Source organism: Streptomyces sp. NBC_00989 (assembly GCF_045162655.1).
Classification (GTDB): domain Bacteria; phylum Actinomycetota; class Actinomycetes; order Streptomycetales; family Streptomycetaceae; genus Streptomyces.
In genome coordinates, this window is sequence record NZ_CP108728.1 from 4,997,061 (window position 1) to 5,053,078 (window position 56,018).

The 56,018-nt window shown below is 69.4% G+C and carries 55 protein-coding genes, 1 tRNA gene, 2 pseudogenes and 1 riboswitch (2 of these 59 cut by a window edge); of the genes and pseudogenes, 28 read left to right on the top strand and 30 right to left on the bottom strand.

Translation table 11 applies throughout. The features are described from left to right. Both OG714_RS21770 and OG714_RS21775 read right to left on the bottom strand, forming a co-directional pair. On the bottom strand, nt 1-563 hold the 5' portion of the coding sequence (locus OG714_RS21770) for a GntR family transcriptional regulator (protein WP_406123284.1). 205 nt of this gene lie to the left of the window's left edge; 563 of the gene's 768 nt are visible here — the first part of the coding sequence; its start codon is at nt 561-563; its stop codon lies beyond the left edge, outside the window. A gap of 1 nt (nt 564) precedes the next feature. Then, nucleotides 565-1,110 carry a GntR family transcriptional regulator gene (locus OG714_RS21775; protein ID WP_406123286.1) on the bottom strand — a complete coding sequence of 182 codons (546 nt, stop codon included), beginning with the start codon at nt 1,108-1,110 and terminating at the stop codon, nt 565-567. A 597-nt stretch (nt 1,111-1,707) separates the two neighbouring features. Between OG714_RS21775 and OG714_RS21780 the strand changes: the two genes are divergently transcribed. The 8 genes from OG714_RS21780 (at nt 1,708) to OG714_RS21815 (ending at nt 7,167) form a co-directional block, all read left to right on the top strand. Further along, a complete protein-coding gene (locus OG714_RS21780) occupies nt 1,708-1,974 on the top strand; it encodes a DUF6284 family protein (RefSeq protein WP_406123287.1) in 267 nt (88 codons plus the stop codon). After that, on the top strand, nt 1,971-2,420 hold the full coding sequence (locus tag OG714_RS21785) for a Pycsar system effector family protein (RefSeq protein WP_406123289.1): 450 nt from the start codon (nt 1,971-1,973) through the stop codon (nt 2,418-2,420). The genes OG714_RS21780 and OG714_RS21785 overlap by 4 nt, the downstream gene beginning before the upstream one ends. After that, nucleotides 2,417-3,283 (top strand): protein spdB, encoded by an 867-nt coding sequence (locus OG714_RS21790; protein WP_406123291.1) that lies wholly within the window; start codon nt 2,417-2,419, stop codon nt 3,281-3,283. The genes OG714_RS21785 and OG714_RS21790 overlap by 4 nt, the downstream gene beginning before the upstream one ends. After that, the gene (locus OG714_RS21795) at nt 3,283-3,681 is read left to right on the top strand and encodes an RRQRL motif-containing zinc-binding protein (RefSeq protein ID WP_406123293.1); all 399 of its coding nucleotides are present in this window, start codon (nt 3,283-3,285) and stop codon (nt 3,679-3,681) included. The genes OG714_RS21790 and OG714_RS21795 overlap by 1 nt, the downstream gene beginning before the upstream one ends. Nucleotides 3,682-3,683: 2 nt before the next feature. Next, nucleotides 3,684-4,001, top strand: coding sequence for a hypothetical protein (locus OG714_RS21800; RefSeq protein ID WP_406123295.1), 318 nt, complete (start codon nt 3,684-3,686; stop codon nt 3,999-4,001). A gap of 2 nt (nt 4,002-4,003) precedes the next feature. Continuing rightward, nucleotides 4,004-4,306 (top strand): hypothetical protein, encoded by a 303-nt coding sequence (locus tag OG714_RS21805; protein WP_406123297.1) that lies wholly within the window; start codon nt 4,004-4,006, stop codon nt 4,304-4,306. Between the two features lie 59 nt (nt 4,307-4,365). Continuing rightward, a complete protein-coding gene (locus tag OG714_RS21810) occupies nt 4,366-6,498 on the top strand; it encodes an FtsK/SpoIIIE domain-containing protein (protein ID WP_406123298.1) in 2,133 nt (710 codons plus the stop codon). Between the two features lie 204 nt (nt 6,499-6,702). Then, on the top strand, nt 6,703-7,167 hold the full coding sequence (locus OG714_RS21815; protein WP_406123300.1) for a hypothetical protein: 465 nt from the start codon (nt 6,703-6,705) through the stop codon (nt 7,165-7,167). 1 nt (nt 7,168) lies between these two features. Here OG714_RS21815 and OG714_RS21820 read toward each other — a convergent pair whose 3' ends face one another. The 3 genes from OG714_RS21820 to OG714_RS21830 all read right to left on the bottom strand — a co-directional run bounded on the left by OG714_RS21820 (nt 7,169) and on the right by OG714_RS21830 (nt 9,351). Next, complete coding sequence (locus OG714_RS21820; protein WP_406123302.1) at nt 7,169-7,630, bottom strand: hypothetical protein; 462 nt, start codon at nt 7,628-7,630, stop codon at nt 7,169-7,171. A gap of 175 nt (nt 7,631-7,805) precedes the next feature. After that, entirely contained in the window at nt 7,806-8,384 is a 579-nt protein-coding gene (locus OG714_RS21825; RefSeq protein WP_406123304.1) for a hypothetical protein, read from the bottom strand. A gap of 22 nt (nt 8,385-8,406) precedes the next feature. Continuing rightward, nucleotides 8,407-9,351: an HNH endonuclease gene (locus tag OG714_RS21830; RefSeq protein WP_406123306.1), complete on the bottom strand. Its 945-nt coding sequence runs from the start codon at nt 9,349-9,351 to the stop codon at nt 8,407-8,409. Between the two features lie 103 nt (nt 9,352-9,454). On the opposite strand from OG714_RS21830, the gene OG714_RS21835 reads away from it, so the two are divergent. The 6 genes from OG714_RS21835 (at nt 9,455) to OG714_RS21860 (ending at nt 14,603) form a co-directional block, all read left to right on the top strand. After that, on the top strand, nt 9,455-10,144 hold the full coding sequence (locus OG714_RS21835) for an SAM-dependent methyltransferase (protein ID WP_406123307.1): 690 nt from the start codon (nt 9,455-9,457) through the stop codon (nt 10,142-10,144). Continuing rightward, nucleotides 10,141-11,046 (top strand): bifunctional DNA primase/polymerase, encoded by a 906-nt coding sequence (locus tag OG714_RS21840; RefSeq protein WP_406123308.1) that lies wholly within the window; start codon nt 10,141-10,143, stop codon nt 11,044-11,046. Before OG714_RS21835 ends, OG714_RS21840 begins: the two co-directional genes overlap by 4 nt. Next, nucleotides 11,043-11,390: a hypothetical protein gene (locus OG714_RS21845; protein WP_406123309.1), complete on the top strand. Its 348-nt coding sequence runs from the start codon at nt 11,043-11,045 to the stop codon at nt 11,388-11,390. The genes OG714_RS21840 and OG714_RS21845 overlap by 4 nt, the downstream gene beginning before the upstream one ends. Beyond that, nucleotides 11,387-12,787: a phage/plasmid primase, P4 family gene (locus OG714_RS21850; RefSeq protein WP_406123311.1), complete on the top strand. Its 1,401-nt coding sequence runs from the start codon at nt 11,387-11,389 to the stop codon at nt 12,785-12,787. Before OG714_RS21845 ends, OG714_RS21850 begins: the two co-directional genes overlap by 4 nt. A 245-nt stretch (nt 12,788-13,032) precedes the next feature. Then, complete coding sequence (locus OG714_RS21855) at nt 13,033-13,242, top strand: helix-turn-helix transcriptional regulator (RefSeq protein ID WP_405973574.1); 210 nt, start codon at nt 13,033-13,035, stop codon at nt 13,240-13,242. Beyond that, nucleotides 13,239-14,603 (top strand): tyrosine-type recombinase/integrase, encoded by a 1,365-nt coding sequence (locus OG714_RS21860; protein ID WP_406123314.1) that lies wholly within the window; start codon nt 13,239-13,241, stop codon nt 14,601-14,603. The genes OG714_RS21855 and OG714_RS21860 overlap by 4 nt, the downstream gene beginning before the upstream one ends. Nucleotides 14,604-14,757: 154 nt before the next feature. Here the strand turns inward: OG714_RS21860 and OG714_RS21865 are convergent. Further along, nucleotides 14,758-14,839 (bottom strand) — tRNA-Tyr (locus OG714_RS21865). Between the two features lie 234 nt (nt 14,840-15,073). Here OG714_RS21865 and OG714_RS21870 point away from each other — a divergent pair. Further along, entirely contained in the window at nt 15,074-15,562 is a 489-nt protein-coding gene (locus OG714_RS21870) for a YajQ family cyclic di-GMP-binding protein (RefSeq protein ID WP_406123315.1), read from the top strand. 110 nt (nt 15,563-15,672) lie between these two features. Here OG714_RS21870 and OG714_RS21875 read toward each other — a convergent pair whose 3' ends face one another. From OG714_RS21875 to OG714_RS21940, 14 genes and pseudogenes are all read right to left on the bottom strand, one after another. Further along, nucleotides 15,673-15,939, bottom strand: coding sequence for a GlsB/YeaQ/YmgE family stress response membrane protein (locus tag OG714_RS21875; RefSeq protein ID WP_019061143.1), 267 nt, complete (start codon nt 15,937-15,939; stop codon nt 15,673-15,675). 237 nt (nt 15,940-16,176) lie between these two features. Then, nucleotides 16,177-16,742, bottom strand: a pseudogene (locus OG714_RS21880) (SMI1/KNR4 family protein). Nucleotides 16,743-16,917: 175 nt separating this feature from the next. Continuing rightward, nucleotides 16,918-17,310 (bottom strand): YccF domain-containing protein, encoded by a 393-nt coding sequence (locus OG714_RS21885; RefSeq protein WP_403656990.1) that lies wholly within the window; start codon nt 17,308-17,310, stop codon nt 16,918-16,920. Beyond that, the gene (gene htpX, locus OG714_RS21890; protein ID WP_359608928.1) at nt 17,307-18,170 is read right to left on the bottom strand and encodes a zinc metalloprotease HtpX; all 864 of its coding nucleotides are present in this window, start codon (nt 18,168-18,170) and stop codon (nt 17,307-17,309) included. Before htpX ends, OG714_RS21885 begins: the two co-directional genes overlap by 4 nt. Nucleotides 18,171-18,360: 190 nt before the next feature. Continuing rightward, nucleotides 18,361-19,884 (bottom strand): NADH-quinone oxidoreductase subunit N, encoded by a 1,524-nt coding sequence (locus OG714_RS21895; protein WP_406123318.1) that lies wholly within the window; start codon nt 19,882-19,884, stop codon nt 18,361-18,363. Next, nucleotides 19,881-21,455, bottom strand: a complete 1,575-nt coding sequence (locus OG714_RS21900; protein ID WP_406123319.1) for a NuoM family protein — start codon at nt 21,453-21,455, stop codon at nt 19,881-19,883. The genes OG714_RS21895 and OG714_RS21900 overlap by 4 nt, the downstream gene beginning before the upstream one ends. 6 nt (nt 21,456-21,461) lie before the next feature. After that, complete coding sequence (locus OG714_RS21905) at nt 21,462-23,456, bottom strand: NADH-quinone oxidoreductase subunit L (protein ID WP_406123321.1); 1,995 nt, start codon at nt 23,454-23,456, stop codon at nt 21,462-21,464. Then, on the bottom strand, nt 23,453-23,860 hold the full coding sequence (gene nuoK, locus OG714_RS21910) for an NADH-quinone oxidoreductase subunit NuoK (protein WP_406123323.1): 408 nt from the start codon (nt 23,858-23,860) through the stop codon (nt 23,453-23,455). The genes OG714_RS21905 and nuoK overlap by 4 nt, the downstream gene beginning before the upstream one ends. Next, nucleotides 23,860-24,678, bottom strand: a complete 819-nt coding sequence (locus tag OG714_RS21915) for an NADH-quinone oxidoreductase subunit J (protein ID WP_406123325.1) — start codon at nt 24,676-24,678, stop codon at nt 23,860-23,862. Before OG714_RS21915 ends, nuoK begins: the two co-directional genes overlap by 1 nt. 292 nt (nt 24,679-24,970) lie before the next feature. Then, a pseudogene (locus OG714_RS21920) lies at nt 24,971-25,595 on the bottom strand (NuoI/complex I 23 kDa subunit family protein); the annotation flags it as partial. Then, nucleotides 25,595-26,563 carry an NADH-quinone oxidoreductase subunit H gene (locus OG714_RS21925; RefSeq protein WP_406123327.1) on the bottom strand — a complete coding sequence of 323 codons (969 nt, stop codon included), beginning with the start codon at nt 26,561-26,563 and terminating at the stop codon, nt 25,595-25,597. The gene OG714_RS21925 and the pseudogene OG714_RS21920, both read right to left, overlap by 1 nt. Next, nucleotides 26,560-28,185: an NADH-quinone oxidoreductase subunit C gene (locus tag OG714_RS21930; RefSeq protein ID WP_406123329.1), complete on the bottom strand. Its 1,626-nt coding sequence runs from the start codon at nt 28,183-28,185 to the stop codon at nt 26,560-26,562. The genes OG714_RS21925 and OG714_RS21930 overlap by 4 nt, the downstream gene beginning before the upstream one ends. Then, entirely contained in the window at nt 28,182-28,838 is a 657-nt protein-coding gene (locus OG714_RS21935; protein WP_406123331.1) for an NADH-quinone oxidoreductase subunit B, read from the bottom strand. The genes OG714_RS21930 and OG714_RS21935 overlap by 4 nt, the downstream gene beginning before the upstream one ends. Beyond that, nucleotides 28,829-29,233: an NADH-quinone oxidoreductase subunit A gene (locus OG714_RS21940; RefSeq protein WP_406131904.1), complete on the bottom strand. Its 405-nt coding sequence runs from the start codon at nt 29,231-29,233 to the stop codon at nt 28,829-28,831. Before OG714_RS21940 ends, OG714_RS21935 begins: the two co-directional genes overlap by 10 nt. A 371-nt stretch (nt 29,234-29,604) precedes the next feature. Here OG714_RS21940 and OG714_RS21945 point away from each other — a divergent pair, with 371 nt between their 5' ends. From OG714_RS21945 to OG714_RS21965, 5 genes are all read left to right on the top strand, one after another. After that, nucleotides 29,605-30,804 (top strand): sensor histidine kinase, encoded by a 1,200-nt coding sequence (locus tag OG714_RS21945; protein ID WP_406123333.1) that lies wholly within the window; start codon nt 29,605-29,607, stop codon nt 30,802-30,804. A gap of 194 nt (nt 30,805-30,998) precedes the next feature. Next, nucleotides 30,999-32,366, top strand: a complete 1,368-nt coding sequence (locus tag OG714_RS21950) for a sensor histidine kinase (protein WP_406123334.1) — start codon at nt 30,999-31,001, stop codon at nt 32,364-32,366. Nucleotides 32,367-32,692: 326 nt separating this feature from the next. Then, the gene (locus OG714_RS21955) at nt 32,693-33,352 is read left to right on the top strand and encodes a LuxR C-terminal-related transcriptional regulator (RefSeq protein WP_406131905.1); all 660 of its coding nucleotides are present in this window, start codon (nt 32,693-32,695) and stop codon (nt 33,350-33,352) included. 296 nt (nt 33,353-33,648) lie between these two features. Then, on the top strand, nt 33,649-35,586 hold the full coding sequence (locus OG714_RS21960; RefSeq protein WP_406123336.1) for a 2-oxoacid:acceptor oxidoreductase subunit alpha: 1,938 nt from the start codon (nt 33,649-33,651) through the stop codon (nt 35,584-35,586). Next, a complete protein-coding gene (locus tag OG714_RS21965) occupies nt 35,579-36,658 on the top strand; it encodes a 2-oxoacid:ferredoxin oxidoreductase subunit beta (RefSeq protein ID WP_406123338.1) in 1,080 nt (359 codons plus the stop codon). The genes OG714_RS21960 and OG714_RS21965 overlap by 8 nt, the downstream gene beginning before the upstream one ends. 9 nt (nt 36,659-36,667) lie before the next feature. On the opposite strand, the gene OG714_RS21970 is transcribed toward OG714_RS21965, so the two are convergent. Beyond that, complete coding sequence (locus OG714_RS21970) at nt 36,668-37,105, bottom strand: winged helix-turn-helix transcriptional regulator (protein WP_406123339.1); 438 nt, start codon at nt 37,103-37,105, stop codon at nt 36,668-36,670. A 101-nt stretch (nt 37,106-37,206) separates the two neighbouring features. Between OG714_RS21970 and OG714_RS21975 the strand changes: the two genes are divergently transcribed. Further along, nucleotides 37,207-38,061 carry an SDR family oxidoreductase gene (locus OG714_RS21975; protein WP_406123340.1) on the top strand — a complete coding sequence of 285 codons (855 nt, stop codon included), beginning with the start codon at nt 37,207-37,209 and terminating at the stop codon, nt 38,059-38,061. Between the two features lie 17 nt (nt 38,062-38,078). On the opposite strand, the gene OG714_RS21980 is transcribed toward OG714_RS21975, so the two are convergent. Then, entirely contained in the window at nt 38,079-39,899 is a 1,821-nt protein-coding gene (locus OG714_RS21980) for an alkyl/aryl-sulfatase (protein ID WP_406123342.1), read from the bottom strand. Between the two features lie 200 nt (nt 39,900-40,099). Between OG714_RS21980 and rarD the strand changes: the two genes are divergently transcribed. Both rarD and OG714_RS21990 read left to right on the top strand, forming a co-directional pair. Beyond that, nucleotides 40,100-41,125 carry an EamA family transporter RarD gene (gene rarD / locus OG714_RS21985; protein WP_406123344.1) on the top strand — a complete coding sequence of 342 codons (1,026 nt, stop codon included), beginning with the start codon at nt 40,100-40,102 and terminating at the stop codon, nt 41,123-41,125. Nucleotides 41,126-41,163: 38 nt separating this feature from the next. After that, nucleotides 41,164-41,628 carry a VOC family protein gene (locus OG714_RS21990; RefSeq protein ID WP_406123345.1) on the top strand — a complete coding sequence of 155 codons (465 nt, stop codon included), beginning with the start codon at nt 41,164-41,166 and terminating at the stop codon, nt 41,626-41,628. Nucleotides 41,629-41,638: 10 nt separating this feature from the next. Here OG714_RS21990 and OG714_RS21995 read toward each other — a convergent pair whose 3' ends face one another. Then, entirely contained in the window at nt 41,639-42,958 is a 1,320-nt protein-coding gene (locus OG714_RS21995; RefSeq protein WP_406123347.1) for a tetratricopeptide repeat protein, read from the bottom strand. A 208-nt stretch (nt 42,959-43,166) separates the two neighbouring features. On the opposite strand from OG714_RS21995, the gene OG714_RS22000 reads away from it, so the two are divergent. Both OG714_RS22000 and OG714_RS22005 read left to right on the top strand, forming a co-directional pair. Next, entirely contained in the window at nt 43,167-43,733 is a 567-nt protein-coding gene (locus OG714_RS22000; RefSeq protein ID WP_406123349.1) for a DUF6668 family protein, read from the top strand. Nucleotides 43,734-43,872: 139 nt separating this feature from the next. Then, nucleotides 43,873-44,460: a flavodoxin family protein gene (locus OG714_RS22005; protein WP_406123350.1), complete on the top strand. Its 588-nt coding sequence runs from the start codon at nt 43,873-43,875 to the stop codon at nt 44,458-44,460. Here OG714_RS22005 and OG714_RS22010 read toward each other — a convergent pair. The 4 genes from OG714_RS22010 to OG714_RS22025 form a co-directional block, all read right to left on the bottom strand. Further along, complete coding sequence (locus OG714_RS22010) at nt 44,450-45,343, bottom strand: ABC transporter permease (RefSeq protein ID WP_406123352.1); 894 nt, start codon at nt 45,341-45,343, stop codon at nt 44,450-44,452. The two genes, OG714_RS22005 and OG714_RS22010, sit on opposite strands and share 11 nt — an antisense overlap. Further along, nucleotides 45,330-46,304, bottom strand: a complete 975-nt coding sequence (locus tag OG714_RS22015; RefSeq protein ID WP_406123354.1) for an ABC transporter ATP-binding protein — start codon at nt 46,302-46,304, stop codon at nt 45,330-45,332. Before OG714_RS22015 ends, OG714_RS22010 begins: the two co-directional genes overlap by 14 nt. 58 nt (nt 46,305-46,362) lie before the next feature. Further along, nucleotides 46,363-47,577 carry a LolA family protein gene (locus tag OG714_RS22020; RefSeq protein ID WP_406123356.1) on the bottom strand — a complete coding sequence of 405 codons (1,215 nt, stop codon included), beginning with the start codon at nt 47,575-47,577 and terminating at the stop codon, nt 46,363-46,365. Nucleotides 47,578-47,853: 276 nt separating this feature from the next. Then, on the bottom strand, nt 47,854-48,864 hold the full coding sequence (locus OG714_RS22025; protein WP_406123357.1) for a polyprenyl synthetase family protein: 1,011 nt from the start codon (nt 48,862-48,864) through the stop codon (nt 47,854-47,856). Between the two features lie 208 nt (nt 48,865-49,072). Here OG714_RS22025 and OG714_RS22030 point away from each other — a divergent pair, with 208 nt between their 5' ends. From OG714_RS22030 to OG714_RS22040, 3 genes are all read left to right on the top strand, one after another. Further along, nucleotides 49,073-50,575, top strand: coding sequence for a peptide MFS transporter (locus tag OG714_RS22030; RefSeq protein ID WP_406123358.1), 1,503 nt, complete (start codon nt 49,073-49,075; stop codon nt 50,573-50,575). A gap of 27 nt (nt 50,576-50,602) precedes the next feature. Then, nucleotides 50,603-52,597 (top strand): CocE/NonD family hydrolase, encoded by a 1,995-nt coding sequence (locus tag OG714_RS22035; protein ID WP_406123360.1) that lies wholly within the window; start codon nt 50,603-50,605, stop codon nt 52,595-52,597. A gap of 231 nt (nt 52,598-52,828) precedes the next feature. After that, nucleotides 52,829-53,030: riboswitch (cyclic di-AMP (ydaO/yuaA leader) on the top strand. A 5-nt stretch (nt 53,031-53,035) separates the two neighbouring features. Beyond that, nucleotides 53,036-53,515: a transglycosylase SLT domain-containing protein gene (locus tag OG714_RS22040; RefSeq protein WP_406123362.1), complete on the top strand. Its 480-nt coding sequence runs from the start codon at nt 53,036-53,038 to the stop codon at nt 53,513-53,515. A gap of 133 nt (nt 53,516-53,648) precedes the next feature. Here OG714_RS22040 and OG714_RS22045 read toward each other — a convergent pair whose 3' ends face one another. The 3 genes from OG714_RS22045 to OG714_RS22055 all read right to left on the bottom strand — a co-directional run. After that, nucleotides 53,649-54,455, bottom strand: a complete 807-nt coding sequence (locus OG714_RS22045) for an HAD family hydrolase (protein ID WP_406123363.1) — start codon at nt 54,453-54,455, stop codon at nt 53,649-53,651. A gap of 106 nt (nt 54,456-54,561) precedes the next feature. Next, the gene (locus tag OG714_RS22050) at nt 54,562-55,590 is read right to left on the bottom strand and encodes a LacI family DNA-binding transcriptional regulator (protein WP_406123365.1); all 1,029 of its coding nucleotides are present in this window, start codon (nt 55,588-55,590) and stop codon (nt 54,562-54,564) included. A 69-nt stretch (nt 55,591-55,659) separates the two neighbouring features. After that, on the bottom strand, nt 55,660-56,018 hold the final stretch of the coding sequence (locus OG714_RS22055) for a carbohydrate ABC transporter permease (RefSeq protein ID WP_406123367.1). 523 nt of this gene lie beyond the right edge of the window; 359 of the gene's 882 nt are visible here — the last part of the coding sequence; its start codon lies beyond the right edge, outside the window — the gene reads right to left on this strand; the stop codon is at nt 55,660-55,662.

The following is a 56,018-nucleotide window of genomic DNA, read 5'->3' on the forward strand; positions in this document are numbered from 1 at the left end:
TCGGCGAGCAGGGCGGGCGTTCCGCCGCGAATCTTCCGCCGCTCGGTCATCGCTGTCCCCTGGGCAAGCTCGACAGGGTAGTAGGACTTCACCAGTTCAACCGGTACGTCGTCGTACGAGAGGACCTGACTCCTCATGACGGCCGTTCCTCCCTCGCTCAACCCGAGCGCCGCGGTCACGTCTGCCGGCGGCTGCACTTCTGCAACCTCCAACAGTTCGATGGTTCCGCGCTTGCCTCTCCCATTCGCCACAGTGAGCCACGAGTACTGCTCACCATGGGGCGCGGGCTGTCCGGTGTCTGCCGGTCGGATGGTCTCCTGGCGGTGCTCCCGAACGGTGACGCTCGCGCCGGCGCGGCCGACGACGAGTCGTTCATCCTTCAGGACCTGGAGCGCCTTCTGTACGGTCGCGTTGGAGGCCTCGAAACGATCCTTGAGCCGCTGCGTTGACGGAAGACTGGCGCCGGGCTGGAGATCGCCCGACATGATCTCGTCGCGCAGATCGGCCGCGATGCGCTCGTGAAGGGGACGCCGATCGTAGGCGTCTTGCTCTGCCTTGGGCACGTCAGATCCTCGGTTCGAATTCGTAGCGAAGTCGCTGCCCGCTCGCGGGGAAGACGGACACGTCAACCTGGAAGGGTCGGCCAGCGGCGTCCAGAGTCACCCGGGTCATGCACAGAACGGGGTCGGCGTCCGTGAGGACGAGTACCTGCCGTTCGGCGTCCGTGGGCATCCGCGCTGAAACTTCCTCACGCACGCGATGCGCGGTGTAGCCCAGTTCAGCGAGGAGCGTGACCGCGCCGCCCCGAATCTTGGCGGTGCCCTCCAGCCGCGTGCCACGCGCGACGTCCAACGGATAGTAGGTGTCGGTCAGCTCGGTCGGCTGTTCGTCCAGGTAGATGACCCGTTGTCGCACCAATACGTCAGTGCCGTCCTCAAGTGCAAGCAGCGCCGCCACCTCCGAGGGCGCGGGCACCTCGCCGGCCTTGACGATGCGCTGGCTACCGACTCCCCCCTTGGCCGCGGCTTCGTCCTGCCACGCGTCTCCCTCCCCCTTCGCCCTGGGCACCACGTACGGCACCGAGCTACTGGCCCAATCACTGCTGCTCACTTGGTCCCCATCTCGGTCCGTTCGACTGCCGACCTCGCTGCTTTACACAGTAAGCGATACGACCCCCTTCCAACCTTGCCACCTTTCACGAATAGCGATACGGTCAGTCTATCGCCACCGCGCAGCGGAAGCGATACGGAGGGGCCTTCTTTGGGCTGCTTCATCGCAGAGGGCGGGGACGCTGCAATCCCGCTAAAGGCCAGGTGGAACAGGGTTTCGGCCCGTACTGGCGAGGTGGCCCGGTGACCGCGAGCAACGGCCGGCGTGTGGGGACTTGATCCCCCTTGCAGTGCTGTTTCGCGTCCCGGGGACTGGATCCCCCTCGACAGAGGAGTTCCGATGCTTCGACATCGTTTGGCGCCGCCGTATGGACCGGCCGGTGGCGCCGCACCATCCCTGTTCCGGTCCGTTCTCGGCTTCGCAGCATGAACGCTGCGGCCGGCTGCCTCTCCCGTCCGTCCGGCCCGCATCTAGGTGTGGTGGTCGTACGGACGGGAGCGCGGGGAGCCGGATGTTCCGGTTTCAACGGCGAGCGGTCCCCGGGTTGCACCCCGGGGACCGCGACGGGCCGTTCCTGGTGAGAGGAACCACGACCCAATGAGCTACATCGTCACTGTTCAAGAGGCTGTTACCGCGTTCGCCGGATGGCTTGAGCCTACGAACGCGGAACTGGACGCGATCGACTCCGAGATGCCCGTCATCCTGGCGGACGTCGACCTGATCGACGCGCAGATCATCACCCTGGACCGCTCCCCGAGTGAGTTGGACCGGCAGCGCATCCGCCGTGCCCGGCGCCGCCTGCTCGCGGCCCGCCGTGAGCTGGCCAACCAGGGTGCCGAGGGCACGTCGGGCGGTGTGGCATGAACGCCACCACCGAACAGAACCTGACAGCCGCGCACGCTGAGGTGAAGGCGGAGATCGCGCGGACCGACAACAAGATCGCCCTGTTGCTGGCGTTCGTCGGCGCGGTCCTCGCCGGCGCCTGGACCATCGCGAACGGCCTCCCCCTCAGCCCGCCCGACCTGGTGGTCGGCGCGCTCGGTATGGGGCTGCTGATCGGCGCGGCAGGGCTGTTGCTGCGCTCGGTACGCCCCAACCTGAGCGGCCCGCACGGCTTCCCCCTGTGGGCCACCCTCACCCCCGAGCAGATCACCGACGCCGTATCCGGTGACCTCGCTGCCGACATCGCGGGCCTGTCCCGCCTGGCAGTCGCCAAGTACACGGGCCTGCGCCGCGCGGTCGACCTCACCCAGGCCGGCGGCGCCCTGCTCATCCTCGCCGTTGTGATCGCAGTGGGAGGTGCGGCATGAGGGCCAAGAACGCCAAGACCGTGCTGCCCGCCGTCGCCATGACGGCGGTATCCATGGTCCTCACCCTCGCCGTCGTCACGATGTGGCTCGGCAGCGCGATGCCGTGGCTCGTCGCCCTCGTCGTCGGACTCGGGATCGACGGGGGATGGCTCGCGACCCTCGCCTACGAACGGCGCCTCGCCGCGCAGGGCGACCACTCCCGGGTCGTCACGGGGGTCGGCTGGTGCTTCGGTGCCATCGCGGCCGGCGTCCTGGTCGCCCACGCCCTCACCGCTGAAGCGTCCTCCGGGGCGTGGCTGGCGGTGGCGTGGCTACCGATCGCAGCGAAAGCCCTGTGGCTGGTCCACGGGATGTGGGAGCGGACCGCGCTCACCCCGACCGCGCTGGACGCCATCCGAGGCATCCAGCAGGAAGCCCGCGACGAAGCCGCCGTAGCCCGCGCCCGACTCCGGGCCGAAGCCTCCACCGAAGCAACCCGGTTGACGGCCGTGACGCAGGCAGGGGCGAGCGTCGCACGCGTGCAGGCCAAGACCGCAGGCAGTCTGTCGCGGGCGTGGTCGACGCTGGAGACGGCCCGTCAGGGCGAGGACACCGGTAGGGCCCTGACCAGCGTGACGAGGCCCGTCACACCCGGCGTCACACCTCAGTGGGAACTCCCCGTGTGGGGTCGCTCGGAGCCGGTCCCTGCGCTCGGTTGGGTGCCGCCCGCGTTGTCTGACACGGACCTTGACGGGCTCGTCGACGAGATCCGCACCAGCGAGACGCCCGCCCTGTCGTACCGCGAGATGGCGATGCGCTTCCGGGCGGCCGGCCACTCGGCATCCGAGGTCCGCCTCCGTGCTGCCTGGAAGCGGGTGGCGTGATGTCGGCCGCGTTCGGCAAGTGCTACGACCCTTCCGGAGCCCGCTACGGCGTCCCTACCTTCCCCTGGAAGTACGCCCCCAGTGACGAGCAGTACGCCACCCGCCGGCAGTTACGGGCCCGTGGCCTGCGTCCGGGGGGTCAGCCGATAGCGGCGCAGGTCATGCGTATCAACCGCCGCTCCGGCACGGTCCGCGTCGCCTATCTCTACCGCATCGACCTCGCGCTGCCGGTACGGCCGATGACCTCGCGGAAGTGGGGAGCCCTCGCGCTCGCGATGCTCGCCCGCCAGACCTGCCCCGTCTGCGGTGTCGTCTACAGCTACTGCATGCCGCGCTCGCTCGGCATGTGCGTGCTGTGCGCCTACCCCACCAACACCACCTCCCCGAACGGGAGTTGAGCATGTCGAAGTCCGAGATCCGCCGACTGGACCGTGAGATTCGGAAGACCGCCGCGAAGCTGGAAGCGGTCCGCAAGGGCGAGTGGTGGCCGCTGAACGGCTCGGAGCGCCGGGCCATGGCGCGCGCCATCGCGGGCGGCTCCTACCAGGTCGTACGCGGCAGGAACCCCGGCCGTGCCGAGCAGCAGATGGAGACCACCGGTTCCGCTGCTGAGATGCGGCTGACCGCCGAACTGACCGCCCTCAACGGCGAGAAGCTGCGCATCCTCACCGAAGCGGCCCGCGCCAAGGCCGCGAAGAAAGCGTCGGGGTGGTGGTGAGCGTGGACCAGCAGCGTTGCCCCGCTGCCCACCCGCAGGACCCCACCCCCTGCACCGGCCCGCCCGCCGTGACCGTGCTGGACGCGGTGGGCGCCGGCGCGGACGGATGCGAGCACCACGGCGCCCGGCTGCTGGCCTCCCTGGACGGAGGTCGCGTCTACCCCCTGCCCGGCGCCCCGGCCGGCGCGGCGATCCGTGTGTTCAAGGCTGCCGACGCGATCCGCCCGTCCTGCTGGTTCGACGGCCCCCGTAGTGAGCCGTCCCAGCTCAGCCGCGCCGAGAACCGCGCCCGGCACCAGCGCTGACCCTCGCGTCCTTCCTCGAACTCCCGCCCCCACACAGGGCAGTCAGGAGCAGTTCCCGCATGTCCAAGAACGTCGTACGCCTCGTCAAAACCCCGCCCACCGACCCCGAGCCGGACGTGAGCCCCACAGTGCTGACCGTGGTGCCCGACGCCCCGCCGACGCCCCTGGTCCCCCTGTGGGTGCGCTCGGGGAGGGCGGTGAAGACTGCGGTCACTCACGAGAACACCAAGTCCGCCGCCCGTGCGGTGGCCCGGCACAGCCTCTACACGTTCAACGGCGGGCGGATCGTGGCCCGCCGCACGTGGGACGGCAAGACCGGGGCCCGCTACGAGCGGATGATCCGCGCCGCCGAAGCCGCGGGGAACCTTGAGCTGGCGGAGGAGTGGGAGGAGCGGTTGCAGCGCTTCCGCCAGGCCCGCCACCACCGCCGCATGGACCTCTTGCACTCCCCGGTGGAAGCCGCCAAGGGTGTCGGGGTTGGCGCCGGTATGGGCGTCGGGGTGCTGGTCGCGCTGGGGGTCGTGATGGCCATCAACACCCACGACGTCCGTGACGTCATCACCCCGTTGAAGGCCACGATCGACTTCATCGCGACCCTGATCCGGATCGTGCAGATCATCTGGCCCACCGCCGTCGTCCTCGGTCCGCTGTTCGCGCTGCTCGGTCTGTGGGCGGTCGGCAGCAAGCAGCAGGCCGCACCCCCGTGGGCGCTCCCCGCCAACGTCCGCTCCGGCGAGGGCGAGCCGATCACCCCGTCGATCGTGGTCAAGGCCCTGCGCGACCTCGGAGTACCCGCGCTGCGCAACGCCATCAAGGAGATGGGCGACGCCGGCGCCTCGATGCTGGGTCCGATCCGGATCGCCGGATGCGGAGTCGAAGTCGACGTCACCCTCCCCTCCGGGGTGTCGACCAACGAGGTGCAGAACAAGCGGCGCAAGCTTGCCGAGAACCTCACCCGGCACGAGCACGAGGTGTTCATCACCATCCCGACCGCCGCCCGCACCGTGCGCCTGTGGGTCGCCGACTCCGGGGCGCTCGATGAGCCGATCGGGCCGTCGCCGCTGGTCACCGACGAGACGATGACCGCCGACTACACCAAGGGCAAAGCCCCCTGGGGGCAGGACCTGCGCGGGGACGCTGCCGCGCTGAGCGTGTATCAGCGCCACCTGCTGATCACCGGGTTGTCCAACCAGGGCAAGACCGTCGCCCTGCGCTCCCTCGCCCTGTGGCTGGCGCTCGACAAGTCGGTGCAGTTCCTCATGGGCGACCTCAAGGGCATCGGCGACTGGAAGATGTTCGACGGCGTGGCCACCACCCTGATTCAGGGGCCGACTGACGAGCACGTCATCCAGGTGACCGAGATGGTCGAAGGGGCGGTCGACGAGATGAACCGCCGGCTGATGGCCGCGCCCGGCACCGTCTTCCCCGCGCTCATCGTCCTCGTCGACGAGGCGCAGGTGGCGTTCATGTGCCCGCTCAAGGACGACGAGGGCCGCTTCTACGGCGGCTCCAAGGCCACCTCCCGCTACTTCATGGCCGTGCGGAAGATCCACAACCAGGGCCGTGCCGTGAACGTGCTGATGTGGCAGGGCACCCAGGACCCCACCGACCAGAACCTCCCCAAGCTGGTTCGCGAAGGGGCGCACACGCGGGCCTCGCTCGCGCTGGGCACGGAGTCGCAGGCGCGGATGGCGCTGGGGGACAAGGCGGTCGACGGGGGCGCGGCTCCGAACCTGCTGCGTCCTGGCCTGGATCAGGGAACCCTCGTCGTCGCCTCGTCGGGGATCGACATCCCGAAGGGGCAGTCGTCGATCACGGTGCGCACGCACTATGTCGACGACGACGCGGCCGAGGCCATCATCGAGCGCGCCAAGGCCCTGCGCGACGGCGTCACCACGCTGACCGTCATCGAACGGGGCGAGGACCGTGACCCGCTCGCCGACATCGCGTCGGTGGTGGGTGACGCCTCCCGGGTCCTGACCCAGGACGTGCTCAAGCGGCTCGCCGCGCTGAACGCAGACGCCTACGGGAAGTGGTCGTTCATCGACCTCAAGCGCGTCCTGGACGGCACCGGAGCCGAGCCGTACAAGTCCGATGGCCGCATGGTAGTCGGCCGCGACCGCCTCGCCCGCGCCCTCGCCAACCGCGACGACGACACCAACGGCGAGGGTTCCGCTTCCACTGCCGGATGACAGGGAGCCAACCCCGGGCGGGTCAGGGAGGCAGGGAGAAGTCCCTGAACTCCTCCCTGACCCGCCTCCCTCCCCCTGACCTGCACTGATGATCGTTCAGGGAGGCAGGGAGGACCTGCAGGCCAGGCCCCGAAAACCCCCTCCACAACGCCTCCGCAAGGGGGTGTCCCTGCCTCCCTGATCCATGTTCGGAAGGGATTCCGCATGTACCCCGAACCCGCCCGCCACGCACCCGCCGAACGAGCCATGGAAGTCCACTACCCGGCGCCCATCACGCCCGCCGTCCCCGCGCCGGCACCGCTCGTTCCCGTCCAGCCGGGCACCATCCCGTCCGTGGCGAGCATCGTCCTGCCGGACGGCCGCATCGTCACCGGTTACGCCATCAATCCCATGCAGCCCGAACCGGTCGTGGCCAAGCCGCCCGTCTCCCGCGTGGCCGTGAACATCGCGCTCGGGGGTGTCGGGTTCCTCGCCGTGTGCGGCGGACTCCTCATGCTGACCGCCTTCATCACCGCACTGACCTCGCTGATCACCCAGCTCATCACCCTCGCCGCCGTGATCTTCGGCGGGTGGATCGCCGTGCAGGTCTTCGGCACACGCGGTCACCAGGGCGGGACCACAGTCAACATCCGCAAAGCGGTCTTCAAGCGTAACCACTTCACTGGCTGAGTCAGCCGTCAATGCCGGGGTTCGCTGCCCAGTGTGCGGACAGTTCCACCCACCACTCCGGATGTTCGTTGACAACGTGCACGAAGGCGGGAGACGACGCGCGCAGCAGGAGGGCGTAGTCCCTCCACCCATCGGAGCTCCGTATCTCGGGATTGAGCTCGTTGACCATGAGCCCGTAGTCCACCGTGTCGGCGAGCATGCGCAGGAGATTGACAACGCGCCACCGCTCAATGCCGTCCGCCGGAAGTTCGACACCGCCGTAGAAGTACGCGTGCAGCTCAGGCTCTGCCGCAATGAACGTCTCCACGTAGTGCAGTCGTTCAAGCCCGTTGTATCTTGCCGTGGCCCCGGCAATCCCGTTGTTGATCGTTGTCTGTCGCGTGAGCTCTCGTGTCTGCCAGGCAGAGACGAGCAAAGAAGCCACGACACCGACGGACGCGATCACCCCGAACAAGTCGCCCACTTCGGTCCCCCAGGTCGAAAGTACCGGGGCATTACCCAGGGCCAGTGATCGAGTAACGAACCATCCGGCAACGTGCAGTCACGCCAGGGGCAGCCCTTTCATCCCGGCAACGGCCCGGGGGCGCCTTACCTGGATGTCCTGGCCCGCTGCCGTCCCGCAAACAGGAGTCAGGCAGCTACTGGACGCCTGTACTGGGCTGGGCTATCGGAGAGTTGGGCACGCCCAGGTCTGCGCGCATGACGGCGCGCGTCTCCTTCCAACGCTCCCAGATCCAGTGAAGGTATTCCTGGATCACTTCAAGGGTGTCGCCGTCATCTGGGTTGCCTTCTTCCAGGCACTTGGTCCTGCGGTATCCCTCGGACAGTGCCCTGGACATGTCATCGAGCTGGGCAAGCACGGCTGGTGAGGCGATCATCTGGGCTTCGGCGAATGCGACATGGTGTGCGTGGCGGGATGCTTCCAGCCGCTCGCTGCCTGCTTCGGTGACGTCGTTGCGGTGCACGTTCCACAGGTGGTTCATCACCTGCATGCGATAGTGGCGGAAGGCCGCGTTCGTCTCGATGTAGCAGGCCCGGCGCATGGCGAATTCCGCCTGCCGCTGCTCACGCTGCCACTGCGCGTGGGTTGCCTGCTGCTGGCGCTCGAACTCTGCCTGCTGCGCTCTTGCGCCGGACCTCTGCGCGAGGACCGGCGCGAGCAGGGTCCCAGTGACACCTACGACCGCGGCAACCAGCGCGATAGCGGTACTTTCCACAGCGTCCCCCCATGCGTGACAGCTAGAAACCGGCCCGGTGGGCATTCCAGTGCGCCGCCAGCCACACCCGGTGCTCGGGGCGCAAGGCCAACGCGAGTGGCTTGCCGTGCAGTTCGGCGTAGACCGGATAAGCGTCGAGCCCGGGGTCGACGTCCAGCAGGTCCGTTTCCGGGTCAACAGCAATGCGGCCGTTGTCGAACAGCCCGTGCACATCCCGGCGCAACAGCAGGCCCCCGAAGTCGTGGTGCTCGCCGCTTTCGGCATAGCTGTACAGGTGCGCCGCCTCCAGCACATCGGCAGGGGCCGGACCGGTAACGGCGCACTGCTGGCCCTGCTCTTCCAGCAGCGCAGCCCGGAACTCCGCCTGCCCCACCCGGGCGCGGACCCTAGCGAAGCGGTGCCCGCCCGCGATGAGCACCCGCCGGTACCTGGTGCCGGCCAGAGCGGACACCGCCGCGGCATCCGCCCGCCCGGTCGCCAGCAGCGCATCGCGCAGCTTCTCCCAGCGGGCGGGGCGCATGCTCAACTGTGAGTTCGGCGAGTCACACAGCGCCCGGAGCTGAGGCCCGGTCAGCAGGCCGCGCCCGTCAACCCAGCGCCGGCTGTACCGGGACAGGTAGGTCGTGACCGGCTCTACCTTCTGCCCCGGAGTGTCAAAGGTGGCACCGCACTGCTTGCAGCGGCATGCCGGGGACATCCGCGAACGCCGCTTTATGTCGGCCCTCCCGCAGCGGGGACAGAAGTACCGCGTCTTGTCCTCCGTGCCGGTGTCGATGCCGTCGATGACCGAGACGCCGATCAGTTCCCTCTTGTCCCACAGCGCGACGACATCCCCCACAGCCAGACGGGCGTGGTTGGGCACCGTGCTGTCCCACCGGTAGTACTCGCGCGGGTTGTCTTCGTAGCCGTCATTCCCGCCGTGCTCGCGGGCATCGCCCACGGCCAGCAACAGCCACGCATCCGTCATCACATCCCCCTCGCAGTCCCACAGACCGGGGCAGCCGCTCTCTCGGCAAAAGACCGCGGCTGCCCCTCACCCCAGCTCAACCAGAGAACTGGAGAGGTCAAGCATGACCCAACCCACTGGCATCCGGCACCGTATGGGCCAACTCCCGCGCCTGCTGGACCTGTTCTGCTGCCAGGGCGGCGCCGGAAAGGGCTACGCCGACGCCGGCTTTGACGTGACCGGCGTCGACATCGCCCCGCAGCCCCGCTACCCGTTCCGGTTCGTGCAGGCGGACGCGATCGCGTTCGTCCTCGAACACGGCGCAGAGTTCGACTTCATCCACGCGTCCCCACCCTGCCAGCACGACAGCAAGTGCCAGCGCATCCAGAAGCGCGAGCACCCCGACCTGATCGCCTCCACCCGCACGGCCCTGGAAACGACCGGGCGCCCGTGGGTGATCGAGAACGTCGGCGATGCGGTGCCCAAGCTGCGCGATCCCGTGATGCTGTGCGGCCCAATGTTCGGCCTCGCGACCTACCGGCACCGGTTCCTCGAAGCCGGCGGAGGCTTCACCCTCCCCCAGCCATACCACCCCCAACACACCGTTCCTCAGGCGAAGATGGGCCGCCCGATCCCACCCGGCTGGTACGGGCAGTTCGTCGGCAACTTCTCCGGCGCCGACCACGCCCGGCAGGTGATGGGCGTGCCGTGGATGAACCGCGACGGCATCCGCGAGTGCATCCCGCCCGCCTACGCCCGCTGGACCGGCACCCATGCCCGCTACAGCCTGCAAGCGGGGGCGGTGGCCGCATGAACGAGCACCTCATGCGCGCCGCGCTGGAAGCCGCCCGACGCGGCTGGCACGTCTTCCCGCTCCGTCCCGGCACCAAGCGCCCCGCCCTGCACGGTGAACGGTCCTGCACCGGTACCGGGCCGTGCGCGAGCGGACACCTGAAATGGGAGCAGCGCGCCACCACGAACCCCGACCGCATTCAAGCCGCCTGGTCCCAGGCCCCGTTCAACGTCGGCATCGCCACCGGACCATCCGGCCTGCTCGTCGTCGACCTCGACATGCCCAAGACCACAAGCAGCAAGGGCAGTTCGGACGCGCCTGACGGCGCGGCAACCTTCGCAGCGCTCTGCGAGCGCGCCGGGCATGCCGTCCCCGACACCTACCGGACCCGGACCGCGAGCGGCGGACAGCACCTGCACTTCACCGCCCCACCGGACGTCCGGTTGACCAACACAGCAGGCAGCATTGCCCCGTTGGTCGACACCCGCGCAGCCGGCGGGTACGTCGTCGCGGCGGGCAGCATCACCCCCACCGGATCCTACGAAGCCCTCAACGCCCCTGTAGCGGCCCCGGTGCCCGGATGGCTGCTGAGCATCCTGAAACCGGCCCCCAGGCCGTCACAGGCACCCCCGCGGGCCGTAGCGGGGCAATCTAGCCGATATGCGGATGTAGCGTTCGACAACGAGGTGCTCAGCGTTGCCACCGCCGCCGACGGCACCCGCAACGCCACTCTGCTGCGCGCCGCCCGCGCTCTGGGACGGTTCATCGCGTCCGGCGACCTCACCCGCGTACGGGTTGAGGACGCTCTTAGAGAGGCAGCGGGGGCCAACGCCACACAGCCTCAGCGCTACTACGACGACGTGATCCGACGCGCTCTCGACTGGTCGATCACCCACAACTCGCCCCGGGGCAGGGTCACATGAGGACACCCCAGCCCTCTAAGAGCCCCACCCCCACCACGACCCGTCCCAGCCCCGCCGAACTCGCCTCGCCACGGGCGGACTTGGGCGAACCGAAGAGCGTCGCCGAAGGCATCCCCACTGCTGTTGTCCCTGACCCGCAGCAGGGCGACGGCCGGTACCCGGTCGCGTGGCTGACCATCTGCACCCCTCGCGGCGCCACCCCGACCGCCCGGTCGACGTGCCTGTGCGGCAGGGAACGCCGCGCGTTCGGCGCACGCCAGGTGCTCACCCTGATCACCGACCACGAAGCCCACCGCGACACGTGCCCGCTCCGGGCCCCGCAGGAAGGGAGGACGGCCGCATGACGAACCGCCCCGACACCCAGACCGAGGAACTGCCCCCGCCCTCCAACCCGTTGGCGGTCGCGCGCCGACTGCTGCCCGACTGGCAGAGCGAGGACGGCAAGCTCGTATTCCGGCGCTGGCGTGCCTCGTGGATGCGCTGGACCGGTACCTGCTGGCGCGAGATCGACGAGGCACAGATCCGCAAGGCCATGTACGAGCGCCTCGAACACGTCGTCTTCCTCGCTCCCACCAAGGACGGGGAGACCGAGGAACGCGACTGGGCACCCACGAAGCAGAAGATCAGCAACCTGCTCGACGCGCTTGGCTCCGTCACCCTGGTACCCACCGACACCGACGCCCCCTCGTGGATCGACGACCAGGGCGCCCCCGAGCAGGACCAGGGCCTGATCGTGGCCTGCGAGAACGGCCTGTTGCGCATCCACGACCGCGCCCTGCTCCCGCACGGACCGGGATTCTTCAACCTCGGCTCCGTGCCCTTCGCCTACGACCCCGCAGCGCAGGCGCCGACCTGGGAACGCTTCCTGGCGCAGGTCTGGCCCGACGACGCCGACGCCATCGCCGCACTCCAGGAGTGGTTCGGCTACGTCCTGTCCGGCCGCACCGACCAGCAGAAGATCCTGCTCATCGTCGGCCCCTCCCGATCCGGCAAAGGCACCATCGCCCGCGTCCTGAAGACCCTCGTCGGAAAGGAGAATCTCGCCGGCCCCACCCTCGCCGGACTCGGCACGAATTTCGGACTGTCGACCCTCGTCGGCAAGCCGCTCGCGGTCATCTCTGACGCCCGCCTGTCCGGCAACGACAACAGCCAGGTCGTGGAACGACTGTTGACCATCTCCGGTGAGGACACGATCGACGTCGACCGCAAGTACCGCGAGGTGTGGACCGGGAAACTGCCCACCCGGCTGATGATGCTGTCCAACGAGCTGCCGCACTTCGGCGACTCCTCCGGGGTCATCGCCAAGCGGTTCGTGCTGCTCAGCATGCGGTTGTCGTGGCTGGGCAAGGAGGATCCCACCCTCGTCGACCGCCTCACGGCAGAGATGCCCGGCATCCTCAACTGGGCCCTGGACGGCCTGGCCCGCCTTCAGCGCACCGGCCGGATCACACAACCGCAGTCCAGCCGCGAAGCGGTCACCACCATGCAGGACACTGCCTCACCCACCAGCGCATTCGTCCGTGAGCGCTGCACCACCGGACCCGCGTGCACGGTCCCCGTCGACGCCCTGTGGACGGTCTGGCGCGAGTGGGCCGAAGACAACGGCGTCCGCGCCGGCACCAAACAAGTCTTCGGCCGCAACCTGCTCTCCGTCGTGCCCCAACTCAACCGCACCCGCCCCCGCGCACCCTCGGGCGAGGAACGGATCGCGACCTACAACGGCATCGCCCTCAACGGTTGAGCCCACAATCCGCCGGGTCGCGGCCCATCGCGACCCACAGCCCCTGACCTGCGGTTTCTCTCGCACCCCATCGCGGCCCATCGTGGCCCAGCCCGCCCGACGCTTGGGCCGCGATGGGCCGCACAACGACCGCACAAAATCGCAGGTCACAGGCTTGGGCCGCGATGGGTCGCGACCCACAGCATTGTGACGCCAACCACACCCCGCCCCGCCTCGCCCTCTCCTCACCCCAGGGAGATCTCCACATGAGCACCCCTACCCGGCGTCGTCACATCCCTGCCGACCCGTGGCTGGACCTGAGCGATGCACTCGTAGAAATCGGCATAACCCGCGCCACCTGGTACCGCTGGCGTAATCGCGGCTACGGGCCTGAAGCCAAGCGCACGCAGACCGGCCGCATCCGTGTGCGCCGGAGCGTTCTCGACGCCTTTCTCGACGGAATGGATGCCGCGTGACCGAGTGGAGCTACACCGTAAAGATCTGGGCCATCCGCAAGCGTGACTATCGGAAGCCCTACCAACTCCGCTGGAAGGTGGGACTGCGCCCCCACTCGGAATCGTTCCTGACGTTGGGCCTGGCGGAAAGCCGCCGGGCCCAACTCGTCACGGCGGCACGCGACGGCGAAGCATTCGACGTGGAATGCGGCCTGCCGAAGTCACTGGTCGCCAAGGACCGGGACATCTCGTGGTACGAGCACGCACGCAACTACATCGAGATGAAGTGGGACCACTCCCCCGCGTCGACCCGCCGCACTCTGGCCGAAGCCATGGCGACCGTGACGCCCGTGTTCGTGAAGGACACCAAGGGCATGCCGGACGCGCGAGCCGTCCGCGCAGCCCTCTACGGCTGGGCTTTCAACATGAAGCGCCGCAAAGAGGAGATTCCCCCCGACGTGGCCAAGGTTCTGGACTGGTTCGACCGCAAGTCGCTGGCTACGTCGGCGCTCTCTGACCTCATTCGCGTACGAGCCGCTCTCAATGCCGTCTCCCTTCGGCTGGACGGCAAGACCGCATCGGCGGGAATGATCAGCCGAAAGCGTGCAATCTTCTACAACTCCCTTGAGTACGCGGTGGAGGCCGAACTCCTCACCGACAACCCGCTCACCCGCATCAAGTGGAAAGCCCCCGAACAGGTGGTCGAAGAGGTCGATCCGGCCTGCGTGCCGAACCCTCGGCAGGCAGGCAAGTTGTTGGCCGCCGTACGAGACCAAAGCCCGCGCGGTCGACGTCTCGCGGCGTTCTTCGGCTGCATCTACTACGCGGCGGCACGGCCGGCCGAAGTCATCGGCCTACGGCGCCGGGACTGCGACCTGCCCCGGCGCGGATGGGGCCTGCTCCGCCTCAGGGACACCCGTCCCCGCGCCGGTACGGCCTGGACGGACAGCGGTGAAGCGCACGACAAGCGCGGCCTGAAGCACCGCCCGCGGAAGGCCGTCCGGCACGTGCCGATCCCGCCCGAACTGGTCGCCTTGCTGCGGTGGCATCTCACCGCGTACGGCACGGCCACCGACGGGCGCGTGTTCCAGACGATGCGCGGTGGGCTGGTCCAGGACACGGGCTATGGCGAGGTCTGGGCAGAGGCTCGCACCCGAGCCCTGACCAGCAGTGAGTTCGAGTCTGTGTTGGCCAAACGTCCGTATGATCTTCGCCACGCTGCGGTGTCCACTTGGCTCAGCTCTGGCGTAGAGCCTCAGCTCGTTGCCGAGCGCGCCGGCCACAGTGTGGCGGTGCTCTTCCGGGTCTACGCCAAGTTCCTCAAGGACGGCGACGACGCTGCCAACTCCAAGATCTCCGCTCGGCTGGGACAGGGCAGCTGACGGGGCCCGAAATCCCGTCCACGCCCCGTCCACACACTTCGAGACAGGGCGTTCGAATGCGAGACAGAGCGAGACAGCACTTGAATCGCCACAGCGCATGACGAAGGGCCCGTGACCTGCACTGAATGCAGGTCACGGGCCCTTCGTTTCCGTGTGGCGGCGCCAGGGTTCGAACCTGGGTAGGCTAAGCCGGCAGATTTACAGTCTGCTCCCTTTGGCCACTCGGGCACACCGCCGGGGACGCTACCGCTCGAACCGCTTTTCGGCGGTGTTTCGTGGCAACGACGTAAACGATACCCGATGCCCAGGGGTGCTTCGCCACCCGATTGACCGGCGCTCGGAGGGGAGGGGGTGGCTACGCTTATGCGGATGCGGCCCGGGGCCTACACCGGGCTCGGCGGCTGCCCCGAAGCACGCCGATACGCAGTGACACGCATCGATACGCACCCCGATACAAGGAGCCACAGGACATGGCCGACTCCAGTTTCGACATCGTCTCGAAGGTCGAGCGGCAGGAGGTCGACAACGCCCTCAACCAGGCCGCCAAGGAGATCTCGCAGCGCTACGACTTCAAGGGCGTGGGTGCCTCGATCTCGTGGTCCGCCGAGAAGATCATCATGGAGGCGAACTCCGAGGATCGGGTCAAGGCGATCCTCGACGTCTTCCAGTCCAAGCTGATCAAGCGCGGCATCTCGCTGAAGGCGCTGGACGCCGGTGAGCCGCAGCTCTCCGGCAAGGAGTACAAGATCTTCGCGTCGATCGAGGAGGGCATCTCCCAGGACAACGCGAAGAAGGTGGCGAAGATCATTCGTGACGAGGGTCCCAAGGGCGTGAAGGCTCAGGTGCAGGGCGACGAACTGCGGGTCAGCTCGAAGAGCCGCGACGACCTCCAGGCCGTGCAGGCCCTGCTCAAGGGCAAGGACTTCGACTTCGCGCTGCAATACGTGAACTACCGGTAGAACCGCGCTTCGCGCGTCCGCCGCGCACGGGTACGAGGAAGGGTGGGCACCCGTCGGTGCCCACCCTTCTCGCCTGCCGGCTGCGGCATGGGCGCGCGCTGGGACCCGTCCTAGTTGCGCGAGTTGCCGAACAGGATGCGGTAGGCGATCAGGAGGACGAGCGCGCCGCCTATCGCCGAGGCCCAGGTGGCGCCGTCGTAGAAGTTCTTCGCGACCGGGTGGTCCAGCCAACGGGCCGAGATCCAGCCGCCGATGAACGCGCCCGCGACACCGATGATGGTCGTACCGATGAAGCCGCCCGGGTCGCGGCCCGGCAGCAGGAATTTGGCGATGGCTCCGGCCAACAGTCCCAGGATGATCCAGCTGATGATGCCCATGCCGTGAACCTGCCCTCTCACGCTGTGCTTGCACTGATCCGGAGCTGTGAATTCCGCCCGGACAGGCTGTGTTCGTAGGTCCTTGCGCACGGCCTGTCGCTGCATGTTCCGCCGTGTCGATGAACAGGACGTCACGGATCCGTGTGGTGGTTGCAGGCATCGGTGACGTGGCGCCGTGGTGGTGATCACTGCCAGAGCCGGAACTCGCGCCCGAACCCGAGTTCGAGTTCGAGCCGCTCAGGATGCCTGTGCTGTCGTGCGTATGCGGAAGTCGGTCCACGGTGTCGGTTCGGCGGCGTCTTCGTCGTCCTCGTACCAGCCCGTGCCGTCGAGCCAGGCGCGCAGCCAGTCGGTGAGGCTGGGCGCGTCGACGTACCACGCCTGGTCGGCCTCGTCGGCGTTCGGTTCGTAGAGGAGGACCGTGGCCTGCGGGGATCGGCAGTCCACGCACGCGTACATCGCGCAGCCCCAGTGGGATATCGGCAGGACGCCCTCGGGCCAGGGCCAGTCGGGGTCCTTGTGTCCGCTCGCGCGGTTGGCGAGGTACTGCGGGACGGCGGCGGGCTCGCCGGCCGGCTGATTGTCGAGGAGGGGCAACAGGCCGTACTCCGGGCCGAATCCGCCGTCTCCTATGCGCGTGTAGAGCGCGGCGAGCAGCGGGGCAGGCGGAAGCCCAGGGCGGCCTCGGCGCGGGTCACCGTGGCCTCGTCCACGGGGGCGGGGAGTGAAGTCCAGCCCCACGGGCGGGTGTTGCGGGCCTCGGCGGCCACCCGTGTCAGCAGTTGCTGCTCGTTCTCGGTCATGGCTTCATGGTGCCGCGCGCCACTGACAATCGGGCCGGCCTGTGGACAACCCGGCGGTTGTGGAAACCCTGCTGGTCGTGCGCCGGGGTCGGCGGGCGTCGGCCTGTTCGCGGTTCGCCCTCGGGTGTGCGGCCGAGGGCGTCGTTCGTCTCCCGCGCAGGGCCTCTGCCCTACGTCAGCGGGTGGCGAACGGCTGGTCCGTAGGCACGATTTCGCGGCCCAGGGGGAACAGCGAGACCGGGATCAGCTTGAAGTTGGCGATGCCGAACGGGATGCCGATGATCGTGATGCACATGGCGATGCCGGTGACGATGTGGGCGAGGGCCAGCCACCAGCCCGCGAGGACCAGCCACAGGACGTTGCCGATGCAGGAGGGGGCGCCCGCGTCCCGGCGCTCGACCGTCGTGTACCCGAAGGGCCACAGGGCGTAGACGCCGATACGGAACGCGGCGATGCCGAACGGGATGCCGATGATGGTGATGCACAGCAGTGCGCCGGCGAGCAGGTACCCGAGGAACAGCCAGAAGCCGCTCAGGACGAGCCAGATGACGTTCAGGATGGTTTTCACTGAGGGCGACCTGCCATTTTCTCGAGCCGGGCGATGCGCTCCGCCATCGGCGGGTGTGTCGAGAACATCTTGGAGAGTCCCTGGCCCGGGCGGAAGGGGTTCGCGATCATCATGTGGCTCGCGGTCTCGATACGGGGCTCCGGGGGCAGCGGAAGCTGCTTGGTGCCGGCGTCGAGCTTGCGCAGCGCGCTCGCGAGGGCGAGGGGGTCTCCGGTGAGCTGGGCGCCGGACGCGTCCGCCTCGTACTCCCTGGAGCGGCTGATGGCCAACTGGATGAGGCTGGCCGCGAGGGGACCCAGGATCATGATCAGCAGCATGCCAAGGATGCCGGGGCCGTCGTCGTCGTTCGAGCGGCCGATCGGGATCAGCCAGGCGAAGTTGACCAGGAACATGATCACCGAGGCGAGGGCGCCGGCGACCGACGAGATCAGGATGTCCCGGTTGTAGACATGGCTGAGTTCGTGGCCGATGACTCCGCGCAGCTCGCGCTCGTCCAGGATGCGCAGGATGCCTTCGGTACAGCACACGGCGGCGTTGCGCGGGTTGCGGCCCGTCGCGAAGGCGTTGGGGGCCTCCGTGGGCGAGATGTACAGGCGCGGCATGGGCTGGCGGGCCTGGGTGGAGAGGTCACGGACCATCCGGTACAGGGCCGGGGCCTCGAACTCGCTCACCGGACGCGCGCGCATCGCGCGTAGCGCCAGTTTGTCGCTGTTCCAGTACGCGTACGCGTTGGTGCCCAGCGCGATCACGACCGCTACGACGAGCCCCATGCGGCCGAAGAAGCTGCCGATGACGATGATGAGTGCGGACAGTCCCCCGAGGAGAACTGCGGTCCTGAGCCCGTTGTGCCGGCGGTGCACGGTACGCCCTCCAAATCGTGCAGCAGGGGAACCCTTTGCTTGCTGATCTCTGATTGCCACCGGTGTCGTGGTGTCACGTCCAGTGGACCCTCCCGTACTGGTCAACGCCAGGCGGGAGGCACTAGTTCCCTTGTGCGTACGGCGCCGGGCGTGGGCTGTCCGGGTGAGGACGTTGGTATGTGCCGTTGGCTCAGAAGAGGCCGGTGCCCGCGAAGCGCAGGACCAGTTGGGGTGCTCCGGAGAGGGCGATTCCGAGGGCGCCGGTGAGGGCGAGCGCGGCGGTGAGGGGGGCGGGGACTCGGTGCTTGGCGTGCTCGCCCTCGGGGGCGCGGAACAGCAGGGCCGTCCACTGGAGGTAGTAGAAGAGCGCGATCACCACGTTGACGGCCATGACCACGGCCAGCCAGCCCAGGCCCGCGTCGACGGCCGCCGAGAACACGGTGACCTTCGCGAAGAGCCCGATGACGCCCGGCGGCAGTCCGGCGAGGCACAGCAGGAAGAAGGCCAGGAGCAGGGCTGCCAGGGGGTTCGAGGCGTACAGGCCTCGGTAGTCGCTGATGCGGTTGAGGGCTCTGCCACGGCCCACCAGGGCGGCCACCGCGAAGGCGCCGAGGTTCACGGCGGCGTACATGAGGGCGTAGGCCACGGTGGAGCCGATCGACTTCTGGGCGTCCTTGGAGTACGCGGCGGCGGCGATCGGTACGAGGAGGTAGCCGGCCTGGCCGACGGAGGACCAGGCGAGCAGCCGTACCGCGCTGTACGCGCGCGTGGTCTGTTGGCGCAGGGCGCCCAGGTTGCCGACCGTCATGGTGAGGGCGGCCAGTACGGCGAGTGCCGGGCCCCATACGTCGGCGTACGACGGGAAGGCGACGACGGTGACGAGGATCAGGCCGGAGAAGCCCACCGCCTTGCCGACGACCGACAAGTAGGCGGCGATCGGGAGGGGCGCTCCTACGTAGGTGTCGGGTACCCAGAAGTGGAAGGGGACGGCGGCCGTCTTGAAGGCGAAGCCGATGAGGGTGAGGGCGACGCCCGTCTGGGCGAGGGTGTGGAACTGGCCGTCGACGTGCTGGATGCGGTCGGCGATCCGGGTGAGGTACAGGGTGCCCGTGGTGGCGTAGACGAAGCTGACGCCCATCAGGCTGACCGCGGTCGCGGTGACCGAGGACAGGAAGAACTTGAGGGCCGCTTCGGCGGACTTCTTGTCGCCGTGCCGGATGCCGACGAGGGCGAAGGCGGGCAGGGAGGCGACCTCCAGGGCGACGATCAGGGTCGCGAGGTCGCGGGAGGCGGGCAGGAGGGCGGCGCCTGCCGCGGAGGACAGCAGCAGGAACCAGTACTCCCCTTCGGGGAGTCCCTTGTCGGCGTCCTTCAGTGTGGTGATCGACAGAAGGGCAGCCAGGAGGGCGCCGCCGAGGACCAGGAACTGGATGACCAGGGTGAAGCGGTCCGCCGTATAGCTGCAGGCTGTCGCGTCGCCGGTGAGGCAGAAGGTGACGCGGTCGCCGTCCAGGAGGGGCAGCAGCATCAGGGCCGAGGCCGCCAGGCCCGCGACCGACACCCAGCCCAGGAGTGCTTTTCTGGCCTCCCGGAGGAACAGGTCGGCGACGAGGACCACCAGGCCGACGACCGCCGTGATGGTGGGCGGTGCGATCGCCAGCCAGTCGACGGACTGGACCATCGACTCCGCGAGAGGCTGGGCCAGGGCGCTCATCGGGTGCCTCCTGAGAGGAGTTGCTGCACGGCCGGGTCGGTCAAGCCGAGGAGTGCCTTCGGCCACAGGCCGGCGGCGACGGTGAGGGCGACGAGCGGGGTCCAGGCAGCGAACTCGTACGTCTGGACGTCGGCGAGTTTCGGTGCTTCCTGCGCCACGGCGCCCATGCAGACGCGGCGGACCACGGCGAGCATGTACGCGGCGGTCAGCAGGGTGCCGAAGGCCGCGATCGCCATGAAAGTGAGGAAGGCCGGGCGGCTGAGGTCGGCGGCGGGCTTGAACGCGCCGAACAGCGCCAGCATCTCGCCCCAGAATCCGGCGAGTCCGGGCAGTCCGAGCGAGGCGACGGCGGCGAAGGCGAGCAGGCCGCCGAGGCGGGGTGCCTTGCCGTAGAGGGCGGCGCCGGTCTCCTCGGCGAGGGTGTCGAGGTCGGTGCTGCCCGTGCGGTCCTTGAGGGCGCCGACGAGGAAGAACAGCAGGCCGGTGATGAGTCCGTGGGCGATGTTGGCGAACAGCGCGCCGTTCACGCCGGTCGGGGTCATTGTCGAGATGCCGAGCAGGACGAAGCCCATGTGGCCGACGGAGGAGTAGGCGATGAGGCGCTTGAGGTCGCCCTTCGCGCCCTGTTTCGCGAGGGCGAGGCAGGCCAGGGAGCCGTAGATGATCCCGACGACGGCGAAGGCGGCGAGGTACGGCGCGAAGGTGTGCATGCCGTCGGGGGCGATCGGCAGCAGGATGCGGACGAACCCGTACGTGCCCATCTTCAGCATCACGCCGGCCAGCAGGACCGAGCCGACGGTCGGGGCGGCGGTGTGTGCGTCGGGCAGCCAGCTGTGCAGGGGCCACATCGGGGTCTTGACCGCGAGCCCGATCCCGATCGCCAGAACGGCGATGACCTGCACGGATGTGGTCAGCGACCGGCCGTTGTCAGTGGCGAGTGCCACCATGTCGAATGTGCCCGCCTTGATTCCGATGAGGAGCAGGCCGAGCAGCATGACGACGGAGCCGAGCAGGGTGAAGAGGATGAACTTCCAGGCGGCCTGGGTCCGTTGGGCACCGCCCCAGCGGGCGATGAGGAAGTACATCGGGATGAGGACGGTCTCGAAGGCGAGGAAGAAGAGGATCAGGTCGAGGACGGCGAAGGTGGCGAGGGTGCCGGACTCCAGGACGAGGATCAGGGCGACGAATGCCTTCGGGGACGGGCCCGCAGGCATCTTGAAGTAGGAGTAGAGCGCGCAGAGGAAGGTCAGCAGCGCGGTCAGGACCAGGAGGGGGAGGGAGATGCCGTCGATGCCGAGGTGGATGCGCACGTCGAGTGCGGGGATCCAGCTGATGTCGGTCGTGGCCTGCATCTTCGACGGATGGTCGTGGTCGAAGCCGAGCGCGAGGACGATCGCGGCGATGAGGATCACGCCGGTCACGGTCATGCCGTGCCGTAGTACGGCCTGTTCGGGCGACTTCCCCTTCAGTCCCGGCGGGGCCGGCAGCAGAGCGGCGACGGCGCCAAGAAGCGGGCCGACGACGATGAACGCCAGAAGGACCTGCATCACGGACTCGTTGATATCGATCACGCCTGCTCACACTCCCGTGGCGACGAGGAGGACGGCGACCGTCAGGACGACGGTGCCGGCGAGCAGCGCGCTCACATAGGTCTGCATATTGCCGTTCTGGGCGCGCCGTACGGCGGCTCCGAGCAGGCGGGGCAGGGTGCCCGCGCCGCGTACGTAGGTGTCGACGACCTCGCGGTCGAGGAACCGGACGAGACTCGCCGCCGCCGTCACCGGGCGGACGAACAGGGCCGCGTACACGGCGTCCAGGTGGAAGCCGGTGGCCGCGTGGCGGTGCAGCGGGCCGAGCAGGAGGCGGCCCGGGTCCGCCGGGTCGGGTGCCGATGCCACGTCTCCGTAGGCGGCTGCGTGGCTCGCGATGGCCTCGGCCTCGACGAGTCCGGCGTCGCCCTCCGGGTGGGCCGCCACGGCACCCATCGGTGCGCTGCCCGCGAGTGCGGTGGTGTGCCGCCAGGCGCCGTAGGTGACGATGCCGCCGACGAGGGCGACGCCCGTGCCCAGCACCGAGGTGGTGAGCGTCGGGGTCAGGTCGTGGCCGTCGAACCAGTTGGGCAGAGCGCGGTACGCGAGTCCGCCGAGGGCGAGGGACGGGACGGCGAGCACCCACAGCACGGCGTTCATGGCCACGGGCTGCCTGCCGTGGTCGGGGGCCTCAACTCCCCGTCCGTGGAAGGCGAGCAGCCACAGGCGCGTCGCGTACGCGGCGGTGAGGAGGGCGGCGAGCAGACCGGCGACGAGGACGATCCAGCCCGCCGCGCCGGGGATGTGCTCGGTGTCTCCGGTGGCCGCGTGTTCGGCGGCGCCGAGGACGGACTCCTTGGAGAAGAAACCGCTGAACGGCGGGATCGCGGCGAGCGCGAGGAGCGCCACGGTCATCGTCCAGAAGGCGTCGGGGACGCGGGCGCGCAGGTTGCCCATGCGGGACATGGCGGCGAGTGAGTTGGTGCCGGAGGCGTGGATGACCACGCCGGCCGCGAGGAAGAGCAGCGCCTTGAAGGCGCCGTGGGAGAGGAGGTGGAAGACGGCGGCACCGCGGTCGCCGACGGCGAGGGCACCGCTCATGTAGCCGAGTTGGCCGATCGTCGAGTAGGCGAGGACGCGCTTGATGTCGTCCTGGGCGAGCGCGGCGAGGCCCGAGCCGGCCATCGTGACGGCGGCCATGACGGCGAGGACGACCATCGCGGCCGAGGATGCCTCGAAGACCGGGAGGAGACGGGCGATGAAGTAGACACCGGCGGCGACCATCGTCGCGGCGTGGATCAGCGCGGAGACGGGCGTGGGACCGGCCATCGCGTCGGGGAGCCACGTGTGCAGCGGGAACTGCGCCGACTTGCCCGCGACGCCGGCCAGGAGCAGCAGGGCGATCAGCGTCGGGTGGTGCAGCCCGCCGCTCGCGACGGTGCTCAGGATCTTGGTGATGCGGAAGGACCCGGCGTCGGTGGCGAGCGCGAACAGGCCGATCAGGAAGGGGACATCACCGAGTTTGGTGACGAGGAAGGCCTTGATGGAGGCGGCGCGGGCCTCCGGGGTCTCCCAGTAGTGGCCGACGAGGAAGTAGGAGCAGATGCCCATGACCTCCCAGCCGACCAGCAGCACGATCAGGTCGCCGGAGTAGACGACGAGGAACATCGCGGAGGTGAAGAGGGAGACGAGCGCGGCGTACGAGGGGTAGCGCGGGTCGTCGCGCAGGTAGCCCGTCGAGTAGATCTGCACACAGGTGGCGACGAAGGCGACCAGGACGGCGACGAGGGCGGCGAAGCCGTCGATGTGCAGGGCGAGTTCGACGGGGACCGAGCCGGTGGGCGTGAGTTCGGTGGCGGAGTCGACGGCCGCGTCGCCGCCCTGGCGTACGGCGACGATCGCGGCCAGCGCGAGCGCGGCGAGCGACGGCAGGACGGCGAGCGGGCGGACGAAGCCGGGGGCGGTGCGGCCCAGGAGCAGGCCGGCCGCGGCGCCCAGGAACGGAAGGAGGGGGACGAGGACGGCGAGGGTGGTCGTGGTCACGCGGTGGCCTCAGCCTTCTCGGCCGCGGGGGGCTCGGTGGTGCCTTCGCTGTCAACGGCGTCGCTGTCCGGGCCGTCGGTTTCGTGGCCCTCGGCTGTGTCGCGGAGCTTGTCGATGTCCGAGGTACCGCGGCCGCGGTAGACGGCGAGGACGATCGCCAGGCCGATGCCGATCTCGGCGGCGGCGATGGCGATGGTGAACAGGGTCAGGGCCTGGCCGGAGTGCAGCTTGTCCTCGGCGGTCCGGCTGAGCCAGACGTCGAAGGCGACCAGGTTCAGGTTGACGGCGTTGAGCATCAGCTCGACCGACATCAGGACGAGGATCGCGTTGCGGCGGGCGAGGACGCCGTAGATGCCGGTGCAGAAGAGGAGGGTGGCGAGCACGGCGGGATAGACGAGGTGCATCAGCGGGCTCCCTTCTGCTTGGTGCCGTTGTTCTGCTCGGTGCCGTTGTTCTCCTCGGTCCCGTCGTTCTGATCGGTCCCGTTCTGATCGGTCCCGTTCTCCTCGGTCAGGTTTCGCTTGGTCGGATCGTTGCCTTGAGACCGGCCATTTCGCCTGAACGTGTGATTACGGGAATCCGGGACTGATGGGGAACTACCGGTCGCACCCCGGGAGTTCACAGGGGGAGAGCTCAGCTCCGACTTCGTCTTGCGGGACAGGACGATCGCGCCGACCAGTGCCGCGAGGAGAAGGACGGAGAGGGCCTCGAAGGGGAGGACCCAGTTCTGGAACAGGCTCGCGCCGGTCACCGCGGTCGAGCCGGCGGCCGGACCGTCCAGGTCCATCCAGGTCGCGCGGAAGGCGTCGACGACGACCCAGACCAGGGCCGCCGCGGCGGCGACGGCCACGGCGAGGGCGGCCCACCGGTTGCCGGAGTCGGCGTCCGGGGAGCGGCCGATGGGGGCCTTGGTGAGCATCAGACCGAAGAGAAGGAGGACCACGACGGAACCGACATAGATGAGGACCTGCACCCAGGCGATGAACTCGGCGGTGAGGAGGAGGTATTCGACGGCGAGACCACCGAGGGTCACCACGAGCCACAGGGCGGCGTGCACCAGCTGCTTGGTGGTGACGGTGACGAGGGCGGCGCCGAAGGTGACCAGGCCGACGAGGAGGAAGGCGATCTCGACGCCGGTCGGGGAGAGGAAGCCGGGGGTGTGGGGGGCGGCGACTGTTGCCGTGGCGTTGACAGTGACGGTGGCGGTTTCGGCGAGGGTCACGACTGTCCCTCCGGCGGCTCGGTGGGGTCGACGGGGTCGGTCTGCGGGGCCTCGGTGGGCTCGGGCTTCGCGGCTTCGGTGACCTTTGCGGGTTCGGCGGGATCGGCGGGCTTTGTGGGCTCGGCTGGCTCGGCCCTGGCAGCTTCGGTGAGTTCTGCGGGGTTGGTCTGCGGAGCCTGGGTGACCTCTGCGGGGTTGGTCCGCGGAGCCTCGGTGACCTCTGCGGGCTTGGTCTGCGGGGTCTCGGTGACCGCTGTGGAGTTGGTCTGCGGGGTCTCGGTGACCTCTGCGGCTGGCGTGACCGCTGCGGCTTGCGTTGCCTCTGCGGTGGCTGCGGCTTCCGCGGCCTGCGCTGCCTGAGCCGTCTGCGCTGCCTGACTCGCCTGTGCCGCCTGCGTCGCGGCCAGCTTCTCGGCCGTCTTGTGGGCGGCGGCGATCTCCTTGGGTTCCTCGGCGCCGGGATCGAGGGCGGGTGGGGCCGGGACGGTCCACATCCACTCGCGGAGCTTGTCGCGTTCGTGGGTGAGTTCGTGGATGTCGGTCTCGGCGTACTCGAACTCCGGGGACCAGAACAGCGCGTCGAAAGGACAGACCTCGATGCAGATACCGCAGTACATGCACAGGGAGAAGTCGATGGCGAAGCGGTCGAGGACGTTGCGGCTGCGCTCACGGCCGCCGGGGGCAGCCGCCGGGACCGTCTCCTTGTGGGAGTCGATGTAGATGCACCAGTCGGGGCACTCGCGGGCGCAGAGCATGCAGACCGTGCAGTTCTCCTCGAACAGGCCGATGACTCCGCGGGTGCGGGGCGGGAGGTCGGGCTGGGTGTCCGGGTACTGCTCGGTGACGGTCTTCTTCGTCATCGTGCGCAGGGTGACGGCCAGGCCCTTGGCCAGGCCGGAGCCGGGGATCGGGGCCATTACAGGAACACCACCTTCACGATGCCGGTGAGGGCGATCTGAGCGAGGGAGAGAGGGACGAGGAGGGTCCAGGAGAGCTTCTGGAGCTGGTCCTCGCGCAGGCGGGGATAGGTGACGCGGAGCCAGATGACGACGAAGGCGAGGAGCCCGGTCTTCAGCAGGGTCCACACCCAGCCGAGGCCGTCCGCGCCCCACGGGCCGTGCCAGCCGCCCAGGAAGAGGACGGTGGTCAGGCCGCACAGGACGACGATTCCGGCGTACTCGGCGAGGAGGAAGAGGGCGAAGCGGAGACCGGTGTACTCGGTGTAGGCGCCGAAGATGATCTCGGAGTCGGCGACGGGCATGTCGAAGGGAGGGCGCTGGAGTTCGGCCAGGCCCGCCACGAAGAACACGATCGCGCCGACGATCTGCCAGGGCAGCCACCACCAGTGGAAGGCGTCGAGGATGCCGGGGAGGGAGACCGTGCCGGCTGCCATCGCCACGGAGGCGGCGGTGAGCAGCATGGGGAGTTCGTAGGCGAGGAGTTGGGCGGCGGTGCGGAGGCCACCGAGGAGGGAGAACTTGTTGGCGGAGGCCCAGCCGGCCATGAGGGAGCCGAGGACGCTGACGCCCATCACCGCGAGGACGAAGAAGATGCCCGCGTCCAGGACCTGGCCGACGGCGCCCTCGCTCGGGCCGATCGGGATGGCGAGGAGGACGAGCAGGTACGGGAGGAGGGCGACAGCGGGGGCGAGTTGGAAGATACGGCGGTCCGCGCCCGCCGGGACGATGTCTTCCTTCTGGGCGAACTTCACGCCGTCCGCGACGAGTTGGGCCCAGCCGTGGAAGCCGCCGGCGTACATCGGGCCGAGGCGGCCCTGCATGTGGGCCATCACCTTGTGCTCGGTCTGACCGACGATCAGGGGGAAGGTGAGGAAGACGACGAAGACGACCAGGAGTCGCAGGGCGACGTCGAGCGCGTCGTTCACTGCGAGCCTCCTGCGGGGGTGTCGGGGGTTGGGCTTTCGGGGGTGGGGGCTTCAGGGGTTGGATCTTCGGAGGTGGGGGGCGCATCGGGTCGTTCAACTGCGTCCGGGTCAGGTGCAGTTGCGGCCGAGTCCGACTCGGGCTCTGGCTTCGGCTCGGACTCCGGCTCCGGCTCCGGCTCGGCGAATGCTGGGCGGGCGTTGTGCCACGGGGCGTCCGCGCTGCGGGGTGTGGTGGTGGGCTGGGCGGTGCTGCCCTCTCGTGCCGGCGCCGGTCCCTGTGCCGGTCCCTGTGCCACTGCCGGTCCCTGTGGCGGTTCTGCCGCAGGGGTCGATTCCGGTTCCACCGCAGGTGCCGGTGTCTGTGCCGACGCCTGTTGCGATGCCGAGCCGCCGCTCGCGCTGCGCGAACGGCGAGGGGGCGTCGCGCTCGTCGCCTGTTGACTCGCCGAGCCCTCCGAGGCGCTACGCGCCCGGCGCGGCCCAGCAGGCGGCACCGCAGGCCCGCCAACACCCTCGGCCGACTGAGCCTGCACCTGCGCCTGCCCCTCGGTCGGAGGCACCGCACCCTCAACAGACGGCGCCGCACTCCCAACCGACGGCGCTTCACTCCCAGCCGGCGGCACCGCACCCTCTCCCGAAGGCACCGCACCCCCAGTCGGCACCCCCTGACTCGCCGACCCCTCCGAAGCCGAACGGGTCCGCCGTACAGGGCGATCGCCAACCGCACGAGCCGGAGGCTCACCCACTGCACGCACGGGACCGTCACTCGCCGCACGGCCCGGAGTGTCACCCGCCGCACGCACCGGACCGTCACCCACCGCACCACCCGGAGACTCACCCGCCGCACGCACCGGACCGTCACCCACCGCACCACCCGGAGACTCACCCGCCGCACGCACCGGACGATCGCCACTCGCCCGTGCCGGACGCTCCCCCGCCCCACGTACCGGACGGTCACCCGCAGCCCGGGCCGGGCGGTCGCCCGCAGCCCGTGCCGGACGTTCACCCGCAGCACGCGCCGCTCCCCGCGCCGGTCGTGCCGGAGCCGCCGGAAGCTGGCCCTTCAACGGGCCCCACTCGTTCGGGTCGGGGACGCCCGGCGGGAGCATCTGGCGGCGCTTCGGGCCGCCGTGGTCCGACTCGCCCGGTTCCTTCGCGCCGGGCCAGGCCTTGGCGACTCGGGCCGCGAGGACGAAGTCCTTGCGGAGGGGGTGGCCTTCGAAGGTCTCCGGGAGGAGGAGGTGGTCCAGTGCCGGGTGGCCCTCGAAGTCGACGCCGAACATTTCGTGGGTCTCGCGTTCGTGCCAGGCTGCGCCCGCGTAGACGTCGACGGCGGTGGGGAGTGCCGGAGTCTCGTGCGGGACCGTCGTACGGACGAGGAGGCGGCGTACCGGTGCCAGTGCCACGACGTGGGCCGAGACGTGGAAGCCGGTGCCTGGTTCGTCGACCGCGCTCAGCCAGTCGAAGTAGGTGCAGCCCAGGTCGTCGCGGGCGGTGCGCAGGGCGGCAAGCCAGGCGGTGGGGGGTACGTCGACCGTGAGGAGGTCGTAGGACTCCTCGGCCGTGGCCTCCGTACCGAACAGTTCCTCGACCGGAGCGGGCAGCCAGCCGACGGCGGTCATCGGGCATCCCCCGAGCCGGAGTCGGAGGACGAGCCTGCACCCGCAGAACCCCCGTCAGGCACCGGCGCCGGCACCAACCCGCTCTGCAGCGCCGCCGTAGAAGCCCGGCCCCCCGTCACCCCGTACCGCTCCCCCAGTGACTCCCGGGCGATCTTCTCCTGGAGTTTGAGGATGCCCTGAAGGAGGGCCTCGGGGCGGGGCGGGCAGCCGGGGACGTAGACGTCGACCGGGATGATCTGGTCGACGCCCTTGGTGACGGAGTAGGAGTCCCAGTACGGGCCGCCGCAGTTGCTGCACGCGCCGAAGGAGATGACGTATTTGGGCTCGGGCATCTGCTCGTAGAGGCGTTTCACGGCCGGGGCCATCTTGTCCGTGACCGTGCCCGAGACGACCATCAGGTCCGCTTGGCGCGGGCCGGGCGCGAAGGGGATCACGCCGAGGCGGATGAAGTCGTGGCGGGCCATGGACGCGGCGATGAACTCGATGGCGCAGCAGGCGAGTCCGAAGTTGAAGACCCAGAGGGAGTAGCGGCGGCCCCAGTTGAGGACCACCTTCATCGGTTCGGGGGCGAGGCGGGCGAGGGCGCCCAGGCGTTTCGGCTCGGGGAGGTACACCGGCTCCGGCAACATCACGGGCTCGGGGGTCACGTCCATGCCAGGACGCCCTTCTTGTATGCGTACAGCAGGCCCACGGTCAGGAAGCCCAGGAAGATGAACATCTCGACGAGGGTGGTCGCGCCGTAGCCCGGCGCGGCGAAGACCGTCGCCCAGGGGAAGAGGAAGATCGAGTCGACGGCGAAGATGACGTACAGGAACGCGTAGACGTAGTAACGGACTTGGGTGTGGGCCCAGCCCTCGCCGACGGGGTCGACGCCGCACTCGTACGTCAGGAGTTTCTCGGGGGTGGGGACGACCGGGCGCAGCAGACGGCCGGCGCCGAAGGCCACCGCGACGAAGAGCACGCCGACGACGGCGAGCAGTCCCACGACGGAGTAGGACCGGAAGTAGTCCACCGAGTCCGCCGCGACGGCCACGGTCGGCTCCCGCAAGGTCCCCCGAAAGGTCTCCGGCAACATCTCCCGCAAGTCCGACCCCTCCTCATCCCTGGCGAACGGTGACCGGCGAACGGCGCCCGACGGTTCGGCCCGATGCTCCGCCGCCGCACCGCCGCATCACCACACCGCCGCTACCCCGGTGACCCAAGTGAACTCTGTGTTCGACGATCTGTACGCACGGGAGTCTAGGCCCTGTTAAAGGGACGGTAAGCAGCCCGTCACGCCTTGAACTCCCCCGGAGATGACCCGCGACGCCCCGCGACGCCCCCGAGATGTCCCCGAGATGCCGTGGTGGGGTTTTCCCCAGCAGACCTGGGCGGCGGACCTCATGGCGCTGGGGCGCGCCACCCGGCACGCTGGCCCATATGACCGTACGCATCCCCTACGCCGACCCGGCGGCACCCGGCGGCGAGCTCGACGAGCCGTTGCCGCCGGCCCGCTTCGCCTACGACAGACACACCTGGAAGGAGATCGCGCATCTCCTGACGAATCTGCCGGTGTCGGTGTTCGGCTTCGTCTATGTGGTGACGATGCTGGCCATCAGCGGCGGGCTGACCGTCACCGTGGTCGGGTTCCCGCTGCTCGCGCTGGGGTTGATGGGCGCGCGGCTGATCGGGAAGTTCGAGCGGGGCCGGGCCCGGCGGCTGCTCGGGGTGCGGATCGACGAGCCGAGCCCGTTGCCGTGGCGCAAGGGCGGCGGGCTGCTGCAACGGGTGTGGATGGCGCTGAAGGACCCGGTCGGCTGGCGGACGGTGCTGTACGACGGGATGCGGTTGCCGTGGGGCATCGTCACCTTCACCGTCACGCTGACCTCGCTGTTCGTGCTGTGGCCGGTGCTGCCGTTCATCGCGCGCGGGCTGGCGAACGCGGACCGGGCGATGGTGCGCGGCCTGCTCTCCCCCTCGGACGAACTGGAGCGCCGTATCGCCGAGTTGGAGTCGGACCGGGGTGTCGTGGTCGACACGGCGGCGGCCGATCTGCGGCGCATCGAGCGCGATCTGCACGACGGGGCGCAGGCCCGGCTGGTCAATCTGGCCATGGGGCTGGGCCTGGCCAAGGAGAAACTGCTGGAGGGCCAGGCCGACGAGCAGGTCGCCGCGATGGTCGACGAGGCGCACGGCGAGGTGAAGCTGGCGCTCCAGGAACTGCGGGACCTTGCGCGCGGCATCCACCCCGCCGTCCTCACCGACCGCGGGCTGGACGCCGCCCTCTCCTCCGTCGCCTCGCGCTGCACGGTGCCGGTGAAGGTGACCGCCGACCTCGGCGCGCGCCCGGCCGCCGCCATCGAGGGCATCGCGTACTTCACCGTCTCCGAGCTGCTCCAGAACATCAGCAAGCACAGCGGTGCCCGTACGGCGTCGGTGGACGTGTGGCGGGCGGAGGACCGGCTGCTCATCCAGGTCTGGGACGACGGCCGCGGCGGCGCCCGCCTCGACGGCGGCACCGGCATGCGCGGCCTCGCCGACCGCCTCGGCGCGGTCGACGGCCTCTTCGTCCTCGACTCACCACCCGGCGGCCCCACGACGGTCACGGCGGAACTGCCGTGGCGGGAACGGACCGCCTAGCCGTGGCGAGCAGAGACAGCGCCCCCACCGCCACAACCACACCCGCCTACGCGGGGCCCCGCCGACCTGGGCCGGGGGTAGGGAAAACCCCCCTCCCGAGAGGCCGACGGACTCCATGGTTCGCGGACCTGCGGCACAGCAGTCTGGAGATACGACAGCACGGCTGCGGAAACGAGTAGAACGGGACGACGTCAATGGCCACGGAGTACGGGCAGGGGTACGGATCGCACGGCACGTTCGATCTCGACGAACGGCTCGACGAACGGTTCGACGAACGGCGCCGGCACCGGCTGCCGACCGCGCTGCGCGCACCGCTGGAGGCGCGCAGTTGGCGGGAGTTCGGGTATGTGCTGCTGAGCCTGCCGATCAGCATCCTGCTCTTCACCTACGCGGTCACGATGGTGTCGCTGGGGGCGGGCCTGCTGATCACGTTCCTCGGTGTGCCCGTCCTGGCGGGCGCGCTGGCCGGCTGCCGCGGGTTCGGCGCGCTGGAGCGGGCGCGGGCCCGCCGGCTGCTCGACCTGGACGTCGCCGCCCCCGAGCCGCTGCGCATGAAGAAGAACGGTCCGATGGCCTGGATGGGCGCCGTCCTCAAGAGCGGCGCGTCCTGGCGCCATCTGCTGTACGCGGTACTGCACTTCCCGTGGGCGGTCTTCTCCTTCGTCGTCGCCCTCAACTTCTGGGCGTACGGCTGGGCGCTGCTGACGTACCCGCTGTGGTTCTGGCTCTTCCCGATGTACGGCGGTGGGGGCGGCCTTCAGCTCTACGGTGACGAGCACCACCGGATCTATCTGGACAACCCGTTCGAGATCACGGTGACCGCGCTGGTGGGACTGCTGTTCACGCTGGCCACGCCGTGGATCGTACGGGCGTTGACGATGGTGGACCGGCTGATGGTGCACGGGCTGCTGGGACCGTCGACGCTGGCGACGCGGGTCGTGGAGCTGGAGTCGGACCGGGGTGTCGTGGTCGACACGGCGGCGGCGGATCTACGACGGATCGAGCGCGACCTGCACGACGGGGCGCAGGCCCGGCTCGTGGCCCTGGCCATGGATCTGGGGCTGGCGAAGGAGAAGCTGACGGAGGACCCGCAGGCGGCGGCGCGGATGGTGGGCGAGGCGCACGGTGAGGTGAAGACGGCGTTGCAGGAACTGCGGGATCTGGCGCGCGGGATCCATCCGGCGGTGCTGACGGACCGGGGGCTGGATGCCGCCCTGTCCTCCGTGGCCTCGCGGTGCACGGTGCCGGTGCAGGTGGACGTGGATCTGCCGGCGCGGCCGGCGGCGGCCATCGAGGGGATCGCGTACTTCACCGTCTCGGAGTTGCTGCAGAACATCAGCAAGCATGCGAAGGCCACGTGGGCCGCGGTGGATGTGTGGCGGGTGGAGAACCGGCTGATGTTGCAGGTCGTGGACAACGGGGTGGGAGGCGCGGATGCCTCCGGCGGTTCGGGGTTGGCCGGTCTTGCCGGGCGACTGGACGCGGTGGACGGGATTCTGGTGGTCGACTCACCGGTGGGTGGGCCTACCCGGATCACGGCGGAGCTGCCCTGGCGGGGCTGAGGGACTGACGGGCTGAGGGGGTTCAGGGCTTGAGGCGTTGAAGCCTTGAGCCCGCTGCCCTGCCCTCTGGGGCCTGCGCTGAAAAGCCAACCCCCGCCCTGAAAAGCGAACCGCCCCACAAGCCAGATGACACCGCCCCACACCGAGAAGCGACCCCCCAACTACCCCGCCCCCTGGCCTGAACCCCCACCCCCACCCCCCGATTCCAGTCCCCCGGACGCACCGAGGTCCGAATACTGGAATGCTGGGCCTGTCGTGTGGACGGACGCGAACCGACGTGGGCCGGCAGGGCGGGCTATGGGGGGCCGAACATCGTGGAGGACAGGGTGCGGGTGGTCATCGCCGAGGATTCGGTGCTGCTCAGGGAGGGCCTGACCCGGTTGTTGACCGACCGTGGGCACGACGTGGTGGCCGGGGTGGGCGACGGGGACGCGCTGGTGAAGACCATCACCGAGCTGGCGGATCGGGGCGCGCTGCCGGACGTGGTCGTGGCCGACGTACGGATGCCGCCGACGCACACCGACGAGGGAGTGCGGGCGGCCGTGGAGTTGCGCAAGGCGCATCCCGGCCTCGGCGTGCTGGTGTTGTCGCAGTACGTGGAGGAGCGTTACGCCACCGAACTGCTGGCCGGTTCCACGCACGGCGTCGGCTATCTGCTGAAGGACCGCGTGGCCGAGGTGCGTGAGTTCGTCGACGCGGTGGTGCGCGTGGCCTCGGGGGGTACGGCGCTCGACCCGGAGGTGGTCGCGCAGTTGCTCGGGCGCAGCCGTAAGCAGGACGTGCTCGTGCGGCTCACCCCGCGGGAGCGCGAGGTGCTGGGGCTGATGGCCGAGGGGCGGACGAACTCCGCGATAGCCCGGCAGCTGGTGGTGAGCGACGGCGCGGTCGAGAAGCACGTCAGCAATATCTTCCTGAAGCTGGGGCTGTCGCCGAGTGACGGGGATCACCGGCGTGTTCTGGCCGTGCTCACCTACCTCAACTCCTGACAAACTGACACTGTGTCAGCTGTCCGGTCGCCGACCGGCGGTTGTTCACCGCCGTCAGTCCACTGTCAGTCCACCGTCAGCCGGGTTCGAGAACCGGACAATGCGCAGGAGCGTCTTCAAGGGAAGTGCCGGGGGGCGAGAAATCATGACAAGTCAGGGCGCCGGGCCGTCTCAAAACAGCGTCCATCATGCGAACGGCCGAAGGAAGGCGACCCTTACAGACGTAGGGTTGATCCTGGGAGGGTCGGCGTGACGACCATGCCCGGACAGCGTCCTCGAAGAGGAGGTCCAGTTCAGTGACCAGCCAGGTCAGTAGCCCAGCGGAGCAGGCCGACGGAGCCGACAGCACGTTGGTCGGGGAACAACGCAAACCGGCGGGGGTGAAGGACGTCCAACGCCTGGACCGGGTGATCATCCGGTTCGCCGGTGACTCGGGCGACGGTATGCAGCTCACCGGCGACCGCTTCACCTCGGAGACGGCGTCCTTCGGGAACGACCTCTCCACCCTGCCGAACTTCCCGGCCGAGATCCGCGCCCCCGCAGGCACCCTGCCGGGGGTTTCGTCGTTCCAGCTGCATTTCGCCGACCACGACATCCTGACCCCGGGCGACGCGCCCAACGTGCTGGTCGCGATGAATCCGGCCGCGCTGAAGGCGAACATCGCCGATGTGCCGCGCGGCGCGGAGATCATCGTCAACACGGACGAGTTCACCAAACGGGCGCTGCAGAAGGTGGGTTACGCCGCCTCGCCCCTCGACGACGGCTCGCTGGACGGCTACAGCCTCCACACCGTCCCCCTGACGACCCTCACCGTCGAGGCGTTGAAGGACTTCGGCCTGACCCGCAAGGAGGCCGAGCGCAGCAAGAACATGTTCGCGCTGGGCCTGCTGTCATGGATGTACCACCGGCCGACCGAGGGCACCGAGAAGTTCCTGAAGTCGAAGTTCGCGAAGAAACCCGAGATCGCGGCGGCCAACATCGCGGCGTTCAGGGCGGGTTGGAACTTCGGCGAGACGACGGAGGACTTCGCGGTCTCCTACGAGGTCGCCCCGGCCGCCACCGCGTTCCCGACCGGCACCTACCGCAACATCTCCGGGAACCTGGCCCTGTCCTACGGCCTGGTCGCCGCGTCCCGGCAGGCGGACCTCCCCCTCTTCCTGGGCTCGTACCCGATCACCCCGGCCTCCGACATCCTGCACGAGCTGAGCCGGCACAAGAACTTCGGCGTACGGACCTTCCAGGCCGAGGACGAGATCGCGGGCATCGGCGCCGCCCTGGGCGCGGCCTTCGGTGGTTCCCTCGCCGTCACCACCACGTCCGGCCCGGGTGTCGCGCTGAAGTCGGAGACCATCGGTCTCGCGGTGTCGATGGAACTCCCGCTCCTCGTCCTGGACATCCAGCGCGGCGGCCCCTCCACCGGCCTGCCGACCAAGACCGAACAGGCCGACCTGCTCCAGGCGATGTTCGGGCGCAACGGCGAGGCCCCGGTCCCGATCGTCGCCCCGTGCACACCGGCCGACTGCTTCGACGCGGCGATCGAGGCCGCCCGGATCGCCCTCACCTACCGCACCCCGGTGATGCTCCTGTCGGACGGCTACCTGGCCAACGGCTCCGAGCCCTGGCGCATCCCGGACATCGACGAACTCCCGGACCTCACCGTCCAGTTCGCGCAGGGACCGAACCACACCCTGGACGACGGCACCGAGGTCTTCTGGCCCTACAAACGCGACCCGCAGACCCTGGCCCGCCCGTGGGCGATCCCCGGCACGCCCGGCCTGGAACACCGCATCGGCGGCATCGAGAAGCAGGACGGCACGGGCAACATCTCCTACGACCCCGCCAACCACGACTTCATGGTCCGCACCCGCCAGGCCAAGATCGACGGCATCGACGTACCGGATCTGGAGGTCGACGACCCGCACGGCGCGCGGACGCTGGTCCTCGGCTGGGGTTCGACGTTCGGCCCGATCACGGCGGCGGTACGACGCCTGCGCGCATCCGGCGAGTCCATCGCCCAGGCGCACCTGCGCCATCTGAACCCCTTCCCCCGCAACCTCGGCGCGGTCCTCAAGCGCTACGACCGGGTGGTGATCCCCGAGATGAACCTCGGTCAGCTCGCCACGCTGGTGCGGGCGAAGTACCTGGTGGACGCGCACTCGTACAACCAGGTGAACGGCATGCCGTTCAAGGCTGAGCAGCTCGCCACGGCTCTCAAGGAGGCCATCGATGGCTGAGACGTCCACGGAAGGCACGGGCACGATCGAGGCGCTTTCACTCGTCCCCAAGGCCGAGGCAGTGCAGTCCATGAAGGACTTCAAGTCCGATCAGGAAGTGCGCTGGTGCCCCGGCTGCGGTGACTACGCGATCCTCGCGGCGGTCCAGGGTTTCATGCCGGAACTGGGCCTGGCCAAGGAGAACATCGTCTTCGTCTCCGGCATCGGCTGCTCCTCCCGCTTCCCGTACTACATGAACACGTACGGCATGCACTCCATCCACGGCCGCGCGCCGGCGATCGCGACCGGACTGGCCGCGTCCCGGCGGGACTTGAGCGTCTGGGTGGTCACGGGCGACGGCGACGCGCTCTCCATCGGCGGCAACCACCTGATCCACGCCCTGCGCCGCAACGTCAACCTGAAGATCCTCCTCTTCAACAACCGGATCTACGGCCTGACGAAGGGCCAGTACTCGCCGACCTCCGAGGTCGGCAAGATCACCAAGTCGACGCCGATGGGCTCCCTGGACGCCCCCTTCAACCCGGTGTCCCTGGCCATCGGCGCGGAGGCGTCCTTCGTGGCCCGCACGATCGACTCGGACCGCAAGCACCTCACCCAGGTCCTGCGCGAGGCGGCCGCCCACCCCGGCACCGCGCTGGTCGAGATCTACCAGAACTGCAACATCTTCAACGACGGCGCCTTCGACGCCCTCAAGGACCGCCAGCGGGCCGAGGAGGCGGTCATCCGCCTCGAACACGGGCAGCCGATCCGCTTCGGCGCGGAGGGCGCGCGGGGCGTGGTCCGCGACCCGGCCACGGGCGACCTGAAGGTGGTCGACGTGACCCCGGACAACGAATCCCAGATCCTGGTCCACGACGCCCACGCGACATCCCCGACGACGGCCTTCGCCCTGTCCCGCCTGGCCGACCCGGACACCCTGCACCACACCCCGATCGGCGTGCTGCGCTCGGTGCGACGGCCCGTCTACGACACCCAGATGGCCGACCAGCTGGACACGGCGATCGTGCAGAACGGCAAGGGCGACCTGGCCGCGCTGCTGGCGGGCGGGGACACCTGGACGGTCGTGGGCTGACGGTTCCGGTTATACGGCGGAGGGGGCGGGCTGGAGCACTCCGGTGCCACCGGCCCGCCCCTTCGCCGTGTCGTACGCCTCCCGCGCCTCCAGCACCTGCCCCATCCGCTCCTCGGTCCACAGGGCCAGACCCCGTACCTGCACCGCCGCCTCGCGGCCCAGGTCGGTCAGGGAGTAGTCGACCCGCGGCGGGATCACCGGCTTGGCGTCGCGGTGGACCATGCCGTCCCGCTCCAGGGTCTGGAGTGTCTGCGCCAGCATCTTCTCGCTCACCTGCTTCACCTGTCCGACCGCGCGGCGGAGTTCGCTGAAGCGGTAGGGGCGGTCGAGGAGTTCGATCAGGACCAGGACGCCCCAGCGGGACGTGACGTGCTCCATGACCAGGCGGTACGGACACATCACCTCGGTCGCGGCACGGTCATCGGACGCTTCTGCACTTACTGCCATGCCAGTACCTTACTTCAAAGTGGGTACTTTCCAAGAGTTAGCGCACCCCCTAGGGTTAGTGACATCGCACCGCGCCGCACCCCCACAAGGAGTTGTCACCCATGAGCATCGTCGTCACCGGAGCCACCGGACACCTGGGCCGCCACGTCGTGGAGCAGTTGCTGGAGAAGGTTCCCGCCGACCAGATCACCGCTGTCGTACGTACGCCGGAGAAGGCCGCCGGCTTCGCGGACCGCGGGGTGCGGATCGTGGTCGCCGACTACAACGCCCCCGAGACCTTCGACACCGCCTTCGCCGCCGGCGACAAGGTGCTGCTGATCTCCGGCAACGAGTTCGACAAGGGCCGGGTCGGGCAGCACAAGGTCGTCATCGAGGCCGCCAAGGCCGCCGGTGTCGCGCTCCTCGCCTACACCAGCGCCCCCGGCCCCCTCGCCGCCGCCCTGGCCGACGACCACCGCGGCACCGAGGAGGCGCTGCTGGCGTCCGGACTGCCGTACGCCCTGCTCCGCAACGGCTGGTACAACGAGAACTACACCGAGAACCTGGCCCCCGTGCTGGAGCACAACGCCGTCGTGGCCGCCGCCGGTGACGGCCGGGTCTCCTCCGCCTCGCGTGCCGACTACGCCGCGGCCGCCGTCGCCGTACTGACCGGCGAGGGCCACGAGAACCAGACGTACGAACTGGGCGGCGACGAGGCGTGGAGCTTCGCCGAGTACGCGGCCGAGCTGAGCCGGCAGACCGGCAAGGAGATCGCCTACAACAACGTGCCCGGCGAGACGCTGATCGGCATCCTCACCGGCGCCGGGCTGCCCGAGCCGTTCGCCGCGATCCTCGTCGGCGTCGACGCGTCCATCGCGCAGGGCCAACTGGTCGTCTCCACCGGCGACTTGTCCCGCCTGTCGGGCCGTCCGACCACGCCGATCAGCGAGTCGATCGCGATCGCGCTCAAGGGCTGACCCGCCGCCGCGGGGCGTCAGGGGGTGACGACCGGGAACCCCTTGTCGGGCCGGGTGACGTGGGCGAAGAGGCGGGCCAGCAAGGCCGCGTCGCCCTCGGTCGTGACGCCGTCGAGGCCCTTGCCCGCGAGGACGCCCAGGAGTTGGGGCTTCGTGAGGGTGAGGGTCAGGCCCGGCTGGGTCTTGGGGGTGTCCATGGTGCGGTGGGTGAGCGCGCCGTTGTTCAGGGTGAGGCGGTGGCGGCGGTCCTCGTCGGTGAGGACGAGGTCGATGGTGAGGTCGTCGTCCCAGGCGCCGGGACCGTCGATGCGGACGGCGACGGAGTCCAGCAGCATGTCCGTGGTCAGCGACATCACCATCTCCGGGCTTGCGGTGTCGATGGCGATGGGGTTGACGCCGTGGCGCAGTTCCATGGCGGAGGTCAGATAGAAGTTGCGCCAGGTGCCGTTCTCGGCGCCGTGGCCGAGCAACTCGTAGACCTGCGCGAGGAGTTCCTTGGCGTCGCCACGGGCCGGGTCGGCGAAGACGATGTGGTTGAGGAGCGTGGCCGCGAACCGCGGATCACCGGCGTCGACGTAACCGCGGGCCTTGCGCAGGGCCTCGTCCACTCCACCCGCCAACTCCACGTACCGCTGGGCGAGTTCGACCGGCGGGTGCTCCCACAGGTGGGCGACGTTGCCGTCGAACCAGCCGAGGTAACGCTGGTAGATCGCCTTAACGTTGTGGTTGAGGGAGCCGTAATAGCCGCGCGCGTGCCAGGACTTCTCCAGTGCGGGCGGCAGTCGCAGCTCCTCGGCGATCTCCGGCCCGGTCAGACCGTCGTTCAGCATGCGCAGTGTCTGGTCGTGCAGGTAGGCGTACAAGTCCCTTTGTGCGGCGAGGAATTGGACGACGTCGTCGTGGCCCCAGGTCGGCCAGTGGTGGGACGCGAACGCGACGTCGTAGGCGTCGGCGAAGTACTCGATGGCCTCGTCCAGGTACCGCGCCCAGACGCGGGCGTCGCGGACGACGGCGCCGCGCAGGGTCAGGATGTTGTGCATGTTGTGCGTGGCGTTCTCTGCCAGGCACAGGGCGCGCAGTTCGGGGAAGAGGAAGTTCATCTCGGCGGGTGCTTCCGTGCCCGGGGTGAGCTGGAAGACGATGCGGACGCCGTCGAGCGTCTCCTCCTGGCCGGTGCGGGTGATGTCGTGGGTCGGCGGGATCAGGCTGACGGTGCCGTTCGAGGTGGTCATGCCGAGGCCGGCGCTGATCTGGCCCTCGGGCGACTTCGGCAGCCGGTCGCCGTACATGAAGATCGCGCGGCGGGTCATGGCGTTGCCCGCGTAGACGTTCTCGCTGACGGCGTGCTCCAGGAACCCGGCCGGGGCGAGGATCGGAACGCCCTCTTCGGTACCGGGCGGCAGGACACCGCGCGAGCCGCCGAAGTGGTCGGCGTGCGAGTGCGTGTAGATGAGCGCGGTGACGGGGCGCTCGCCGCGATGGCGCCGGTACAGGGCGAGCCCGGCGGCGGCCGTCTCCACGCTCAGCAGCGGGTCGATGACGATCACGCCGCGCTCGCCCTCGACGAGGGTCATGTTCGACAGGTCCAGGCCCCGGATCTGGTACACACCCTCCCTGACCTCGTACAGACCCTGCCGGGAGCACAGCTGCCCCTGCCGCCACAGGCTGGGGTGCGCGGTGTCCGGGCACTCCCCCTGAAGGAACGCGTAGGCGTCGTTGTCGTAGACGACACGGCCGTCGGCCCCCGTCACGACCGCCGGGTCGAGGGCGTCGACGAAGCCCCGGTCGGCGTTCTCGAAGTCGGCGGTGTCCTCGAAGGGAAGGTCGGCGTCGGTCATCTGGGACTCCGTTCCAGGGCTCCGGCCCGCACGCGGGGGCTCAGGTCGGCACAGGCGACGTCGATCCATCTCAACATCGGGTGGAAGTGACCGCATGTCGGGCACCCCTCCCCGGCCGTCATGACCGTATGGCGATACACCCATGACAGCCGGGGCCGCTCGGCGCTACCTTCGTGCTGGCCGCGCGGACGCGGCCGGGCATGGCGCGTGCGAAGGAGGGGCCCGTGAGCGGGAAGCCGAGCGGGAAGCCGAAGGGCGAACAGCACCACATAGGACTGCTGAACGGCTTCGCGGCATACGGCATGTGGGGCCTGGTCCCCCTGTTCTGGCCGCTGCTCAAGCCCGCGGGCGCCGCCGAGATCCTCGCCCACCGCATGGTGTGGTCGCTCGCCTTCGTGATCGTGGCACTCCTCGTGGTCCGGCGCTGGGCGTGGGCCGGCGAACTCCTGCGCCAGCCCCGCAGGTTGGGCCTCGTGACGATCGCCGCGGGTTTCATCACCGTCAACTGGGGCGTCTACATCTGGGCCGTGAACAGCGGCCACGTCGTCGAGGCCTCGCTCGGCTACTTCATCAACCCCCTCGTCACCATCGCGATGGGCGTCCTCCTCCTGAAGGAACGGCTGCGCCCGGCACAGTGGGCCGCGGTCGGCGTGGGCCTGGCCGCCGTGATCGTCCTGGCGGTCGGCTACGGCCAGCCACCGTGGATCTCCCTCACGCTCGCCTTCTCCTTCGCGACGTACGGCCTGGTGAAGAAGAAGGTCAACCTCGGCGGCATCGAGTCCCTGGCCGCGGAGACCGCGATCCAGTTCCTGCCGGCGCTCGCCTACCTGCTGTGGCTGAACTCCCACGGCACCCTGACCTTCGCCCAGGAGGGCCCCGGCCACGCCGCACTCCTCGCCTCCACCGGCATCGTCACCGCACTCCCCCTCGTCTGCTTCGGCGCGGCGGCGATCCGGGTGCCGTTGTCGACGCTGGGCCTGCTCCAGTACATGGCACCGGTGTTCCAGTTCCTCCTGGGCATCCTGTACTTCCACGAGTCGATGCCCCTGGAACGCTGGGCGGGCTTCGCCCTCGTATGGCTGGCCCTCGTCCTCCTGACGACGGACGCGTGGCGCACGGCACGGCGGACCCGGGCGGCAGCGACGGCGCTCCGACAAGCGAAGTCCCAGGCCCCGAGCACGACCCCCGTGGCTACGGCGAACACGACGGACACGGTGGAGGCGTAGCCCCGCGAGCACGCCGTACCGATGCCAGAGTGAAGGGCATGACACAGACGCCCGCACCACTCCACTGGAAGCTGGTCATCGACGCGGCCGACCCGCACGCGCAGGCGGACTTCTGGGCCGCCGCGCTCCACTACGAGCCCGAGGACAACAGCGCGCTCGTCGAACAGCTCCTGAAAATGGGCGCGTTGCCCGCGGCGGCGACCGTCGACTTCCACGGCCGCCCGGCCTTCCGCGACCTGATGGCCGTACGACACCCCGACGACCCGTACGACAAGGAGCGCGGCACAGGCCTGGGCCGCCGCCTCCTCTTCCAGCGTGTCCCGGAGCCGAAGACCACCAAGAACCGCCTGCACCTGGACCTGCACCCCGGCCCGGACCGACGCGAGGCCGAAGTGGAACGCCTCACCGGCCTCGGCGCGAGCGTCCTGCGCCGGGTGACGGAACCGGCCGGCGCCTGGGTCGTGATGACGGACCCCGAGGGAAACGAGTTCTGCGTGGCCTAGGGGACGGAATTCAGTTGGCGGCCTTGCGAGCGCGTTCCGTGAGACGCCCCATCCGTGCCCGAGCGGACTCCAGTTCCTCTATGTCCTCTACGGCGGGCCCGTCCTCGGTGGTGAGTTCGGTCCACAGGTCGATGAGGTCGCGGCCGAGGGCGAGGCCCTGCTCCGGGTCGCGTACCGCGCGCCAGGCCGTGGCCGCGCTCTGGACATTGCCGTAGGCGGCCTCCGCGTCGTGGGCGCGGTGCCGGATGTGGGCGAGGTCGAGGGAGAGATGGAAGGAGCGGAGCGGGTCACCGGCCAAGTAGGCGATGTAGGCGGCGAGTTCGCGCAGCCGTAGGACTTCGAGGTGCTCGGGGCCGAGCGAGGCCGCCGCGTCCGCGACGGTCCGTTCCGCCAGGCCCGCCGCCTCCTCGATCCTGCCCGCCTTGACGGCTTCGTTGATCAGCACCATCGGCTCGATGAGAAACGCGGTCCCCGCTCCGTCCGTCGTCACCGGTTCGTCCCCCAGCACGGCCTCGGCCACGGCGTCGAACCCGCGCGCGGGCGTCGGCTTCGGGTCGGGTTCCGGGGCGGTGAGAGCGAGGTCGGGAATGGGAATGGCGGCGGGCCGGGGAGCACGTTCCGCAGCGACAGGCGGTACGTCCACGACGGGCTGCCCGCCCATGACCGGCGGCACATCCGTCACCGGCGCCGCGTCCATCACCGGCGGCGGCCCGAACGCCCCCGTGGGCGCCTGGACCGACCCCAGCGGCATACCCCCCTCGGCCGACTCAGGCACGGCGTGCAACGGGAACGTGGGCGCGGACTCCCCCGCCGACTCGGGCACAGCCCGCAACGGAAAGGTAGGAACCACCTCCCCCTCCGCCACCGCCCGCAGCCGATGAGTCACCGGGTCACCACTCGCCCCACGGCGATCCTCAGGTTCCGGTCCAGGTTCCACGACGTCCGCGAAGCCCCCCGGCGGCAGCGCGGGCACCGGCGGAACCCCACCCGGAACACCCCCCTCACCCACACCGACGATCGCCCAGGGTTCCGCCGAGAAGTGGCTGGACCCATCCGGATCGATCTGGAGCGGAACGACGTACCCGATCCGATCGTCGTGGATCGTGGCGTGCACGGAATGACCGGTGGCCGTGGCGATGCGGTGGAGGTGGCCCAGAACCGCCTGCTGGATCTCCTCGCCCGCGGCCACCACGACCGGCACTCCGCCGATCGACGCACCGCCGGCACCCGGGCCGTCCACGGGTACGCGTACCTCGAAGGGTGACGCCGCGGGTGCCGAGCGTGCGGCTCGCTTCTGTTCCCGCTTCTTCTCGCGGCTGAGTCGAGTCATCGGTTCCCTCACTCGCATCCGTCGGAGAGTCGGCCCGCGCTCCCCAGCGTCAAGATCCGTTCGTACGCGTACTGTTGAGTCTCGCCGTTCCCTTCCGGTTCTCAGGTAACCGCGACGTCACAGCCTCGTCCCAGGAGTTCCCGGACCCGTCGCGCGCCTGTTCGGATGCCGTGAGGATGCGGCGGGGCCACGAGGGAGGAGCTCGGTCATGCAGACAGGTGGACGGCAGGGACCGGAGATCTGGCTCCGCGGACCGGTACCGCTCCCGGTGGACGCCGGCCCGCACGCAGGGACACCGGAAGCACCCGAGCGCCCCTCCAGTATCCCCACTGGCATCCCCGCCGGAGTCCTCACCACCCCCCGCCGCTTCTCCTGGGTCGCCACCCACGGCGGCACCGGCGCCACCACCCTCGCCTCCGTCTACGGCGGCCAGGACTGCGGACGCGACTGGCCGGGCCCCGAGGACCCACCGTCGATCCTGCTGGTCGCCCGCACCCACGCGGCAGGCCTGGCCGCCGTCTCCCGCGCCCTGGAGGTCTTCCGGCGCGGCGCGGCCCCGGCCGGGCTGGACCTGGACGCCGTAGTCCTCGTCGCGGACGCGCCCGGGCGACTCCCCCGCCAGCTCGCCCCCTACGTCAAGGCCATCGAGTCCGTGATCGACGTCTACCGCGTCCCCTGGGTACCGGCCTGGCGCATCGGCGACCTCACCGGCGAACCACCCCGCGAAACAGAAGCACTGGCCCGCCTGACAGGCACAACCCGACGCCCCCGCTGACACCCACAACCACACACCCGCGGGCGAACCACCCACACACCGCACCCCGCCCCCGCAGGCACCCCATGGACAGATGATTGCGCGCGCATATAATGCATACAGCTATAACCGCCGCACGCCGATTACCCCTGGGGGACCCATGACCCGCCGTTTCCTCTTCGTGCTGGGCAGCGCCCGCCTGGACGGCAACACCGAGCTGCTCGCCCGCAGGGCCGCCGAACAGCTGCCCCCGGACGTAGAGCAGGAGTGGATACGCCTGGCCGACCACCCGCTCCCCGACTTCCTGGACATCCGGCACGACGGAACAGTCCGCCCCGTCCAGCCCACCGAGAACGACACCATCCGCCGGCTCCTGGACGCCACCCTCGCCGCGACGGACATCGTGATCGCCTCGCCGGTCTACTGGTACTCACTCTCCGGCCTCACCAAGCGCTACCTGGACTACTGGTCCGACTGGCTGCGCGTCCCCGGCGCCGACTTCAGGGCGACGATGGCCGACCGCACCCTCTGGGGCGTCTCCGCCCTGGCCGACGACGAACCCGTGGTGGCCGACCCCCTGATCGGCACGCTCAACAACTCGGCCGCGTACCTGAAGATGCGCTTCGGCGGAGTCCTCCTCGGCAACGGCAGCGCACCCGGCGACGTACTGAAGGACACCGAGGCACTGACCCGAGCGAAGACGTTCTTCGCCCAGGACGCCCCACTCGCCCGCTTCCCTACGCCGTGATGTCCTTCGCCGTGAACCGCGCCCACGCCGCCGACCCGAACACCGCCGCGTACAACGCCTGAAGGCCCAGGTTCTTCACCAGGTCGTCCCAGTAGACCGGTTCGCGCATGAGGTCGGCGAAGGACAGCCAGTAGTGCGAGAAGAAGTACGGCTGGAGCGCGTGCAGTTGAGGAATCTGGTCAAGGATCTGGACGGTGATCAGCAGCCCCACGGTGGTCGCCATCGCCGCGATACCACTGCTGGTCATCGTCGAGATGAACAGCCCCAGGGCGGCGATCCCGACAAGCGACGCGGCAACGACCAGCGCGATCAACAACGCCCGCCCCAGCCCCTCCGCGAAACTGATCTGCGTACCGGAGATGGTCGTCAGATCGCCCAACGGAAAGAGCAACGCTCCTACCGTCAACGCCGACAGCGCCACGACCAGCGTCGCCACCACACAGAACGTCATCACCGTCGCGTACTTGGTGAGCAGCAACCGGGTACGGCCGGCCGGAGCGACCAGGAGATAGCGCAGCGTCCCCCCGCTGGCCTCGCCCGCGATCGAGTCGCCCGCGACGACCCCGATGGCCATCGGAAGGAAAAACGGAAGCGTAGCGGCCAGCGCCGTGAACACCAGGAACAGCCCGTTGTTGGTGATCTGCGCGATGAACGCGGGCCCTCCACCCCCGTCCCCTCGCCCAGGCCCGCCCCCGTCCTGAGTCTCCAACTTCACCGCGATCCCGACCAGAATCGGCACAGCGGCCAGCACCCCGAGCAACGCAAGGGTGCGCCACCGCCGAAACGTGGTGACCAACTCGCTGCGCAACAGCCCGAACGTCCACACGAATCGGGGCGCCCGCACGCCAACCGGCCCAGTAGCAGCCACCTCAGCCCGCGACATCGAACCCCTCCCCCGTGAGCGCCACGAACGCGTCCTCCAGAGAAGCCCGTTCGACCCCAAAGCCCCGCACCCGCACCCCGGCCGTCACCAACGCCTCGTTCACCTCGGCGAGTTCACGATCGGGCGGCTCGGCGGTCACCCGCTCCTCCGCCACGACCACGTCGGCCAGCCCCTGCTCCTTCAGCACCCGTGCCGCGTCCCCGGCGTCAGGCGTGTTCACGAACAGCCGCCCCCTCGCCCCCGCCGCCAGCTCGGTCACCGACCCCTGCGTGATCAGCCGGCCCTGCGCCATCACGGCCGCATGGGTGCAGACCTGCTCGATCTCGTCGAGGAGGTGGGAAGACAGAAAGACGGTCGTCCCGTCGGACGCCAACTCCCGGATCAGGGACCGGATCTCACGCATCCCCTGCGGGTCGAGCCCGTTCGTCGGCTCGTCCAGAACAAGCAGCTCACGGGGCTGAAGCAAGGCAGAGGCAAGCCCCAGCCGCTGCTTCATCCCCAGGGAGTACGCCTTGGCCTTCTTGCCGGAGGCGGCCGTCAGCCCCACCCGGTCCAGCGCGGCGGCGACCCGGTCCCGCCGGGTGCGCGGATCGGCGGTCGGATCGGCGGCGTCGTACCGAAGGAGGTTGTCGCGGCCGGACAGGAACCCGTACAGAGCGGGCCCCTCGATCAGCGCACCGACATGCGGCAGAACCGTACGTACGGATCTGGGCATGGGACGACCCAGCACACGGGCCGTCCCGGAGGTGGGTTCGATCAACCCCATCAGCATGCGGATGGTGGTGGTCTTACCGGAGCCATTGGGCCCGAGGAAGCCGAAGACGCTGCCCGCCGGGACGGTCAGGTCGAGACCGTCCACGGCGAGCTGCCCGCCGCGAAAGCGCTTGGTGAGACCGCGGGTGGCGATGATGCCGTCACCCGCCCTCACCTGATCAGGCACTTCAGCGGACGGTTCGCCCATCGACTCCCTCAATTCGCCCAACTCGTACTCCCCGCAAGGGACTTGCTCCGTACCGTACTTACTTCGCCGCGTCCGCCGCCTTCACGAGCGCACTCTTGGTGACCGCCCCGACGTACACCTTGCCGTCGTCCGTGACCAGGGCGTTGACCAGCCGGGTGGAGAACACCGTGCCCTTGCCGAAGTCGCCCTTCACCTGGTCGCCGAGCGAGCCGAGGAAGCCACCGAGGTCGCCGCCACCGGCCGAGGAGCCGGACGGCACACCCTCGCCGCCGGTGTCGAACGTGGCGATGGAGTTCCAGCCCTTGCCGAGGACGGTGAGGTCATCGAGACCCTTGCCGAAGTCCTCGTCGGCCTTGCCGGCCTTGCCGGAGTGGTCCGGAGTCGGGACCGCCTCCGTGGCGCTGTCCTCCGTGGTGACCTTCGCGCCCTTGGGCGTCTTGAAGTCGAAGGTCGAGGCGGCCGGCTTGGCGAGGCTGAGCTGAGTGAAGCCGACGTCGACGACGGCCGCGCCGCCGCTCGCCGGGGTGAGCGTGAACTTGAGCGGCAGGCCCGTCTTCGCGTCCACCGCGATGCTGATCGCGCCGACCGTCGTACCGGACTGCTTGGGCTTGATCAGCAGCTTGTAGGCGTCGCGGCCCGCGACGTGCTCGGTGCCGTCGACCGTGACGGACGTCGTGTCGTCGACCGACTTCAGTGCCTCGTCGGTGAGGCCCTTGGGCGTGGCCCGGGTCTCGTCGCTCTTCGAGGTGTCGGCGGCGGTCGTGCCGTGGAAGACCTCGTTCGACGCGCTGTCGTAGCCCCAGACGTCCTTGCCGTTGTGGATGAGGCTGTACTCCGCCGCGTTCTCCAGCAGGGAGACCTTCTGCTTGTCGGGGCCGTCGGCCGCGACGCGCAGGGTGTGGGTGCCGCTGGCCAGCTCGGTGAGCTTGGTGGTCGGGTCGGCGGAGGAGCCGTCGCCGGACTTCGTGGCGCCGGACATCAGGCTGCTCTCCAGGCCGCCGAGGTCGGGCAGGCCCAGGTCGGTGCTGATCTTCACGGTGCCGGACAGCCGCTGGACGTCCGACTTGGCGATCTTGTCGATGAGCTGTTGTGCGGTGACCTTGGGAAGGTTCGGGTCGCCGGAGTCGGCGAGCGCCGGGACCAGTCCGATGGTCGCGGCCGCCACCCCCACCACGGTGACCGGGACGATGTACCGCGCCGCCCTGCGCCGCCCGGACCGGAGCTCGTCGCGCTCTCCGGCGTCCGTGCTGTCGTCGGTTTCGTACGGTGCCATGTCTGCCTTACCTCCGTCGTCGGCGGCGGCTAGTCCGTCGTGCACTCGTCCCACCCTGAGCCGCCATTCTCACCCGAATCGGTGAGGAGTGGTGTTTTCCGTGTTCTCCATCTGACCAAATCGGCGGGAGATAAGCGTCAGACCCGGGAGCCAACTCCGCGTACGCCTGGGGTATGACACACGGAGGCGGCGCCTCCCCAAAACCCTTAGGGGAAGACGCCGCCTCCGTACGGCAGTTGTTCAGGACCTCTTGCTCAGGGCTTCTTGCCCGGGGCCTCAGCCCGCGCGGTGCACCACCGCGTCGCACATCTCCAGGAGGGCGACCTTCGCGTCGCACTCGGGGAGCGGGGCGAGGGCCGCACGGGCGTCCTCCACGTACCGGACGGTGTCGCGGCGGGCCTGCTCCAGGGCGGGGTGGGCGCGGAGCCGGGAGAGGGCCTCGGCGAGCCGGGCGTCGTCCGTGAGGTCGGAGTCGAGCAGTTCGCACAGGGCGATGTCCTCGGCGAGACCGAGGCGGTCCGCCCGCTCCCGGAGCCGCAGCACCGGCAGCGTGGGGATGCCCTCGCGCAGGTCCGTGCCCGGGGTCTTGCCGGACTCGTGTCCGTCGGAGGCGATGTCCAGGACGTCGTCGGCGAGCTGGAAGGCGACGCCGAGCCGCTCGCCGTACTGGGTGAGGACGTCCACGACCGTGTCGTCGCAGCCGGCCATCATCGAGCCGAAGCGGCACGCGACGGCGACCAGGGAGCCGGTCTTGCCGCCGAGCACGTCGAGGTAGTGCTCGACCGGGTCGCGCCCGTCGGACGGACCGGCGGTCTCCAGGATCTGACCGGTGACCAGCCGTTCGAACGCCTCGGCCTGCACCCGCACCGCCTCGGGGCCGAGGTCGGCCAGGGTGTGCGACGCGCGCGCGAAGAGGAAGTCGCCGGTGAGGACCGCGACCGAGTTGCCCCAGCGGGTGTTGGCGCTCTCCACGCCGCGCCGCACGGTCGCCTCGTCCATGACGTCGTCGTGGTACAGCGTGGCGAGGTGGGTCAGCTCGACGACGACCGCCGAGGGCACGACACCCGGCGCGTAGGGGTCGCCGAACTGCGCGGCGAGCATCACGAGGAGCGGCCTGAACCGCTTCCCGCCCGCGCGCACGAGGTGCTGGGCGGCCTCCGTGATGAAGGGGACCTCGCTCTTGGTGGCTTCGAGCAGACCCTCCTCGACTGCCGCCAATCCGGCCTGGACATCGGCTTCCAGAGCCTGGTCCCGCACGCTCAGCCCGAACGGCCCGACGACGGTCACGAGGGGTCTCCTGTCTGCTGGTGTCCCTGGGCGGTCACACGGTTTGTCGATAGGTCGCTGGCATCACTCAAGTCAGCGTATCCGGTCAGCTTTCGATCACCCATGCCGCCCACCCCGTCCAGCAGGGGCGGTATCGGATCACGACCGGTATGTTTTCGATCACCTGATAAGAACGGATATTTATCGACTTACGCGGAAGTAGTGGATCGTGTCCCGAACCGCACTGGAAGCCGAACCCGACGACCAACCGCCCCCCGAGGACGACCACGCCTTCTTCGGCCAGCCCAAGGGGCTGCTCACGCTCTCCGGGCTTGAGGTCTGGGAGCGTTTCTCGTTCCTCGGCATGCAGGCCATCCTCGTCCTCTACTTCGCGGATACCGTCGCGCACGGCGGCATGGGCATGTCGTCCGGAACGGCCGCGTCCGTGTCGGCAGCCTACGGAACGCTGGTCTATCTCGTCTCGGTCGCGGGCGGCTGGCTCGCCGACCGCATCCTCGGCTCGTACCGCGCGGTGCTGTGGGGCGGCGTCCTGATCGCCTGCGGGCACTACGCGATGGCGGTCCCCACCGCCACGATGACCTGGGTGGGCCTCGGCCTGATCAGCGCCGGCACCGGCCTGCTCAAGCCCAACGTGGCCACCATGGTCGGCAAGCTCTACCGCACCGACGACGAGCGCCGGGACGCCGGTTTCGCGCTCTATTACATGGCGATCAACATCGGCGCCTTCGCGGGCCCGCTGATCACCGGCTGGCTCGGCGACCACGAGGGCTGGCACTGGGGCTTCTCGGCGGCCGCGGTCGGCATGACCTTCGGGCTCATCCAGTACGTCGCCGGGCGCCGTCACCTGGCCGGTCGCAGGAACACCGCGGAGTTCGCACTGGCTCCGGACGCGCTGCGCCGCGCGGTGCGCCTCATCGTCGTAGGGATCCTGGTCGCCGCCGTGCTCGCGACCGGACTGGCACTCGCCGGCTGGCTCACGATGGGCCGCTTCGTCGACCTGCTCACGGTCATCTCCGTGATCGCGCCGGTCGTGTACTTCGCGGTGATGTTCATGAGCCCGCGCGTGAGCCCCGAGGAACGCGGCCGACTGCGCCCGTACATCGTGCTGTTCCTGGCCTCGACGGTCTTCAACTTCATTCTCTTCCAGGCCTATTCGACGATGATGCTGCTGGCCGCGTCGAACGCCGAGACGACGATCCTCGGCTTCGACTTCCCCGCGAGCTGGTACGCGTCCGCGCTCGGCGCCTTCGAGGTCGGGCTCGCGCCCGTGGTCGCCGCGCTCTGGGTCCGCATGGGCCGCCGCCAGCCGCACGCCTCCAACAAGATCGCGATCGGCGTCGTACTGGGCGGCCTGTCGTTCCTGCTGATGGTCCTGCCGACCAGCGGGCACAGCGGCGACGCCTACCGCATGTCGGCCTGGTGGATCGTCGGTTCGTACTTCCTGCTCGGCCTCGGCGACATCCTCCTGGAGACCTCCGGCATGTCGGCCACCACGAAGCTCGCCCCGGCCGCCTTCTCCAGCCAGACCATGTCCCTCTGGTTCCTGTCCCTCGCCCTCGCGAACGGCATCCAGGCCCAGACGGTGAAGCTCTACGACGACGTCTCCAAACCGGCCTACTTCGGCGTCAACGGCGCGATCGCGGTGGCCGCGGGCCTCGCGGTGATGGCCGCCGCGCCATGGCTGCGCCGCACGATGCACCCGGTCCACTGAAGCCAACGGAGCCCCAGGGGTCACGTCATGCACATCCGAACCTCCTTCCCCTACGAGACGGCCCACGAGGACCTCCGTATCCCGCTGCCCGACGGAACACGCCTCTACGCGCGCGTGTGGCGCCCGGTGACGGACGAACCCGTCCCGGCGCTCCTCGAGTACCTCCCGTACCGCCTGACCGACTGGACGGCGCCCCGCGACGCCCAGCGCCACCCCTGGTACGCGGGCCACGGCTACGCCTCCGTCCGGGTCGACGTGCGCGGGCACGGCAACAGCGAGGGCGCGCCCGGCGACGAGTACGACGCGCAGGAACTCGCCGACGGCGTCGAGGTGGTCAACTGGCTTGCCGCGCAGCCCTGGTGCACCGGCAAGGTCGGGATGTTCGGCATCTCCTGGGGCGGCTTCAACTCCCTCCAGATCGCGGCCCTCGCGCCCGAGCCGCTCAAGGCGATCGTCACGGTCTGCTCGACGGACGACCGCTACGACAACGACGTGCACTACATGGGAGGTTCCGCCCTCGCGGTCGACCTGCACGCCTGGGCGGCCACCATGCTCGCCTTCGTCGCCCGCCCGCCCGACCCCGAGTACGCGGGCCTCGTCTGGCGCGACCTGTGGCTCAAGCGCCTGGAACGGATCGACCCGTTCATCCACACCTGGCTCGCCCACCAGATCCGCGACGACTACTGGAAGCACGGCAGCGTCTGCGAGGACTACGGCGCGATCGACGCGGCCGTCCTCGCGGTGGGCGGCTGGCACGACCCGTACCGCGACACGGTGCTGCGGCTCGCCGAACACCTCCCGCCGGACCGCGTACGCGGCCTGATCGGCCCCTGGTCGCACCAGTACCCGGACCGCGGCCTGCCGCCGGGCCCCGCGATCGGCTTCCTCCAGGAGACCCTCCGCTGGTGGGACCACTGGCTGAAGGGCGAGGACACCGGCGTCATGGCCGACCCGCTCCTACGGGCCTACGTCAGCGACTCGCACCCTCCGGCCACGGTCTACGACACCCTGCCGGGCCGTTGGGTCGGCGAGCCCGCGTGGCCCTCGCCGCACGTGAAGACGACGACGTACGGCCTCCGGGGCGCCCCCGTGATCGTCGGCTCCCCCATGCACACGGGCGTGGACGCGGGCCGTTTCTTCCCCTTCGGGAACGACGCCGACCTGCCGCCGGACCAGCGGGACGAGGACGCGCGGTCGGCGTGCTTCGAGTTCGAGGTGCCGGCCGAGACATGGGTGCTGGGGCGGCCGAGGGTGCGGCTGCGGCTGACCTGCGCGGTGCCGCGCGGGCAGGTGATCGCCCGGCTGTGCGATGTCGCCCCGGACGGCGCCTCGACCCTGGTCACCCGAGGGGTGCTGAACCTGTCGGCGCGGCACGGGCGGGACCGGGCGGTGCCGTGGACGCCGGGCACCACCGAGGACGTGACCTTCGAGCTGAACGGCATCGGGCACGCGTTCCCGCCCGGGCACCGCATCCGGCTCGCGGTGTCGTCGGCGTACTGGCCGTGGATCTGGCCGCAGCCGGAGTCGGCGGCGGGGTTCACGCTGGACCCGGAGGGGAGCGCGCTCGAACTCCCGGTGCGGGAGCAGGAGTTGACCTCCGGTATTCGTTTCGACGAACCCGAGGAGGCCGAGCCGCTCGGGGTCAACTACCCGGCCACGCTGGACGAACCGCGCCCCGAGCGGCTGGTCGTACGGGATGTCGCGAAGGGCGAGTGGCGGCTGGAGGTGGACCCCCGGTACGGCGGCACGCGCGTGTACCCGGACGGTCTCGAGTTCACCGAGGACGCGCTGGAGACGTACACGATCGACGAGTCGGATCCGCTGTCGGCCCGTGCGCGGTCCGACTGGTCGATCCGGTTGCACCGGCCGGAGCTGGGGTGGGACACGACCGTGCGGACGCGCTCCGAGATTACTTGCGACGAAACGGACTTTATTACCTCCAATGAGGTCATCTGCACCGAGGGCGACGAGGTGATCTTTCACCGGACATGGGAGAAAAGGATTCCGAGAACTGCCAGTTGAGGTTGAATGCCCGATTTGCCGTTCTTAATCCTCCCGTGAGTTGGGTCACGCGTTTCTGTGCGTGACCTGTGTCCTGGTCTGCCCGCGTTTTCCCTTACGGCATTTGACAGTTGACCCTTGGCTCGCGCAAAGGATCAAGTGCCCCATACGCCTCAGACCAAGGTCAATAGGGGTTAGGTGTGATTCCGCCACTTGTTCCGGACATGTGCTCTCGCATACGTTCCCGGCCTGTCGAGCGGAACGCCGAATCCTGCCGCCGCCCGGCATCCCAGTCACGAACTTCTCGCACGGCAGGAGCGGGGGAACCAGGTAAGTCGCCGGACCGGTCGTCGCGACCGGAACGGCTTGGGGTTAAGTCACGTCCGCGAGGGCGTGGCCGGGCACCTCCCAGCCCGAACCCGACAGCTCACCTCGCAGGCGACGGAGAGGAACCTCGTCATGCCTGCAACCGCTCAGTCCCGCCGCGCCCGCCTCGTCCGCCGCCTCGTCGTCGCCGGCACGGGTACCGCGATACTCGCCCTGCCGATCGTCGGTGCGACCACCGCGTCCGCGGCCACCACGTCGACCACCGCCGCCTCGACCACGCTCGCCGGGTACCCCAACACCCTTGACGGGTGGATCCGGGAGTCGCTCGCGATCATGGCGCAGAAGGGGATTCCGGGGACGTACAACGGGATCTACCGCAACGTGATCCGTGAGTCCTCCGGCAACCAGTACGCGATCAACAACTGGGACTCCAACGCGGCGGCCGGTACGCCGTCGAAGGGGCTGCTCCAGGTGATCGACCCGACGTTCAACGCGTATCACGTGGCCGGGACTTCGTTTGACCCGTACGACCCGGTTGCGAACATCACGGCTGCTTGCAACTACGCGGCGGCGGTGTACGGGTCGATCGACAACGTTTACGGGGCTTACTAGAAACTGTTGGATCAGCCACGACGGGTTGTTTGTTGGCTCTCGCACCGTCGTGGCTGATCGCGCCCGCGCGGCGGAGCCGCAAATAGACACAGCCCCGCGCCCCTGAATGCGCCCCTTCGGGGCCATTCATAGCTCAGCTGAAGAGTCTTTCAAGTACCAGCGCGATTCCGTCGTCCTCGTTCGAGGACGTCACCTCGTCCGCCACCGCCTTGAGTTCGGGATGAGCGTTGGCCATCGCCACTCCATGCGCTGCCCAGTCGAACATCGGGATGTCGTTCGGCATGTCGCCGAAGGCGATGGTGTCGGACGGGGTCAGGCCCAAGTGGCGGGCGGCCAGGGCCAGGCCCGTCGCCTTGGTGATGCCGAGTGGCTGGAGTTCGACGGTGCCGGGGCCCGACATGGTGACCGAGGCCAGGGAACCGACCACCGAACGCGCCGTGGACGCCAACTCGTCGTCCGCCAGGGCGGGGTGACGGAGCAGCACCTTGCTGATGGGTTCGCACCAGAGGTCGTCGCGTCGGCCCACCCGTACCGCGGGGAGCGTGGGGTGCGGCATCAGGTAGCCGGGCTCGATCAGGGTGAGGCCGTCCACGCCGTCCTGGTCGACCGCCGCGTACACCTGACCCACCTCCGCCTCGATCTTGCCGAGCGCGGTCTCCGCCAACTCCCGGTCCAGGGTGACCGACCAGAGCAGACGGTCCGCGCCGGCGTCGTACAACTGCGCGCCCTGTCCGCACACCGCGAGCCCCCTGCTGCCGAGGTCGTCGAGGAGCGGTCGCACCCTCGGGGCGGGCCTGCCGGTGACGACGAGGTGCCGGGCACCCGCCGCCGCCACCCGCCGCAGTGCGGCGAGGGACCGGTCGGAGAGTGTGTCGTCGCCGCGCAGCAGCGTCCCGTCCAGGTCGGTGGCGATCAGTGCATATGCGAGGGGTGCGGCCATGATCAGAGAATACGGATGGAACGCCCCACCGACTCGACACGAACCGGACGGCTCCTGCCTTCACATCCGTTGACCCGTGTTCCGGTTGGTTTGACATTTACGACCGTTATGCCGACTCCCGTACCACCAGTTCCGTAGGCAGAATCACGCCCGCCGTGTCCTCGCCGGCGATCTGGGCCAGCAGCATCCTCACCATTTCGGCGCTGATGCGGTCGTAGGGCTGGCGCATGGTCGTGAGGGCCGGGGTGATGGAGGTGGCCGCCGCCGAGTCGTCGAAGCCTCCGACAGCGATGTCATCCGGGACCGAACGGCCTGATTGCTGAAGGGTGTTGACGACTCCCAGGGCCATCAGGTCCGAGGCCACGAAGACCGCGTCTATGTCGGGGGCCTGGGTGAGGAGTCTGCGGGCCGCTTCCTCGCCGCCCGTGCGGCGGTAGTCGCCCTCCACGACGAGGTTCGGGTCGTGGGGCAGGCCTGCCTCCGTGAGGACGTCCCGGTAACCCGCCAGCCGGTCGGGGCCGCCCGGTGCGTCGAGCGGGCCGGTGACCATGGCGATGCGGCGGCGGCCCGCGGCGATGAGGTGGCGGACCATCTCCTGGGCGCCGTCGCGGTCGGCGGCGGCGACGTAGCTGTACTTGGAGGCGGTGCCGAGCGGCTTGCCGCAGGCCACCAACGGGATGCCCGCGTCGCGGAGTTCGGCCGCCACCGGGTCGCCGCTGTGGTTGGAGACGAGGAGGACACCGTCCACGTGGCCCGAGGTGATGTACCGGGTCAGGCGGCGGCGCTCGTCCTTCGACGAGGCCAGCATCAGCAGCAGCGGGATGTCGTGGCGGGCCAGGTGTTCGGTGCAACCCCGCAGCAGGACATTGAAGTTGGGGTCCTCGAAGAACTTCTCCTGCGGCTCGGTGAGGAGGAACGCCACCGAGTCCGACCGTCCGGTGCTCAGGGAACGGGCGTGCCGGTTGACGACGTAGCCCGTCTTCCTGATCGCCGTCTCCACCGCGGTGCGCGCGGCGGGCGAGACGTAGTGTCCGCCGTTCAGGAACCGGGAGACGGTCCCCCGGGAGACCCCTGCCTCCCGGGCCACGTCGTGGATGGTGGGCGGTTTGCGGCGTCCGTTCGGACTGGTGGTCATGTTCCTCGTTCTGCCCGTTCGGGTGCGGTGGGGGGAGGTAGGGCTTCGGGTTCGCTCAGTGCCTGCGCCTCACGCCTTGACCGACCCGCTCAGCAGGTCCAGTGACCAGAAGCGCTGGATGACCAGGAACAGCGCGATCAGCGGCAGGATCGCGAGGAAGCAGCCCATGATGACCAGGGTGTAGAGCGCGGGTTGCGAGGCGCCCTGGTTGAGCAGGGTGTAAAGGCCCAGCGTGAGCGGGAACTTGGTGTCGTCCGCGAGCATCACGTACGGCAGCAGGAAGTTGTTCCAGATGCCGACGAACTGGAACAGGAACACCGTGATGAGCCCCGGCATCATCATCGGCACCGCGATCCGCGAGAAGATCCGCCACTCGCTCGCGCCGTCCATGCGGGCGGCTTCGAGGAGTTCGGCGGGCACGGAGGCGG

What these genes read in the sequence shown, in the direction of transcription:
- OG714_RS21780 (WP_406123287.1), top strand. Translation starts at nt 1,708, where the DNA reads ATGAGCTACATCGTCACTGTTCAAGAGGCTGTTACCGCGTTCGCCGGA.
- OG714_RS21785 (WP_406123289.1), top strand. Translation starts at nt 1,971, where the DNA reads ATGAACGCCACCACCGAACAGAACCTGACAGCCGCGCACGCTGAGGTG.
- OG714_RS21790 (WP_406123291.1), top strand. Translation starts at nt 2,417, where the DNA reads ATGAGGGCCAAGAACGCCAAGACCGTGCTGCCCGCCGTCGCCATGACG.
- OG714_RS21795 (WP_406123293.1), top strand. Translation starts at nt 3,283, where the DNA reads ATGTCGGCCGCGTTCGGCAAGTGCTACGACCCTTCCGGAGCCCGCTAC.
- OG714_RS21800 (WP_406123295.1), top strand. Translation starts at nt 3,684, where the DNA reads ATGTCGAAGTCCGAGATCCGCCGACTGGACCGTGAGATTCGGAAGACC.
- OG714_RS21810 (WP_406123298.1), top strand. Translation starts at nt 4,366, where the DNA reads ATGTCCAAGAACGTCGTACGCCTCGTCAAAACCCCGCCCACCGACCCC.
- OG714_RS21815 (WP_406123300.1), top strand. Translation starts at nt 6,703, where the DNA reads ATGTACCCCGAACCCGCCCGCCACGCACCCGCCGAACGAGCCATGGAA.
- OG714_RS21830 (WP_406123306.1), bottom strand. Translation starts at nt 9,351, where the DNA reads ATGACGGATGCGTGGCTGTTGCTGGCCGTGGGCGATGCCCGCGAGCAC.
- OG714_RS21835 (WP_406123307.1), top strand. Translation starts at nt 9,455, where the DNA reads ATGACCCAACCCACTGGCATCCGGCACCGTATGGGCCAACTCCCGCGC.
- OG714_RS21840 (WP_406123308.1), top strand. Translation starts at nt 10,141, where the DNA reads ATGAACGAGCACCTCATGCGCGCCGCGCTGGAAGCCGCCCGACGCGGC.
- OG714_RS21845 (WP_406123309.1), top strand. Translation starts at nt 11,043, where the DNA reads ATGAGGACACCCCAGCCCTCTAAGAGCCCCACCCCCACCACGACCCGT.
- OG714_RS21850 (WP_406123311.1), top strand. Translation starts at nt 11,387, where the DNA reads ATGACGAACCGCCCCGACACCCAGACCGAGGAACTGCCCCCGCCCTCC.
- OG714_RS21855 (WP_405973574.1), top strand. Translation starts at nt 13,033, where the DNA reads ATGAGCACCCCTACCCGGCGTCGTCACATCCCTGCCGACCCGTGGCTG.
- OG714_RS21870 (WP_406123315.1), top strand. Translation starts at nt 15,074, where the DNA reads ATGGCCGACTCCAGTTTCGACATCGTCTCGAAGGTCGAGCGGCAGGAG.
- OG714_RS21875 (WP_019061143.1), bottom strand. Translation starts at nt 15,939, where the DNA reads ATGGGCATCATCAGCTGGATCATCCTGGGACTGTTGGCCGGAGCCATC.
- OG714_RS21895 (WP_406123318.1), bottom strand. Translation starts at nt 19,884, where the DNA reads ATGAGCGCCCTGGCCCAGCCTCTCGCGGAGTCGATGGTCCAGTCCGTC.
- nuoK (WP_406123323.1), bottom strand. Translation starts at nt 23,860, where the DNA reads ATGCACCTCGTCTATCCCGCCGTGCTCGCCACCCTCCTCTTCTGCACC.
- OG714_RS21930 (WP_406123329.1), bottom strand. Translation starts at nt 28,185, where the DNA reads ATGACCGCCGTCGGCTGGCTGCCCGCTCCGGTCGAGGAACTGTTCGGT.
- OG714_RS21935 (WP_406123331.1), bottom strand. Translation starts at nt 28,838, where the DNA reads ATGGACGTGACCCCCGAGCCCGTGATGTTGCCGGAGCCGGTGTACCTC.
- OG714_RS21945 (WP_406123333.1), top strand. Translation starts at nt 29,605, where the DNA reads ATGACCGTACGCATCCCCTACGCCGACCCGGCGGCACCCGGCGGCGAG.
- OG714_RS21950 (WP_406123334.1), top strand. Translation starts at nt 30,999, where the DNA reads ATGGCCACGGAGTACGGGCAGGGGTACGGATCGCACGGCACGTTCGAT.
- OG714_RS21965 (WP_406123338.1), top strand. Translation starts at nt 35,579, where the DNA reads ATGGCTGAGACGTCCACGGAAGGCACGGGCACGATCGAGGCGCTTTCA.
- OG714_RS21970 (WP_406123339.1), bottom strand. Translation starts at nt 37,105, where the DNA reads ATGGCAGTAAGTGCAGAAGCGTCCGATGACCGTGCCGCGACCGAGGTG.
- OG714_RS21975 (WP_406123340.1), top strand. Translation starts at nt 37,207, where the DNA reads ATGAGCATCGTCGTCACCGGAGCCACCGGACACCTGGGCCGCCACGTC.
- OG714_RS21980 (WP_406123342.1), bottom strand. Translation starts at nt 39,899, where the DNA reads ATGACCGACGCCGACCTTCCCTTCGAGGACACCGCCGACTTCGAGAAC.
- rarD (WP_406123344.1), top strand. Translation starts at nt 40,100, where the DNA reads ATGGCGCGTGCGAAGGAGGGGCCCGTGAGCGGGAAGCCGAGCGGGAAG.
- OG714_RS21990 (WP_406123345.1), top strand. Translation starts at nt 41,164, where the DNA reads ATGACACAGACGCCCGCACCACTCCACTGGAAGCTGGTCATCGACGCG.
- OG714_RS21995 (WP_406123347.1), bottom strand. Translation starts at nt 42,958, where the DNA reads ATGACTCGACTCAGCCGCGAGAAGAAGCGGGAACAGAAGCGAGCCGCA.
- OG714_RS22000 (WP_406123349.1), top strand. Translation starts at nt 43,167, where the DNA reads ATGCAGACAGGTGGACGGCAGGGACCGGAGATCTGGCTCCGCGGACCG.
- OG714_RS22005 (WP_406123350.1), top strand. Translation starts at nt 43,873, where the DNA reads ATGACCCGCCGTTTCCTCTTCGTGCTGGGCAGCGCCCGCCTGGACGGC.
- OG714_RS22010 (WP_406123352.1), bottom strand. Translation starts at nt 45,343, where the DNA reads ATGTCGCGGGCTGAGGTGGCTGCTACTGGGCCGGTTGGCGTGCGGGCG.
- OG714_RS22015 (WP_406123354.1), bottom strand. Translation starts at nt 46,304, where the DNA reads ATGGGCGAACCGTCCGCTGAAGTGCCTGATCAGGTGAGGGCGGGTGAC.
- OG714_RS22020 (WP_406123356.1), bottom strand. Translation starts at nt 47,577, where the DNA reads ATGGCACCGTACGAAACCGACGACAGCACGGACGCCGGAGAGCGCGAC.
- OG714_RS22035 (WP_406123360.1), top strand. Translation starts at nt 50,603, where the DNA reads ATGCACATCCGAACCTCCTTCCCCTACGAGACGGCCCACGAGGACCTC.
- OG714_RS22040 (WP_406123362.1), top strand. Translation starts at nt 53,036, where the DNA reads ATGCCTGCAACCGCTCAGTCCCGCCGCGCCCGCCTCGTCCGCCGCCTC.
- OG714_RS22045 (WP_406123363.1), bottom strand. Translation starts at nt 54,455, where the DNA reads ATGGCCGCACCCCTCGCATATGCACTGATCGCCACCGACCTGGACGGG.
- OG714_RS22050 (WP_406123365.1), bottom strand. Translation starts at nt 55,590, where the DNA reads ATGACCACCAGTCCGAACGGACGCCGCAAACCGCCCACCATCCACGAC.